Consider the following 57,671-nt stretch of genomic DNA (forward strand, 5'->3'; position numbering starts at 1 on the left):
GGCGGTGAGCGCCTCGACACGGCGGGCGATCATCAGGAGATCATCGGATTCCGGCGTCAGGACGGCGTCGATCAGATCGTAACGCGCACCGAGATCGCGGAGATAGACTTTCAGGCGGTCGTGGAAGAAGGAGAGCAACGAAAAAACCGACGGTCGAGCAACAAAGAGACCATTGTGGAAGGCTCTATCTTCCAGCAATCTCTCAAACAAAGCAGTCTCTTCGACCTCTGCCCGAAGCGGATTGATCCCTCGAAGCAATTTCTCTACCAAGTCCCTTGCGTCCAAAGGATAAAACGCGACATTCATGTCCGTTATTGCCGGTATGAGCGGCAGGCGCACGTTCTTTTCCAGCAAAATACGCACCACACCCAGCGCCGCGCGGCGCAACGCAAACGGGTCCTTCGAACCCGTCGGCTTTTCATCGATGGCCCAGAAACCGACGAGCGTATCGAGCTTGTCGGCCAGCGCGACCGTGATCGCCACCTTGTCGGCCGGCAGGCGATCCGAGGGGCCTTGCGGCTTGTAGTGATCTTCGATGGCCGCGGCGACACTTTCGTTTTCGCCCTGCAGCGCCGCATATTTGCGGCCCATCAAGCCCTGAAGCTCGGGGAATTCACCAACGGCTTCGGTGCGCAGGTCGGCTTTGGCCAGCACCACCGCGCGGTCCACCAGATTGGCATCGGCACCAACGACGGGGGCCAGCGCCTTGGCCAGTTCGCGGATGCGGGCCACACGCTCACCCTGCGTGCCGAGCTTGGCATGGAAAGTGACGTTGAGTGCGTCGAGCTTCGCCATGCGCTGATCGAGCGGCTTCTTGAGATCGAGGCCGAATTTCGCAGCCGAATCCTTCAAGGTGTCGAGATCGGGCAGATCGCCCTGGTCGCGGCTCCAGAAATGGCGGGCATCCGACAGGCGGGCGCGCACCACCTTGCCATTGCCATGGATGATTTCCTTGCCGCCATCGCTTGCCTCGATATTTGAGATCAGGATGAAGCGGTTGGAAAGACCCTCTTCCGCACCCTGATTGCGGGTGACGAAACACTTCTGGTTGGTCTTGATGGTGAGGCGGATGATTTCCGCCGGGATCTGCAGGTAGTCTTCCTCGAAGGTGCCCATTAGCACCTGCGGCCATTCGACGAGGCCGGAGACTTCTTCCAGCAGACCTTCGTCTTCCACCAGGTCGAGACCATTGGCGAAGGCCAGATCCTTGGCGTCGTGCAGAATGATATCCTTGCGGCGCTCCGCATCGAGAATGACCTTGGCCTTTTCGAGGCTCGAGACATAATCCTCGAAACGGCGCACGGTTATCGGGCCGGGTGCATGGAAACGGTGGCCATAGGTGACATTGCCGGCGACGATGCCGTCGATAACGAACGGAATGACCTGCGTTTCGTCATGTTCGGGGCCGAACAGGCAGACGATGGATTGCAGCGGGCGCACCCAGCGCAGGCTCTCGGAGCCCTTGCCTTCGATACCGGCATAGCTCGAGCCCTTTGGCATGGAGGCCGGGCCGGAGCGCATGGATTTTGGCCAGGGGAAGGAACGGATGATGCCGGGCATCACCTCGGCGATGATCTCTTCCGCCGGACGACCGGGTTTATTGATGATGGCGATGTAAAAATCGCCCTTCTTCGGATCGGAAACGACCTGCGCTTCCGAGATATCGCTCAAGCCAGCGCCGCGCAGAAAGCCCTCGATGGCCTTTTCATTGGCGTCGGTGCGCGGACCCTTCTTTTCCTCCCGCACATCGGCGGAGCGGGCGTTGAGGCCGCGAATATCCAGCGTCAGGCGGCGCGGCGTCCAATATTCGCGCGCGCCTTCGTAGGTCAGCCCTCTCTCCACCAAGGCATCGGTGACGAGTTTCTTCAGATCGCCCGCCGCCTTGCGCTGCATGCGGGCGGGGATTTCCTCGGAGCGGAGTTCAAGCAGAAGATCGGGCATGGGATCAGGACTTTATCTGTTGTCGGACGATTGCGGTCGGCTTAGCAAGCAACGCAGCAAAAGTCACCAATGCATTCGGTTAAATTACCGCGCGCGGGCATTACCAGCCGCCGCCGCCACCGCCGCCGCCGCCCGAGCCGGAAAAACCGCCGCCGCCGCCACCGCTAGAAAAGCTGGAGTTGGACGAACTGACGGGTTGGGGAATGGTGGAGGCGATGGTGCTCGCCATGGTCGAGGAGAAACCGCCGATCCTGTCGCCAAAGCTGCCGTAATTGCTGCCCGCATACCAGCCGGGTGCATAGCTTGCCACGGCAGCACCGGCGGCGGCTGTCGCAAGCCATGTTTCAAAGGTGCGGCTCCACGGTTTTTCAACGCCGAGCGCGACGGCATAGGGCAGCAAGGTCTCGAAATGTTGCGGCGACATCGCAGGCGCGCTCGCCATGTTCATGCGGTCTTTTTCCGCCAGCGTCAGATAGGTTCTGAGGCCCTCGATGCCATCCATCAGCTTGCGGCCAAGCGGGGTTGGCGCGCCCATCAGGAACAGGAAAAGCGCATTGGTAAGGATGATGCCGCCAATGGCTGCCAGCGCCAGCGATTTCGTATCATGCGTCACATCCAGCAGGATCTGCGTGGCGATGCCGCCGATAACCGAGAAAGCCACGAAACCGGCAAAGGCCAGCATGACGATGCCGCCGATCCGCTTTTTCAGCGATGCGCCGCGCGAGAACTGCCGGCCGATGCCGATAGACAGAATGCTGAAGAACAATGCGAAAAACCCGAAAACCAGCACGGCGGCAATGGCGATTTCATCGAGATCGCCAAACACCAGCGTCGCAACGACAATGAAGACGCTGAAGAAGATACCGAAAAAGATATAACCGGAATTGCTATGGTAATATTTGCCGCGATGCTCTTTTTCAATCGCCGCGCGGAACTGCTTGCCGACTTTTTCGACTTCCGTTCCATGGGCTTTATCGATTGTCAGCGTTTCACCCGGGCCGCCGATGGAGGCGAGCAACGTTTTCTGCCCCGTCGGCAGATTGGCGGCGCTTTCCTTTTCGGTCCGGCGGATGACGATGGAATTCTTCAGGTCTTCCAGAACGACATAGCCTTTGACCGCGAGGTCAAGTGCCGAGGCGGAGAGCGCCGTCCAGCCCGCGCTGGAAAAGCCCCTGTTGTCGACGTAATTGACCAGAGCTGGAGAAAGCCCCTCCGGCGCATCCCAGCGCGGCACGACCACGCCACGGGCCGGATCGCGGCCCACCGCGAACCACGCCCGCAGATAATAGAGCAAAATAGCCAAAAGCCCGCCGCCGGAAAGCAGGATTGCCAGATTGTCGCGCAGCCACCAGCCCGTTTCCTGCGAGGTGTCGGGTGCGGCGATAGCGCCCTTCGGCAGCTTGACGGCAACCGTCATGCCCTCACCCACCGCAAACGGGCGGGTGGAGGCGAAGAACACCTCGTTGCCTTCGCTGAGGACGCGGGCATCCTTACCTTTTGCACCGAGTGGTCCGGTGAAGACGTTGGTGTCTGTCGCCTTAACGCCCTCAGGCAGAACCACGGTCGCGGAAATCTCGCCCATAGGGAACTGCCAGCCATTGCCGGTGACGTTCCAGGTGAGTTCGTCGTAATCGCTGAAATAACGGATCTGCCGGGCGGTGGTATAGGTGATCTGGAAGACGTGCTCGCCGGTCGGCAGAAAACGGTCGGCGCTGCCGGTATAGATGCGGATGCCGCCATCGATATTTTCGGTGCGCCAGTTTTCCGGCGCGCCATCCCGCTCCACCGAAACGACGTTGAAATCCACCTTCGTGCGGCGGTTATTCGCATCCAGCGCGTAGAGCGGGAAATCGCGGAAGATGCCGCGCTTGATGTTCTGCCCCTCGGCGCGCGCGGTGATGGTTTCCGTCACCGCCAGCTTGCCATCCGCCGCCACCTCGACGACGGAATGGTAGGAACGGATAAATTCCTCCGCGAAGGCCGGGAAGGCCACGCCCAGTAAGACGAACAGCGCGAGAAATCTTGCGGCGATGGTCTTCACGGGCGGTTTCCTCCAGCCAGTTTCAGTGCTGCGGCTCGGCAGCGCTTTCCTTTTCCGTGTACTCGACGCCGAGCGAGGCGAGCTCTTTCCAGTAAGCCGGGTAGGTCTTGGCCACGCAGGCGGGGTTCTGGATGGCGATGCCGCCGACCTTCAGCGCCGCCAGCGCAAAGCTCATGGCGATGCGGTGATCGGCGAAGGTATCGATGGTGGCATTCACCGTCTGGCCCGCCAGTGCGGGATCGGAATGTACGATCAGGTCGTCACCTTCCTCATGCGCCAGACCGTTACGGATTTCGTTGAGCCCGAGCGAGACGGCACGGATGCGGTCGCATTCCTTGACGCGCAGATTGGCGATGCCGACGAAACGCACCGGCGTTTCGTTGAAGGCGGCGAGAACCGCGATGGTCGGAATGGCGTCCTGCATCTGCGAGCCGTCGATTTCGGCAGGCAGATGGGGAAACTTGGCCATGACGTCGTAGGCTTTGGCATCCGGCTGGGTGAACTTGTCGGCGGGCGTGCCGATATCGATCGCGCCGCCGGTCAGCAGTTCCGCACCCCAGAGATAGGTGGCGGCGGAAGCATCCGGCTCGATGTGGAAATCGGTGGCCGTATAGCCCGTGGGATGCACGCGCCAGATGGCGTTGCTAACCCGCTCCACCTTGGCGCCGAAGGCTTCCATGGCTGACGTGGTGAGATCGATATATCCCTTCGCGCCGATTTCCTCGCCCTTGAGGATGATATCGACAGGCTTGTCGCCGCAGGCGGCGGCCATCAGAAGTGCTGACACATATTGGCTGGAGAGGTTGGCGTCGATGGTGACGTTGCCCTTCGGGAAACCCATGCCCTTGCCGCGCACAGTGACGGGCGGGCAGCTGGTCGGCGCATCCGCCTCAACACCGAGGGCGCGTAGCGCCTCCACCAGCGGCAGGATCGGGCGTTTGCGCATATGCTCGTCACCATCGATGATGACGGCACCATCGACAAGTGCGGCAGCGGCGGTGAGGAAGCGCGTGGCGGTACCGGCATTGCCAAGGAAAAGCGGCTTTTCCGGCTGTTGCAACACGCCAGTCCCTTCCACCACGAAGGTGGTGGCATCAGGCTCGGTGACCTTCACGCCCATCTCGCGCAGGGCTTCGGCCATATAAAGCGTGTCATCGCTTTTCAGCGCGCCGGACAAGTGGCTTTTGCCCCTGGCGAGGCCGGCGAGCAGGAGCGCGCGGTTGGTGATGGATTTGGAGCCGGGCGGCTCGACCTTGCCGGAAAGGGGGTGGCCGGGCGGGGTGATGGTCAGTTCGATCATGATCGTCGTCTTGTCAAAGAATGCGGCGCGGAGCCGGATTATCGGAATTTGAGCGGGAGGTTTTAAACCGTCAGAAGAACGGTGTCCTTAGAATTTAACGGTCGGCACGGCACGGTCGGCCGGGTTGTCGATCTCGAAATAGGGTGCCTTGGAAAACCCGAACTGGCCGGCGACCAGATTGGACGGGAAGCTTTCCACCTTGACGTTGAGATCGCGCGCGGCACCATTGTAATAACGGCGCGACATCTGGAGTTCGCCTTCGATGGTTTCAAGCGAGCGCTGTAATTCCAGAAAATTCGTGTTGGCCTTGAGATCTGGATAAGCTTCGGCGAGCGCAAAGAGCTTGCCGAGCGCCTGCGACAGCAGGCCTTCCGCCTGGGCGCGGCCTTCGACATCACCAGCCGGCACGGCCTGCGCCCGGTTGCGCATGGCAATCACCTCCTCGAAGGTGCTCTTTTCATGCGCCGCATACCCCTTCACGGTCTCGATGAGGTTGGGGATGAGATCGGCGCGGCGCTTCAGCTGCACGTCGATGCCCGACCACGCCTCTTCCTTCATCTGCCGAGCCTTGACTAGGCCGTTATAGATGAAGACGATATAAAGCGCGATTGCCGCGATGATTGCCAGCGTGATGAACATGAATTGCGATTCCCAGCTTCGTTGCGCGCACGATAGCCGCTCATTACCGCAAAGTCATGGGGCTTCGCTCATTCTGTCCGTTTTTGCCGGGAGAGACACGCTGCGCGAAACAGGCATCCGTTATTTATAAAAGACGGTACAATACAATTTCAGCCCGGAGGCCTTGCGGACAAAAAGCGTGTGGGAGGCAAGCCTGTAGCCGCGCTCGGCCCAATAGTTCTTGTTTTCTTCCAGATGGTTCCAGCCGTCTATGACCCAGTCGCGCATTTCCGTGTTGCGCGTGTAGTGCATGCGAACGAGCGCGCTGCCCACATCAAGCGTTCGCTGGCCGCTGTCCTTGCAATCCATGCGGGTGACGATCATTCCGAAAGAGCGTAGCTTGTCTGCACGGGAAAAGGCGTCCTTGCCGCTCATCCACTCTGACGTTTCCGCATTCGCACTATTTCCGAGCATGCATCCGAGTATAAACACAAATAAAAAACAGAAATTTCTAATATTATTCATCGTTAAATCCATCACTATATTCAGGATACCAATCCACATAAAATAAAAGGCCGTCAAGAACGGCCTTTCAAATTCACCAAGATTTCCGAAAAGTGCCTGCCTTCAGAAATCAGGCGGCCTTATTCCAGTTCAACCCACCCGCATCCGTCAGCAGGAAAGCTTCGCCGCAGGCTTTCGCCAGCGTGCGCACGCGCAGGATATAGCTCTGGCGTTCCGTTACCGAGATCACGCCGCGCGCATCCAGCAGGTTGAAGACGTGGCTGGCCTTGATGCACTGGTCATAGGCCGGGAAGACGCATTTGTGCAGGCGCTGGTTGTCATCATCACCCGGCGCGCCGGCGGCGAGAAGCGCCTGGCATTCCTTTTCCGCGTCGATGAAGTGGCGATGCAGCATGCCGGTATCGGCAAATTCGAAGTTATGGCGGGAATATTCCTGTTCGGCCTGCAAAAAGACGTCGCCATAGGAAATCTTCTCTTCGCCCTCGCGACCGTTGAAGTTGAGGTCGTAGACATTGTCGACGCCCTGAACATACATGGCCAGACGCTCCAGACCATAGGTCAGTTCGCCCGCAACCGGCGAGCATTCGATGCCGCAGACCTGCTGGAAATAGGTGAATTGCGACACTTCCATGCCGTCGCACCAGCATTCCCAGCCAAGACCCCAGGCGCCCAGCGTCGGGCTTTCCCAATCGTCTTCGACGAACCGCACATCGTGCAGCAGGGGATCAAGGCCGATGGCCTTCAGCGAACCGAGATAGAGTTCCTGAAGGTTGGATGGGTTGGGCTTCAGAATGACCTGATACTGGTAATAATGCTGCAGACGGTTGGGGTTTTCGCCGTAACGACCGTCGGAAGGACGACGCGAAGGCTGCACATAGGCGGCCTTCCACGGCTTCGGCCCGAGTGCGCGCAGGGTCGTCGCCGGATGAAATGTACCCGCGCCCACTTCCATATCGTAAGGCTGCAACACCGCGCAGCCCTTGTCGGCCCAGTAATTGTGCAGCGTCAGGATCAGCGCCTGAAAGGAACGCTTCGGGTTCATATGGTCGGGAATATCGGTCATTGCAGTCATCGCGGCGTTTGGAGGACAAGTAAGCATAGACTTACTTCGGATGCGGACTGGTGCCACGGCGTGGCCTGAGGGTCAAGGTTTTATGCGTAAAGCCGCCGGCTTACGCCTCATCCTCGCGCTTGACGCGATATTCGCCGGTTTCGGGGTCCTTGATCAGCGTGCCGATGGCGCCGGTCTCGCGCTCTTTTTCGCGCAGTTTCGATTTTGCAGATAGCTTTTGCGCGTCGCGCACGAAGCGGCGGTAAAGGATGATGGATCCCACCACCAGAAGGATGATTGTAATAAGCTGCGCCATAAGGCCCTATTCCCGCGACATTAAAGACCGAAACGCGACCACAATGCCTTTTCTTCGGCAACTTCCGCAAGACCCGAGACCGCGCCAGCCGCCAGCGTCCCGGTATTCAGGCCAAGTGCCGCATTGACGCCCGGCACCCTTTTGCCGAACAAGGAGCGTCCGCCGCTGACGAGCTGGAGCTTGACCTTTTCGCCGTAACGGCGGCGCAGAACCTCCCGCATGTCGCCCAGTCCGTCGATCAGGCCGAGGTCCAGACTACGCATGCCGGTCCAGAAGAGGCCGGAAAACAATGTGGGCTCGTCCTTTAGTCTCGAGCCGCGGCGCATCTTGACCATATCAATGAAAACATTATGGATTTCCACCTGCAGCGACTTCAGGTAATCGATGTCACCTTCCTTTTCCGGCTGGAAGGGATCGAGGATCGCCTTGTTCTCGCCGGCGGTATAGACACGGCGCTCCACGCCGATCTTCCGCAGCATTTCCGGGAAACCGAAGCCGCCGGAGACGACGCCGATCGAACCGACGATGGAGGTGGGGTCGGCGATGATCTCATCGCCGGCAAGCGCGATCATGTAACCGCCGGAAGCCGCCACATCCTCCACGAAGATCAGGACCTTCTTCTCCTTTTCCTCGGCAAGCTGGCGGATGCGGTTATAGATCATCCGCGCCTGCACCGGTGAGCCGCCGGGAGAATTGAGCGAAATGGCGACGGCAGGCGCATCCTTGATGGCGAAGGCCTTTTCAAGCAGCGGTGCATAGGAGGCTAGATTGAGCGCGGGACGAAACTGGCTGCCGCCCGCCATGATCGCGCCATGCATACGCACGACAGGGATGACGAGTTCTTTTTTGCGAAAGCGTTTCGGTACCAGATACGTCAAAAAACCCACAATTCAATCCTCGCAGCATATGCCTGTTCGTCAGGCATGTATGTATCGCCCCGGAAAACACAATGGTGCGGCCGGCGGAACGGCGATATTTATAAGCCGGGTCTGATTGCCTTTACATTACGGTAATAGGCTGTGCGGCCATTGCTCAGGTCGTCCACAAAGGGGGTAAAGGCATTGCTGCCGGTCTCGTGCATGATGAGCGGCGCCCGGAAAGACAGCCGCGCCCGCGAGCCCTTGATGGCGGTGACGAGCATGCGCACCGCATCCTCGCCGGGACGTGGATGGATGAGGGTGATCTCGATGCCGCCGAAGCGGCCGCCGCAGGCAGCGATGATCTCCGCCACCGATTGCGGCCTTGCAATCAGGGAAAGCTGTCCGCCCGGAACCACGATCGCACTTGCAGTCCTGATCCAGTCCTCGAACAGGCCCTCCGTCATGGCGTGGGCTTCGGCCTTCAGAGAATCGGGCGTGCGGCGGTCACCCGCATCATTGTAGGGCGGGTTCATGATGACGTGGTGGAAATACCCGTCCGGCAGACCAGCCTCGACGCGCGCTCTGGCACGCAGGGTCACATCGGCCTCGCGCACGCTCACCCGAGCAGAAAAGGCAGCGTTTTCCGGTAACAACAGGCTGCGGCGGGCAAAATCCGCCATTTCCGGCGAACGTTCGTAAAGCGTTACCTCGGCCGTCTCCAGCCGGGCGGCAACCGCAAAACCCGCTGCACCTGCACCCGCACCAAGATCGGCGATCCGGCAGGGGCGGTCATCCGCCACCAGCGAGGCCAGAAGCATGGCGTCCATGCCCGCCCGATGCCCCCTGCCCTTGGGCTGGAGAATGTGAAACCGACCCCGGTGAAAGGCATCAATCGTTTCGGAAATATCGTCGCCCACGTCGCATCAAGCCTCTTCGCCCCGCAACTCGTCCCCCAGCCCGGCATCGATGAGGATGCGCCGGCCCTCATCGGCACGGTCCTCTTCCACGAGGAACCTTCGGGGCAAAAGACCGAGCGAACCCTCCAGAATGCTCATCGCCTGATCGGCGACAAGGCAGTGGATGCCGGCGTCCTTCATCAGGCTTTCGGCGAAGGAGAGCAGCACGGCATCGTTGGTACGGATCAGTTCACGCATGGATAAGCCCTAAATTCCCATCTTTTTGAATGGCTAGCGGCAATTCGCCCCTTGCCGCGCAAGGCGCCAGTTTTTATTGTCGAATCCAAATTCGAACAGGAGTCCTGTCCCTTGGGCGTCGTCATACCGCTTGAAGAAAGCAAAAACAAACTCGCATCCGTCAAGCCGCTTGTCGACCTGACCCGTGCCGACATGGAACGGGTGAACCAGCTTATCCTTTCCAGAGCCGGTTCCGATGTCCAGATGATACCTGAGGTGGCCAACCATCTGATCTCGTCCGGGGGAAAACGCCTGCGGCCGATGCTGACGCTCGCCTCGGCTTCGATGTTCGGTTACGAGGGCGACCATCACATCAAGCTCGCCACCAGCGTGGAATTCATGCATACGGCGACGCTGCTGCATGACGATGTGGTGGATGAGAGCGACCTGCGCCGTGGCAAGTCCACCGCCCGCACCATCTGGGGCAATCAGGCAAGCGTTCTCGTCGGCGACTTCCTGCTCGGCCAGGCCTTCCGCATGATGGTGGATGTCGGCTCGCTCGATGCGCTCGACGTGTTGTCTACCGCCGCGTCAGTGATCGCCGAAGGCGAGGTGTTGCAGCTTTCGGTCGCCAAAAACATGGAAACCACCGAGGACGATTATCTTCAGGTGATTCGCGCCAAGACGGCGGCCCTGTTTGCGGCGGCGGCAGAAGTTGGCCCGATCGTGGCGAAAACCGACAAGGCCACCCGCAGCGCGCTGAAATCCTACGGCATGAATCTCGGCCTCGCCTTCCAGCTCGTCGATGACGTGCTGGATTACGGCGGCAAGTCTGCCGATCTCGGCAAGAATACCGGCGATGATTTCCGCGAGGGCAAGATCACGCTGCCGGTCATCCTTTCTTATCGTCGCGGCACGCAGGATGAGCGCGCCTTCTGGCGTAACGCCATCGAAAAGGGCGAAAGCAGCGACGAAAACCTCGAAAAGGCGCTGGGCCTGATCACCAAATATAATGGTCTTGGCGATACGATCGGCCGCGCCACGCATTACGGCACCATTGCCCGTGATGCGCTTGCGCCGCTGCCGCAGACCCCATGGAAAAATGCGCTTCTGGAAGTGATCGACTTCTGCATCGAGCGTCTGAACTGAGGCTCAAGGCCCACACAAACGGCGGATGGACAGGACCATCCGCCCGCTGTTTCGGGCCAGATTCTTCGCAAGGCGGGATTGTGGCCGGGCCATAATTTCTTGCGGGGTTGCTTCAAAAAAGCCATTCTATCGTGACCAAACAATGGAAACTGATTTTTCCGTGCATTCGCACAAAGGCAAAGGTTCCCTCATGCGGCGTAAACCAGCACTCCGTCTTCTCTGCAGCGCGGCTCTAGCCGCCGCTCTCGCAATCGGCGCGGGCGCAAGCCCGGGCTTTGCGGAGACGAAGACGAAACCGGAAGAGAAGGCTGTCACTTTCGATCCCGGCAAGGTGAACACCTTCTCCGGCGCTTTCCTTGCCGGGCGCAATGCCGATGTCGATCAGGATTATCCGACCGCGATTTCGCTCTACAAGAAGGCGCTGGAATATGATCCGGCCAATACCGAAATCCGCCAGCGCCTGATGATCGCCGAACTGCTAAGCGGCAATTTCGAGGCTGGCGCCAAGATCGCCGATTCGATGAAGGACGATACGTCGGTGGAGCGCGTGACGACCATCGTGCGCGGTCTCGACGCCATCAAGGACAAGGAATTCGTCAAGGCCGAGAAAATCCTGAAATATACCGGCCCCAACGATCTCGACCGCATGGTCAACACGCTGCTGACCGCCTGGGCGCGTGCCGGTTCCGGCAAGCCGAAGGAAGCGTTGGCGCTGGTCAACAACATGAAGGGTCCGGGCTGGATTTCGATTTTCCAGAAGTACAATGCGGCGGCCATCGCCCTTGTCTCCGGCAACACCGACGTCGCCCGCAAGAGCCTCAACGAAGCGGTGACGGACCGCGAAGGCGGTGCGACTGCTTCCGACACCTATATGCGCGCGGTGATGGCGCTTGCCCGCCTGGAGGCTTCCGCCGGCAACAGGCAGAAGGCGCTCGACGCGATTGCGGTCGGCGACACTTTCGCGCCGAATTATGCGCCTCTCAAGGCGCTTCGCGAAGCAATCGAAAAGGGTGAGAAGCCAGAACAGCAGATCACCAATGCCGTCGAAGGCGCTGCTTCCGTGATGTTCTCCATCGCCGGCGCGCTGAACCGCGAAGGTGCCGAAGAGATCGTCACGCTTTATTTGCAGACATCCCGCGCCCTCGACAAGAAAAGCCCCGACACGCTTATTCTTCTCGGCGGTCTTGCCGAGGCCATGAAGCAGCCCGAACGCGCCATCGTGTTCTACCGCGAAGTGCCGAAGGATTCGCCGATGTACCGCATCTCCGAGCTGCAGCTCGGACTGACGCTGGCGCAGACCGGCAAGGTGGATGAGGCGCGCCAGCATCTCAGATCCCTGCTCGAATCCGATCCGAAGGACGTCCGCTCTTATCTCGCCTATGGCAGCGTGCTTTCCGATGCCAAGGACTACAAGGCCATGGCCGAGAATTACGACAAGGCCATCGAGGTGATCGGCGCCGTGCCGCAGAAATCCGACTGGTCGGTGTTCTTCCAGCGCGGCATCGCTTATGAGCGCCTGAAGCAATGGGACAAGGCCGAACCGAATTTCAAGCGCGCATTGGAATTGAACCCGGAACAGCCGCAGGTGCTGAACTATCTCGGTTATTCCTGGGTGGACAAGGGCATCAATCTCGACGACGGCATGAAGATGATCAGCCGCGCCGTCGAGCTTCGCCCGAATGACGGTTACATCGTCGATTCGCTTGGCTGGGCGCATTATCGCCTCGGCGCCTTCGATGAGGCCGTGACCGAACTGGAGCGGGCGATCGAACTCAAGGCCGGCGATCCGACCATCAATGACCACCTGGGTGACGCCTATTGGCGTGTCGGCCGCAAGATCGAGGCCGTCTATCAGTGGAACCGCGCCTTGATCGGCGATAGCGACGATGTGGACCAGGCCAAGGTGAAGGAAAAGATCGCCAACGGCCTGCCGCCGCTTGAAAAGGACGCCGAAAACACCGCCAAGAAGGAAGCCGCGCCGCAACCGCCGGCTCCTCCGGCACCGGCTCCTGCACCTGCCCCGGACAAGAAATCCTGACGCCGCATGCGCGTGCATGAAGTTTCCGGGGCCACCGAGACCATCGAGGCGGCCCCGGCCAAGATCAATCTGGCACTGCATGTAACCGGCCAGCGGGCGGATGGTTATCATCTGCTTGAAACGCTGGTGACATTCACTGAAGCCGGTGACGTGATCCGTATTCGCGATGCCGATGCCGATAGCTTCTCGATTTCGGGGCCTTTCGGCGATCTTCTGCGTACGGGAGATGGCGGCGACAATCTCGTCACCCGCGCCCGGGACAGGCTGCGTGATACGCTTGCGGCCACGGGTCAGCCAGGCCCTCCAGTTGCCATTCACCTCGAAAAGAACCTGCCGGTGGCTTCCGGCATCGGCGGCGGTTCGGCGGATGCAGCAGCGACGCTGCGGGCGTTGTTGCGGCACTGGCATGTTACGATAGAGCCGGAAGGGCTCGCCTCAATCGCGCTCACACTCGGCGCGGATGTGCCGATGTGCCTTGAAAGCCGGCCCCTCATCGCACGCGGCATTGGCGAGGAGATCGAACCGGTCATCGATCTGCCCTGCCTCTTTCTGGTGCTCGCCAACCCGCTGAAAGCCGTCTCGACGCCGGATATATTCCGACGCTTGCAGAACAAGACCAATCCCCGCCTGCCGGCACATGCGACAATTGGCTGGATGGATTTTCTGGCGCAAAGCCGCAACGATCTCCAACCACCCGCGCAGACGTTGCTGCCGGAGATCGGCGAGATCGTCGGCATGTTGTCGCAGGAAGGTGCCGTGCTTGTCCGCATGTCCGGTTCGGGTGCGACCTGCTTTGGGGTTTTTCATTCCTTCGATGCCGCCCGAAACGCGGAAACATCGCTTCGGAAGAAACGCCCCGGCTGGTATTTTCAGGCGACGCGAACCATTTGAGGATTAGGCCATGGCAGGCGAAAGACCCTTCATTCCCCTTGGCATTGCGGTTTTGACCGTGTCGGACAGCCGCACGCTGGAGGACGACAAATCCGGCGATACGCTGGTCGCCCGTCTCGAGGAAGCCGGACACCGCCTCGCCGCCCGCGCCATCGTGCCGGATGACAGGCAGGCCATTTTCAACACCGTGCGCGACTGGACGCTTGCTGACGACATCGATGTGGTGATCACCACCGGCGGCACCGGCTTTACCGGCCGCGACGTGACGCCGGAAGCGCTGGAGCCGCTGTTCGAAAAGCGCATGGACGGCTTTTCCGCCGTCTTCCATCGCATTTCCTATGACAAGATCGGCACCGCCACCATCCAGTCACGCGCGACCGGCGGCGTGGCGAACGCCACGTTCATCTTCGTGCTGCCGGGATCACCGGGGGCTTGCAAGGATGCGTGGGATGGCATTCTCAAGGCGCAGCTCGATTATCGCCACTTGCCGTGCAATTTCGTGGAAATCATGCCCCGGCTCGATGAGCATTTGAAGCGTGGGGCTGGTGGAGTTTAGAGCAGCGGATCGAGAGTGCGTGTGGCTTTACCCCCTCTGCCCTGCCGGGCATCTCCCCCTCAAGGGGGGAGATCGGCACGACGCGCTACCTCAACTTCATTCTCAGACTGTGAGATAGGCGAAACCTATCCGCGTATCGATCTCCCCCCTTGAGGGGGAGATGCCCGGCAGGGCAGAGGGGGGTGAAGCCCCATGCACCTTCGGTCCGTTGTAAATGGTCAACATGTCGAGCCTTTCCTTCTTCCCCCGAAGGGAGAAGAAACAAGCGGCAGCGTCGAGCGCCCATCACGCCAGATATTTTTTGAAAAACTCCACCGTCCGCCCCCAGGCGAGATCGGCAGCGGCCTTATCATATCGCGCCGAGGACGTATCGTTGTTGAAGGCGTGGTTGACACCGTCGTAAACGAAGATTTCGAAGGTCTTGCCGTTTTCCTCCAGCGCTTTCTTATAGGCATCGATGCCGGCATTGATGCGTTCATCAAGACCCGCATATTGCAAAAGCAAGGGTGCCTTGATGGCCGGTACATCGGCCGCCGGCGCTTGCTGGCCGTAATAGGCGACGCCGGCATTCAGGCCTGCCGATTTGGTGGCGAAACGGTTGACCAGCCCGCCGCCCCAGCAGAAACCGACCGCACCGACCTTGCCATTCGCGCCCTGCCTTGCGGCAAGCCACACCCGGCCCGCCTCAGCATTGGCAACCGTTGCGTCCATATCGAGACCGCTGAACATTTCCCGCGCCTTATCCTCATCCGAAGGCGTGCCGCCCTGCGGCGAGAGAAAATCGACCGCAAGCGCCCGGAAACCGGCGAGCGCCACGCGTCTTGCCACATCGCGGATATGATCGTTCAGGCCTCTATTCTCGTGGATGACGATGACGGAGCCGATGGGGCCGGACACCGATTTCGGCGTAACGAGATAACCCTTCATTTCGCCACCGGGGGCGGGATAGGTCACCTCTTCCGCAACGATGCCCGCATCATCAGGCGCGACGATGGCCGCATGGGCGCTGCTGGCGGAAAGAAGCGGTGCGATGGCGGCCGCAGCCGCACCGGACCCGGCAAGAAGCGTGAGCTTTTCCATGAATTTACGGCGGTCGAGGCTGAGATGGGTATATTCATCGTAAGCGTCGATCATGGCCTGCGTAATCTTGGGCTTGTCCATCGCCTGTCCTCCTTGAACGCGGATGCGACGGGAGGATAACGCAGATCGCCCTGCGGGGAACGCAGCGGGCGGCGACGGCGCCACACTTTTGCGTGAGCGCCGCAGGCCCTGTCATTCGCCTCAGGCGGCGAGGTCCACAACGATACGGCCGTCGATCTTGCCTTCTTCCATGCGGTGGAAGATATCGTTGATATTTTCCAGCTTGTCCCAGGAGAAGTGGGCGGCGACCTTGCCTTCACCGGCGAAGGTCAACGCCTCCTCCAGATCCTGGCGTGTGCCGACGATGGAGCCACGCACCGTGATGCGCTTTAGCACCGTGTCGAACACCGGAATGGAGATGAAGCCCGGCGGCAGGCCGACAAGCGCCATTGTACCCTTGGAGCGCAGGAAGCCATAGGCCTGCTCCATGGCCTTGGGGGAGACTGCCGTTACCAGCGCGCCATGGACGCCACCGGTTGCCTTCTGCACCTGCTCCACCGCGTCAGGCGCACGGCCGTTAACGATGACATCTGCTCCCAGCTTTTTCGCAAGCGCCAGCTTGTCATCGAAAATATCGGCGGCAACGACATGCATGCCCATGGCCTTGGCATATTGCACCGCCATGTGACCAAGCCCGCCAATGCCTGATATGACCACCCATTCACCGGGCCTGACTTCGGTTTCCTTCAAACCCTTATAGACGGTGACGCCAGCGCAAAGCATAGGTGCGGCCGGGCCGAAATCGAGATTGTCAGGCAGGCGGCCGACGAATTTCGGATCGGCAAGGCCATATTCTGCAAAGCTGCCATTGACGGAATAACCTGAGTTCTTCTGGCTCGGGCACAGGGTTTCCCAGCCGGTGCGGCAAGGAATGCAGCAGCCGCAGGCGGTATAGAGCCAGGGCGTGCCGGCACGGTCGCCTTCCTTGATGCCGGTGACACCAGCGCCGATTTTCGCGACATAACCGGCACCTTCATGGCCGGGAATGAAGGGCGGGTTGGGTTTGACCGGCCAGTCACCCGTTGCGGCGTGCAGGTCGGTGTGGCAAACGCCCGTCGCCTTGTAATTGATGAGAATTTCACCGGGGCCGGGATCCGGTATCGCCACTTCCTCGATAGTCAGTGGTTTCCCAAACGCGCGGACGACGGCTGCCTTCATTGTTTTTGTCATGACATACTCCTCAATCTCTGCTCGCCTGAAATCCTCGACGGCGGGCAGAGATTAACGGGGATGGGGCGTCATGGAATTGACCCATCGCAAATCGGCTTATTTTGGAGGCGTCGACTGTCTCACTTATGGAGCAACCTGACGATGCTGTTTCACTCCAAAGCCAACCAAATGGCGAGCCAGCCCCACAGGCAGACCAGAAGGGCAAAGCCGATGCCGAACAATGCCCCACGATGGCGGAGACGATTGCTGGTGACATGAACATAAGAATGGGCGTAACGCGACAGCACGAACAACCAGGCCAGCACGATGGTGACGATATTGTCCGCATCGGTGATGTAAAGCAGCAGGCAGGCGATGTGGAACAGGACGGGAAGTTCGAACTGGTTGGCGATATTGCGGTTTACCAGATAGCTTTCCCGCGCTTCCTCGCTCTTATCGCGAAGCCGGATGGCCGATTCACGATCCGTGAAGGTGTATTTTTTACGCCGGTAGAGCAGCAGTATGTAAAGTCCGAAAACGAGAAAGACATGGGCGATCATCGGCCAGAACATTGCGGTCGTCGGTGACATGCTTTCTCTCCCAATCATGAAAACGCTCCCCGATCCGGCTGGAATCGGGGAGCGCCAAATACTCTGTCTATCTTTTTACGGATTCGGTTTGAAAGATCAAACCGCGCCGGGATAGTTCGGGCTTTCGCGGGTGATCGTCACGTCATGGGCGTGGCTTTCACGCAGGCCGGCGCTGGAAATGCGCACGAAGGTGGCGCGCTCCTGGAATTCCTTGATGTTGCTGCCGCCGACATAACCCATGGCGGCCTTGAGGCCACCGGCCAGCTGATGCAGGACGCCGGAGACCGGACCCTTGTAGGGAACCTGACCTTCGATGCCCTCAGGCACAAGCTTCAGCGTATCGCGCACTTCCGCCTGGAAATAACGGTCTGCCGAACCGCGGGCCATGGCGCCAACGGAGCCCATGCCGCGATAGGCCTTGAAGGAACGGCCCTGATAGAGGAACACTTCGCCCGGGCTTTCATCCGTGCCGGCGAGCAACGAGCCGATCATGACGGCGGAAGCGCCGGCGGCGATTGCCTTGGCCAGATCGCCCGAAAACTTGATGCCGCCATCGGCGATGACAGGAATATCGGCAGCATTGGCCGCTTCAACCGAAGCCATGACGGCCGCCAGCTGCGGCACGCCGACACCGGCGACGATACGCGTCGTGCAGATGGAACCGGGACCGATACCGACCTTGACGGCGTCAGCACCGGCATCGATCAGCGCCTTGGTGCCATCGGCGGTGGCGACATTGCCGGCGATGATGCGAACCGAGTTCGACATCTTCTTGACCAGAGAGACGGCATCCAGCACGCGCTGCGAATGGCCATGTGCTGTATCAACGACCAGAAGGTCGACGCCGGCATCAATGAGGCGCTCGGCGCGCTCGATGGCATCGGCACCGACGCTGATGGCGGCGGCGGCGCGAAGGCGGCCCTGCGCATCCTTGGTGGCGTTGGGGTTAAGCTGCGACTTCTCGATATCCTTGACGGTGATGAGGCCAACGCAATTGCCCTTGGGGTCTACAACCAGCAGTTTTTCGATGCGGTGCTTATGAAGCAGCCGGCGCGCTTCCTGTTGATCGACGCTGCTTTCCTTGACCGTGACCAGGTTTTCCCGGGTCATCAGCTCGTAGATCTTCTGCTGCGGATCGGAGGCAAACCGCACATCGCGGTTGGTCAGGATGCCAACGAGGCGACCGTTCTTGTGGCCGCCGGAACCGCCGTTTTCAACCACGGGAATGCCGGAAATGCCGTGCGCCTTCATCAACGCCTGCGCTTCTGCAAGCGTCGCATCCGGGCCGATCGTGACCGGGTTGACGACCATGCCGCTTTCGAATTTCTTCACCTGCCGGACTTCTTCGGCCTGCTCGATGGGGGTGAGGTTGCGGTGGATGACGCCGATGCCGCCGGCCTGGGCCATGGCGATGGCAAGACGGCCTTCCGTGACCGTATCCATGGCCGAAGACAGGATCGGCAGGTTGAGATCGATATCGCGGGCAATGCGGGTGGCGATATTCGTCTGTCCCGGCATAACTTCGGAATGCCCGGGCTGCAGCAACACATCGTCAAATGTGAGAGCGTCCAAACCAGTGGGTGTTTGAATGATGCGTGCCATGACCAAATTCCTTCATAATGAAAAATGCGTGGCCGTCCCGGAACGAAAAGTTCACCCCGGCGCCCTGCAAGGATTGCTTGGAAGTTGGCGAGGGCTGGTAACACGTTCATGACAGGAAGGGAATAGAAAAAACCCGGAATGAACTTCCGGGTTCTCCCTGTTGCTGCATTGCAGCAGATATCAGATGTCGAACTGGTAGGACTTCGGCACGAAACGATAACCCGTATCCAGCTTTTCCGCGTAACCAACGGACGGGAAAGGCATGTGATAGCCAAGGAAAGGCAGCCGGTCGGTGGCGATCATGTCATAGACCTTCTTGCGGGTGGCAGCAGCAGCAGCCTTGTCCATGTCGAATTTCACTTCCCAATCGGGCCTCTGCAGCGACAGGACGAAATGGTTTGCCGTATCCGCCGTCAGGATCAGCTGTTTACCTTCCGATTCGACCCGGAAGATCATGTGGCCCGGTGAATGGCCGAAGGCCGCAATGCCGGTGATGCCGGACACGACATTGGCGCCGTCGCCGATGAAGGTCGCCTTTTCCGCCAGCGGCTTGACGTTGGCGATAACGCCCTTGTGCCCACCCTCGGCAGGCGTGCCGACCCGCTTCTCATCCGTCCAGAAATCATATTCCGCCTGGCCGACCACGTAACGCGCCTTTGAAAAGGCCGGCGCGCCCTTTTCCATCAGCCCGCCGATGTGGTCGCCGTGCATGTGAGTCAGCACCACCACGGTCACATCCTCCGGCGTGTAACCGGCCGCCGCCATGCCCTCGATCAGGCGGCCATTGCCGGCCCCACGGCCGGCCTCGCCGAAACCGGTATCGAACAACACAAGGTCTGTGCCGGTATTGATGAGAACCGGCGAAAAGGAATTGACGAATTGCTCCTTCGGCAGAAAGTTTTCTTCCAGCAATTTACCGACCGTCTCCGCCGACTGATCCGTGCCGAAGGTCTCACCAGGGTTTGGCGCGGCGCGCGCGCCGTCCTTCACCACCAGCACCTCGAAATTGCCGAGCTTGAAGCGGTTGGTTTCCGGCGACATGGCGTGCTTTATCTCCATGGAGGTTTGCGGCTGGTTGGTTTGGGCCGTTGCGGTGCGCGCCATCAGCAGCGGCGCACCGAGGACGGTTGCGCCGGCTGCACCGATGAGGCCGCGTCTGCTCATGCTCAAGGATTGGGTCATCATCTTGTCTCCGATTTCGCCAACTGGCCGTTATCACCAACTGAACTCACCCAACGGACAATAGAGCGAGAAAGTTTCAAGGAAACCGGCCTCACGCAGGTTTGATCGGAGCGTTAGAAATAGACAATTAACATGTTGGCAAGCGGTCCTATCAGGCGTAGGAGGAACGAGAGACACCTTTGTCGCAGCGGAAAGCCGCAGGCAGCCCCATGAACCGCATCATCCCCCTCATCCTGGCAGTCGCTCTCTTTATGGAGCAGATGGACTCCACCGTCATCGCAACCTCGCTTCCGGCGATTGCAGCAGATCTCAATGTCGGCCCGATCACCCTCAAGCTCGCGCTGACCGCCTATATGGTGTCGCTGGCGATCTTCATTCCCATCAGCGGCTGGATGGCCGACAAATACGGCGCAAAGAAAATCTTTCGTTTCGCCATCGGCGTCTTCGTGGTGGGGTCGATCTGTTGCGCGGTCTCGTCGTCGGTGTTCGAGTTCGTGCTCTCGCGCTTCCTGCAGGGCATGGGCGGGGCGATGATGACGCCCGTCGGCCGTCTCGTTCTGCTTCGAACGACGAAACGGACCGAACTCGTCTCCGCCATGGCGCTGTTGACGATACCGGCGCTTGTGGGGCCGCTCACCGGCCCGCCGATCGGCGGTTTCATCACCACCTATTTTTCCTGGCACTGGATTTTCCTGATCAACGTGCCCATCGGTATTATCGGCATCTGGCTGTCGACCATCTTCCTGCCGGAAATTGAAACCACCAATCCGCCGCCGATGGACGGCAAGGGTTTCATTCTGTCCGGTATCGCCGCCTCCGGCGTTGTCTTCGGCGTGTCAGTGGTCAGCCTGCCGGCACTGCCGCCCGCCATCGGCATCGCCTCGACGATCATCGGTTTTATCTGCGGTTTTCTTTACGTGCGCCATGCCGCGCGCCATCCCGCCCCCATTCTGGATTTCCGCATTTTTCAGAATGCGACGTTCCGGGCGGCATCCGTTGGCGGCACCATCTTCCGCATTTCGACGGGCGCCATTCCGTTCCTGATGCCGCTGATGCTGCAGATCGGCTTCGGGCTTAACCCGTTCCAATCAGGGATGATCACCTTTGCCGGCGCAATCGGTGCGATCACCACGAAATTCATGGCCAAGCGCGTGTTTGCGGCAACGGGATTCAGGTCAACGCTGATCGGAGCGGGCGTCGTCGGCGCGTTCACGACGCTTGCCAACAGCTTCTTCACACCGGAAACACCCTACCCGCTGATCATGATCTTTCTGGTCACGGCGGGATTTGCCCGGTCGTTCTTTTTCACCGGATCGAACGCACTCAGCTATTCCGATATCGAAGACAGCCAGGCCAGTCAGGCGACCTCGATGGCCTCGGTGATGCAACAGATCAGCCTGGCGCTGGGTGTGGCTTTCGCCGCCTCCATTCTGGAAGTCAGCAGTGCAATGTCCGGCACGCATCTGCAGCTTGCCGATTTCCACATCGCCTTCACCATCGTGGCGCTGGTGTCGCTGTTCGCCATCGTGCCGATCATCCGCATGGACGCACAGGCCGGTGCGGCCGTCTCCGGCCACCGCGGCAAGGTTTCGCAACCGGCGGAATGATCAGTCTTCGGCGGCCTCTCCGGCTTCGGCATCGATAGCGGGCTCGTTCCTGCGGCCCTTGAAGTGCTTGGCAAGCAGGAACATCTCGACCGATTCCGAGCGTGACGACGCCGGCTTGATGTGCAGGACCTGCTTGAAGTTCTTCTTCAGCATGTCCAGCAGCGCCTTTTCCGTGCCGCCCTGGAAGGTCTTGGCCAGGAAATGGCCGCCTTCCGCCAACACCTGAACGGCGAAATCGGCCGCGACTTCGCACAGATGCATGGTGCGGATGTGGTCGGTCTTCTGGTGGCCCGTGGTTGGCGCCGCCATATCCGACAAGACAAGATCGGGCGTGCCGCCGACAGCTTCCATCAGCTGGTCCGGTGCGGTCGGGTCGAGGAAGTCGAGTTGCAGGATCTTCACGCCGGGGATCGGATCGATTTCGAGAAAATCGATGGCCGCAACGCGAATGTCGTCCTCAGTCGAATCCGTCACCTTGGAGGCGATCTGCGACCAGCTTCCGGGTGCGGCGCCAAGGTCGATGATGCGCGTCGCGCCCTTCAGGATCTGGTGCTTGTCGTTGATTTCCAACAGCTTGAAGGCGGCACGGGCGCGATAGCCTTCCAGCTTGGCGCGCTGCACATAGGGGTCGTTGATATGACGTTCCAGCCAGCGGCGCGATGAGGCCTTGAGCTTGGTCTTCTTGACCTTCTGGCCGATCTTTCGGCCGGTACGATTGGTGCTTGTCGGCGCCTTGCTCATGTCAAACCTTCTGTTCTGTCCTGCCGTACGATCTGCATGCGCCTTATGCGGTTGCGCCGCCATGCGCCGTCATCCGCCATCATATCCGTCAAGAGACCTTCACGCAGGCCACGATCGGCCACCCGCATGCGGCGTGACGGCCAACGGCGGCGAATGGCCTCAAGAATGGCGCAGCCCGCCAGAACCAGATCGGCCCTATCAGGACCGATGCAGGCATTGGCGGCGCGGCCAGCGAAATCCCATGCCAGCAGCTTGTCCTGCATGGCGGTCACCTCTGCATCGGAAAGCCAGAGGCCATCCACCTTGCGGCGATCATAGCGCGGCAGATCGAGATGAACACCCGCAAGCGTCGTCACCGTGCCGGATGTTCCGATCAGATGGAAATCCTCGTGATGCACAAGCGGCGCGAGAGGCGGGCAATGGAAGGCATCCAGCAGCCCTTCGACTTCCCGCACCATGGCCGCAAACACGTCAGGCGTCACATCGCGGCCGCCATGGCGTTCCGAAAGCGTGACGACGCCGACCGGCAGCGAAGTCCAGTGGGTGATGTGGTTGGCGAGCCGGTTCGAGCGGTTTTCGCCGACCTTGATGACGGCGATTTCCGACGATCCGCCGCCGATATCGAACAGCACCACGGAGCGTGCTTCACGCCCGACAAGCGAGGCGCAACCCGAGACCGCAAGGCGGGCTTCCGTTTCACGGCTGATGATTTCGAGCCTGAGCCCGGTTTCGCGGGTGACACGCGCCAGAAATTCCTCACCATTGATTGCCGCGCGGCAAGCTTCGGTGGCAATGAGCCGCATGCGCCGTATGGGACGACCCGCGAGTTTCGCGGCACAGACCTTGAGGGCCTCCACCGCGCGATCCATAGCATCGTCTGAAAGGCGGCCGGTCGATACCAATCCCTCGCCCAGCCGGACGATACGCGAAAAGGCATCAACGACCCGGAACTGGCCGGGCCTTGTCGGCTGCGCGATCAGCAGGCGGCAATTATTGGTGCCGAGATCGAGCGCCGCATACATATCTGCCGGCGTGTCCTGGCCATGCTCATGCTGACGACCCGCCTGACGGGCGGAATCCAATTGCTGGCGGTGCGGTTCCTGAGAAGCCCCGTTGGCACGACCGTTCTGCTTGCCGACATGTCTCGCTGCCGGGGAGGGAACCAACGGTCGGCCCTGCGGATCGCGACCACGCGGATCGCGGTGAACCCGCTTGCGGTTGCGCGATTTGCGAACACCGCCGGGCGGTGCAGTGGTTGGATTTATGGCGTCCGTTACAATGGGAGCCTGCGCCTGTTCACCAGATGCAGGCGCACTCTGCTGGGAGGACGCGCCTTTGCCGCGAGAACGCCGCCGGCGCTTTCGTTTGCGCGGTTCGGCATCCGGCTCGAGAGCCGACACGTAAGGGGAACCGGCCGGAACATCCGCGGCAACATCATGCGACAACACAGCGGCGTCACGGGGTTTCCCGTCACGCTTGTGTTTCTTGCCACGACGGGATCGCTTCGCTTTCCCTTTGTCCGCCACCGATGCCCCTTGGTCCGACGGCTTTGGGCCGTTTCCGGGGTCGATCACTGTCTTGTCCATTTCGCCGCGCACAAGCAAAGACGCTATGCTGCTGGCTTTCATAGGTTTCGTTGGGTGGACAATACCAGCGCAAGAGATTTTAGCCAAATGGTTTTTCCCGAGCCGAAAACGGCAGGCGTCGAGGCGATATAGCTAGGCGCGCAACAGGACCACTCAGAGGCTCCCAATTGCTCTAATAGTTTTTCTGGGGTCCGTCCTCTGACAGTACAAACATAACTTAGTGATTGTTAGTATGAAGATGCGAGGAAGATACACAGCGATGGGTTTACTTTCGGAGAAGAATCAGGCTCAACTTTTTCGGGAAATTTTATTCATAATTCCACTTTGGAGCACATAATGCCGAGAGTAAGAGAATCCCATCTTGTAATTCCGACCCTTAGAATTCTCGCTACGAAACAGGACGGGTTTGCTACAACATCGACGCTCATCGATGAACTCGAAGACTACTTCGCACCGGAAGGCATAGATGACACTCTACTTCAAGGAAGAAATGATACGCATTTCAGCCAGAAAGTGCGAAATCTTGTTTCGCACCGGCAGAATTCAACTGGTCTGGAAACCCGCGGATGGGCATCCTATGACCAAGGACGCGAAGGGTGGACAATAACCGACGCAGGAAGACTTTTCTTGGCTCAGATGGGTGAGCTCGACGAATAATCACCCTGCCGCTCCAAAGAACGCCTGCAAGGAGGAACCCAAGCTAGGTGTGAGTGGTCGATCGCGTCTTTCTCCCATATGAACCAAGCATATCCTGTAGCAGTCGATGCTTTGGGATCAACACGCCCCTTCACCATTGGAACGCGCTCAGAGAACTGAGCAAATATAGTTGGTGGGCTGTCCTTAAATATGCCTTCATACCGCCCGACGCTTTCGAGAAAGACGGTGCGCGCCAAAATAGCAACGCCCTGACGAGCCACAGTCATAGCGCGCGCTACAAACTCTTCGGCCAACCGAAATGGTGGGTTTGTGATTACCCAATCGTGTGATAGCGCCTCATACGGAAACGTCAGGAAATCACGAATGGGCGCGTAGCCGTAAGGGTATGCATCTGCGGAATCAACTCGAGCAAAATATTCTGATAGAGGGCGCGACATATAACCTCTGCCCGCTGCCGGTTCCAAGCAAGTGCAAGAAGCAACCTTTTCACGACCTATGATATATTCAATTAACGCTCTCGTCGCCCAAGGTGGCGTGGGGAAATCATCAGGGCTATCTTGTGCCTCATGCCGCTGTGCCATAACGGCATGTGATGTATTTTGCATGAAATTTCTCCCTTGAGGATTGCAGAGGCATGCCGTGCAATTTCTTATCAGGCAACACTTTCGCGAGGCTGTAGCCGTGTATTTTTAGAGCTACAATAGCACCCTCGGATGATTTTCGGACCTAATCTGCCCACTTTTGTTATCGAAGCAGGACAAAATTTCGGCTCAGTCCGAGGCCCTTTAGTAACCCAAACGAATTCCACGGGAGTAAGTAACGCCGCAAAAAGAAGAGCTTGCATCGGAGGTCAAATCTCCCATCTCCCGGTAAGTCCTTGTAGCATTTGAACTTATCGGGAGAAGGGAATGGTACGGTTGAGTGGGGTCGAACCACCGACCTCAGGTGCCACAAACCTGCGCTCTAACCAACTGAGCTACAACCGCACATGAAACGCCGAAGCGGCGTCACGGGGGGTGACATAAAAGGTGTTTCCCCCATTTGCAAGTGCCTCAGTGAATTTTGCGAAAAAAGGCATCGAAAGGCAAGCGCTTTCATTGCGCCGAGACGGATAACGGGCGAAGGCAAGGCCTGTTCATGTTAACTCTGTTTGGCGATTCATCCGCCGGATGGTGGACCCCGCCGGCGTGTGAAGTTATTTAAAATTCTGTTAACGTGGTGCCATAGCGGGTTTACCTTTCAGCTTCATGAGGAGGCTGAAAAGCCCGCAAGGTCCGGTAGTGCCAGAATAGGTTTCGACATGCCCGCCGTCCAGTATCCCTTTATCGATATAGCAGTGCATGAACGGGTGCGTGAAGGTTTCGGGCGCGGCGAGGCGATGGCTTTGTTCTCGCTCGACCTTCAGAGCGCCCTTTGGGCCAACGGCCGGGGTGCGGCGTTGTTCGGCACGCCGATGGTCTACGATTTTCTGGAACAGGGCCCGAAGCGGCAGGATGTGACCTTCCGGCAGCTGGCGGCGACGGCGGCGCGGCTTTCCCAGGCGGGCGACAGCCTGCCGTTTACCATTCGCATCAATGCCGGTTTCCGCAGCATTGCCGTGACCGCCAGGGCGGAAATCATTGAAGCAGAACCGGGCCAGCCCGCAATACTGTTTTCCGCCCTTACCGACCAGGCCGCGCCGGACACCACGGAATGCGCCCGACGCATGATCGAAGGTTTTGACGACCCCGATATTCATATGGCGGTTCTGAATGGCGACAACGAGATCGTTGCTGCTTCGCCGCGCTTCCCGTCTCTCGGCATTACGCCGCACACGGCAAGGACGCTGGTGCGCATGGCCGCCGGCCAGTCCGGTCATCTCGTCAAGCGCCCCGTGCCGACCGGCAAGGGTTATCTGCCGGCGGCGACCGGCCAGATCACGACGTCGCCCGAACTCAACCTGATGTTCGTGGTCGAGACCGCGCTTGGCACACTCGATCCTGTCAATGGCTTTGCTGAAGACAAGCCGCAGGAAACCCCGGCTGCCGTTCAGCCCGATTTGCCAGTCGCGGAGGCCGCACCTGTTGTCGCCGCCGCGGCCTCCTTTGATTCCGTGCTTGATGCCGTTGCCGGTATCGAGGATGTGGAGGACGTGCCGGAACTGCCCGCCGATGGCGAAGACGAGATTGTGGCGGAACAGGAACTGGACGCCCTTCCCTTGCCGGCAGAAGAACAGGCCGAGGCCCCACTGGATATCCCTGTCGAAGATGCCGATGCCGCCGCGCAGGAGGCGATGACCGACGATATTGCCGATCTCTTCGAACTCGATGCGGATGAGGCAGAGGCGCCGGCAATCGACCGTGCCACCGGTCACGACCATGCTGAAGAGGTATCGGAAGAAGCTGAAAGCATGCCAGCCGAAGAGATCACCGAAACCGTGACGGCGCAGGCCGCTGTGCCGGCGGAAGAGGATATTCCGGCGGAAACGGACGCAGCAGAAGAAGCACCGGCTTTTGTCTTTAATGCCGGTGCGCGCGCATCCCGTTTCGTCTGGAAAATCGATGCCGAGGGGCGCTTCAGCTCGATTTCGCATGAATTCGCAGAAGCTGTCGGCGCAAAGGCGGCGGCTGTCGAAGGCATGGGCTTTGCCGATGTGGCCGCACTTTTCAACCTTGATCCGGATGGCAAGATTCGCGAACTTCTTAGCCGTCGCGACACATGGTCGGGCAAGACGATCTATTGGCCGGTGGAAGGCACCTCCCTGATGGTGCCGATCGACCTCGCCGCCCTGCCCACCTATACCCGCTCGCGTGAATTCGACGGTTTCCGGGGTTTCGGCATCGTGCGGCTTGCCGACGCCGCGCAAGATCCGCATGCCACCGGCCTTACCTTCCTGAACGCGGAAGACGTTTTTCAGACCGAAGCTTCGCCGCAGTTGGATGCCGAGGATGAAAGCCGCGAATTGCTGGCTTTTATCGATGAGGATGACGAGGCCGAAGACGAGGCCCCGGCGGTGGAAGCTGACGAAACGACGGGCGAGGCTTTGGCCGAAGACCAGCGTCACGATTACAGCCCGCCGGAATTCGAAGCACCCGTGCCGACGACCGCTCCAGCACCCGAGCCGTCCTATTCCGACAAGGTCGTTCATCTGGAGGACCGCCGTTCGCGCTCACGCGAGGGTTTGACCGCAGGCGAACAGGCTGCCTTCCGGGAAATCGGCCGGACGCTTGCACCCATCGATATCCTGGCCGACGAGAACCGCAAAGCGGACGAAGAGGCTCGTTCCGCCGAGTCGGTTCCGCAGGATAGTCGCGAAGATATCGCGCCGGAAATGCCGGTGGACAAAACGCAGAACGTTCAAGAACCTGCCAAGGCGACGGAAATAGTGGAGGAGGACGACCTCTTCGCCGATTATGTTCGTGGTGAGCGGCCGGCTGCTGCCCCCACACCGACAAATGAAATCGATACCGGCGAGAAGGAAGACACCGCAACGGACTTGCAGCCGACGGCCGATATTGCTGCTGCGATGATTAGCCCTCCCCCTCGCCCCGCCGGTGTCCTGACGGCCGAGACATTGGATCAAATGCCGGTGGCGCTTCTTGTCCATGCCGGCGACAGGCTGATCCACGCCAATCCGGATTTCCTGCGGCTGACGGGCTACACCTCGCTTGAGGAACTCCAGGATGTGGGCGGGCTGGAAGCGCTGCTGCAGCGGCAGGAACTGGACGAGATGCCTGACAATGAGGGCGGCATGGTCGTGGTCAGTGCCGAAAACGACATCATTCCGGTCAAGGCGCGGTTACAGTCCATCCGCTGGGAAGAAACCAAGGCACTGATGCTGTCGCTGATTCCGCTGGAAGAAAAACAGACGCCTGTTGCAGCAGCCAACGAAAATACGGCAGCAACAGCGGGTGCAGAAGCCGGCAGCGTTTCCGTGCTGCAGGGTGAAGTCGAGGAACTGCATTCCATTTTGGAAACCGCCACCGACGGCGTGGTGTTATTGGGAGACAGCGGCGAAATCCGCTCGCTCAACCGTTCCGCCAGCGCGCTGTTCAACTATGACAATGGCGAAATCGCCGGCAAGCCCTTCGTCACCCTGTTTGCGCATGAGAGCCAGCGCGCCGTGCTGGATTATCTCTCCGGCCTTGCCAATAACGGTGTGGCCAGCGTGTTGAATGATGGCCGCGAGGTGATCGGCCGCGAAGCATCCGGCGGTTTCCTGCCACTGTTCATGACCATCGGGCGGCTTAAATCCTCGCATGGCTATTGCGCCGTCATCCGCGACATCACCCAGTGGAAGCGCACGGAGGAAGAACTTCGCAACGCCAAGCGGGCAGCGGAAACCGCCAATGCCCACAAGACCGATTTCCTGGCGCGCGTCAGCCATGAAATCCGCACACCGCTCAACGCCATTATCGGCTTTGCCGACATGATGGCGACCGAGCGGTTCGGGCCGATCGGTCATCCGCGTTATGCGGAATACTCCAATGATATCGGCCGTTCCGGCCGGCACGTGCTCGACATCGTCAATGATCTGCTCGACATTTCCAAGATCGAGGCCGGGCAGATGGATGTGGATTTCATCGCCGTGCCGTTGAACGAGACAGTGGCCGAAGCGGTCTCGCTGGTGCAGCCGCAGGCCAACAATCAGCGTGTCATCATCCGCACCGCACTGTCGCAATCAGTGCCACAGATCGTTGCCGACCTGCGCTCGATCAAGCAGATCGTGCTGAACATCCTGTCCAACGCCATCCGCTTCACGCCGTCGGGCGGCCAGATCGTCGTTTCCACCGCCTATGAGGCGAATGGCAGCGTGGCGCTGCGCATTCGCGACACCGGCATCGGCATGACGCGGGCGGAGCTGGAACAGGCCATGAAGCCATTCCGGCAGGTGGCCTCATCCAGCAAGCGCGTGCGCGGCGACGGCACCGGGCTTGGCCTGCCACTGACCAAGGCGATGGTGGATGCCAACCGGGCAAATTTCTCCATCACCTCGACGCCGAATGAAGGCACGCTGGTGGAAATCACCTTTCCTTCGCAACGGGTTCTTGCCAACTGAGGTCATGCGGGCGTAGCAATGCGAAAGCCACCGGCGTCATGATCGCCGATCACGGCTTTCGCAAGACAGGCCCGCATACCCATGACGGTTTCCCTTCCAGCCACAAAACGCGTTTCGATACTGCCTGTCGCGGCGGTCATCGTCGCGGCCATTGCCGCCATGCCGATTCTGGCGATCTTCTGGCTGGCGCTCACCGGCAGTACCGATGGATGGCAACATCTTCTCGCCAACGTTCTGCCGCGTGCGGGGTTTCGCACGTTCATGTTGCTGGGGATGACGGCCGCAACGACGGCGTTTTCCGGCATTGGCTGCGCCTGGCTCGTCACGACATTCGAATTTCCGCTGCGGCGTCTGTTGTCTGCGGCACTTGTACTGCCGCTGGCCATTCCCTCCTATCTGGCCGCCTATGCTTTCGGCGAATTCCTCGATTTCACCGGCCCGGTTCAGAGCGCAATTCGCGCCGCCTTCGACTATCACAGCATCCGCGATTATTGGTTTCCCGACATACGCTCGCTTGGCGGCGCGGTGATCGTCCTGAGTTCGGTGCTTTACCCGTATGTCTATCTCTCGGCTCGCACCGCTTTTTCCATGCAGGGCCGGTTTGCGGCGGAAGCGGCCCGCACGCTTGGCGCAAAGCCGCTCAGCGTGTTCTTTTCCGTACAATTGCCGATGGCGCGGCCAGCGATTGCCATCGGGCTTTCGCTAGTCTTGATGGAGACGCTGAACGATATCGGTGCAGTCGAATATCTCGGTGTCCAGACGCTGACCTTCACCATTTACGAGACCTGGCTCAATCGCGGCAATCTTGCCAATGCGACGCAGATCGCCGCCGTCATCCTCATCATCGTTGGCGCGCTGATCTTCATCGAACGCAATGCGCGTGAGAAACAGCGTTTCGGTGCGCCGAAAGCGACGAGCATGGCGCAGCGCCATCGGCTGAAGATGTTGACCGGCTGGCGGCGCTGGTGTGCGAGCCTGTTCTGCTTCCTGCCCGTGGCAAGCGGATTTTTCATTCCCGTCATCGTGCTTGGCGGTTATGCCGCTAAGCGGCTGGATGCGCTGTTTGCACCGAAACTTCTGAAAGCGCTGGGCCACAGTCTCGAGGTCTCGCTCGCCGCCGCCTTCGTTACCCTGATCGTGGCTTTCATCTTTTCCTACGCCATTCGAACCGAGCGCTCGCGCACATCGAAGGTCGCCGCCCGCCTTGGCTCCATGGGATATGGCGTGCCGGGAACGGTGCTTGCCATCGGCGTGCTTATTCCGCTCGCCAGCCTCGACAATGGGGTCGACGGGTTCATTCGGTCGCATTTCGGGTTTTCAAGTGGATTGCTGCTTTCCGGCACAGCCTTCGCCATCATCTATGCTCATAGCGTGCGTTTCATGACCATGGCGGAAGGCACGCTCGATGCCGGTTTCCAGAAGCTCTCGCCGCATATCGACATGGCCTCGCGGACGCTTGGGCGCAATCGTTTGCAAACGCTGTTCAAGGTATTGTTGCCGAACATGCGGCCGGCGGCGCTGACTGCTTTTCTGCTCGTGCTGATCGAATCCATGAAGGAACTGCCGGCGACCATCCTGCTCAGGCCTTTCGGTTTCAACACGCTCGCCACGCTGGTCTATGAGGATGCATCCCGCTCCAGGGTGCAGGATGCCGCCGTGCCGGCGATCATCATCATCATTGCCGGGCTTATTCCCGTGCTTCTCGTCTCGAAATCGATGGATCATCCGGAAAACAGCTGAGCCGCGCCCGGTATCTCGGCAAAAAGAAAGGCGGCCTTTCGGCCGCCTGTATTAGTTGTGCTTTTTTTAACGAGAGAAAGGGGGACAACCTCGCCATATGGAAATTATCAATCCCGGCCGTCAGAAATTTGACAACCCTGCGTTAGGTTTACTTTCCGCCAACTCCTATTAACAAGCGGTTAAAACCAAAATCGAGCAATCACCGACGATAATTCCTATTTTGAGACCGTAGAGTCCCAAAACTAAATTACAGGTTTCTAATTTTGTTGCGATTTCAACAGTAACGTGAGGAAATCGTAGCGAGCCTGATAATCAGTTGCGGGCGGCGGCGTGTTCGTCCCGCATCCTCTGCAGTTCGGTGCGTTTGGACGTGATGGAGGTGACAATGACGCCGATCGTCACGAGGCCGATGAGGATCGTGCAGATGGCATTGATTTCCGGCGTCACGCCGAGGCGTACCTGCGAGTAAATCTTGATCGGCAGCGTGGTCGCACCGGGGCCGGTGGCAAAGCTGGCGATCACCAGATCGTCCAGTGAGAGCGTGAAGGCCAGCATCCAGCCAGCGATGACCGCGGGGAAAATCAACGGCAGGGTGATGCGGAAGAAGGTTTTCACCGGCGGGCAGCCGAGATCGAGCGCTGCTTCCTCGAGGCTGCGGTCGAAGGTCAGCAGGCGCGACTGCACGACGATTGCCACATAACACATGGTGAAGGTGGTGTGGGCGATGACCACCGTCCAGAAACCGCGATCCACCCCGACGGCGACGAACAGCAGCAGCAGCGACAGGCCGGTGATGACTTCAGGCATGACGAGCGGCGCATAGATCATGCCGGAAAACAGCACACGTCCCGGAAACCGCGCAAAGCGGGTGAGCGACAGCGCCGCCAGCGTTCCGAGGATGGTGCCGATGGTGGCGCTTAATATACCGACGCGCAGCGTCACCCAGGCCGCATCCATCAGCCCCTGGTTCGACCACATGGACCTGTACCATTGCAGCGAAAAGCCGCCCCAGACGGTGACGAGCTTGGAGGCATTGAAGGAATAAACGATCAGGATGATGATCGGGATATAGAGAAAGGCAAAACCGAGCGTCAGGACGGTGATGTCGAATTTTCCGCGCTTCATGGCCTCATCCCACCTTCTTCTGCTGGTTCTGGAAGATGGCGATGGGCACCACCAGCAACAGCAGCAGCAGCACGGCCACGGCGGATGCCAATGGCCAGTCGCGATTACCGAAGAATTCCGTCCACAGCGTCTTGCCGATCATCAGCGTCTGCGCGCCGCCGAGCAGATCGGGGATAACGAATTCGCCAGTGATTGGGATGAAGCAGATCATCGCCCCGGCTACCACACCCGGAAGCGACAGCGGGAAAGTGATCTTCCAGAAGGCCTTCCATGGCGGGCAGCCGAGATCGGCCGCCGCTTCCAGAAGCGTGTTGTCGAGTTTCTCCAGCGCCGAATAAAGCGGCAGCACCATGAAGGGTAGATAGGAATAAACGATGCCGATGAAGATCGCCGTCTCGGTGCGGAAAATGTTTACCTGTTGGTCCGGCCCCAGAAAACCTAGCCATTGGAACAGCACCGTCAGCAGTCCCTCGGGCTTCAGAATGCCGATCCAGGCATAAACGCGGATCAGGAACGAGGTCCAGAACGGCAGGATCACCAGCATCACCAGTGTCGGCCGCACGGCTGAAGGCGCGCGCGCCATGGCCAGCGCCATGGGATAACCGATCAGCAAAAGCAGGCAGGTGGAGATGAAGGCGATGCGCAGCGACGACAGATAGGCGTCGATGTAAAGCGGGTCTTCCGTCAGGAACAGGTAATTCTCGAAATCCAGCTGCGAGAAGAACGTGCCGAGCTTCGAAAATCCTTCGAAGACCGGCGTATAGGGCGGCATGGATATGGCCGTATCCGACAGCGATATCTTGAAGATGATGAAAAACGGCGCTGCGAAGAACAGCAGCAGCCAGAAATAGGGAACCGCAACGACCAGCCAGCGCCAGGGGCTTTGCCGGTTTTCGGGAGTGGTGATCGCCATGAAAGCCTCCCTCAGCGTGTCAGGACAAGACCTGAATCCGGTTTCCAGTTCAGCCACACCATATCGCCGAAGGTGATCGGGCGATCGACGAGACGCGAGACGTTGGCCTGCGCGGCGCGGATGACACGGCCATCGGCAAGCTTGACGATGAACACCGAGAAATCACCGAGATAGCCGATATCCCAGACCTCGCCATAGGCGGAATTAACGGCAATGTCGGCGGGCTGGTCGAGCGAGATGCGGACCTTTTCCGGGCGGATGGCGTAAGCCACCTGACTGCCGGTCGCAGCGGCGCATTCCTGCTCCACCGTTACCTTCAACCCGTCGCAATCGAGCGTCACCAGACCCGGCTTGCCGATGTCTGAGGCGTTGGCGACGACATTGGCGTCGAAAATATTGATGTCGCCGATGAAGTCAGCGACATAGCGCGTGTTCGGCGCCTCGTAAATCTCGGCCGGCGTCGCCACCTGCACGACGTTGCCCTTGTCCATGACCGCAATGCGATCCGATACCGTCATCGCCTCTTCCTGATCGTGCGTGACGATGAGGAAGGTGAGGCCGAGATTGGTCTGGATGTCCATCAGCTCGAATTGGGTTTCCTCGCGCAGCTTCTTGTCGAGCGCGCCGAGGGGTTCGTCCAGCAGAAGCACCTTCGGGCGCTTGGCGAGCGACCGGGCAAGCGCCACGCGCTGTCTCTGGCCGCCAGAAAGCTGGCTCGGCTTGCGTTTGGCGAATTCCGTCAGCTTGACGAGCCGCAGCATTTCCTCGACGCGGGAAAATATTTCCGCCTTCGGCAGGCCGTCCTGCTCCAGCCCGAAGGCGATGTTCTTTTCCACCGACATATGCGGGAAAAGCGCATAGGACTGGAACATCATATTCGTCGGGCGCTTATAGGGCGGCACGCCGGAAATATCCTTGCCCTGCAGCAGGATACGGCCCTCGGTCGGTTCCTCGAAACCGGCCAGCATCCGCATCAGCGTGGTCTTGCCGCAGCCGGAGGGACCGAGCAGCGAAAAGAACTCGCGCTCGTAAATATCAAGCGTCAGATTGTTGACGGCGACGAAATCGCCGAAACGCTTGGTGACGTTTTCAAAGCGGATGAAGGGCACCGCATCGGGATTGTCCCACGGGCTGAATTTACGTTTGACCGGCCCCAGAGTTTTCGCCATGCACCCTACCCTCAAATCCCGTTGGTCTTGTCGATTTGATCATCGGACCGAAAACCGCATCTATTTTCGGTCGGATGCTTGGGGCGGGCAGCACCGGCAGGTAACGTGACCTGCCGGCAAAAGCATCAGAGAAACAGGCCCGCCGGCCGTTCCTCAACCAGCGGGCTGCAGTGTCAGCTGCCAGTCTTTATCTGCGTCCAGACGCGGTTCAAAACACGCTGTTCCTTCGGTCCGTAAGGCGAGATGGTGAAGAGCTTCTTCATCGTTTCGGCATCGGGATAAACAGCGGGGTTCTTGGAAACCGACTCGTCCATCAGCGCCTGCGAGGCGAGGTTGCCATTGGCGTATTGAACATAGTTCGACGCCTTGGCGATGACTTCCGGCCGCATCAGAAAGTTGATGAAGGCATGCGCTTCCTCGACATTCTTGGCATCCGCCGGGATGGCAAGGTTGTCGAACCACATATAGGTGCCTTCCTTCGGGATGATGTAGTTCACCTCAACGCCGTTCTTGGCTTCTTCCGCGCGGCTTTTCGCCTGCAGGATGTCGCCAGACCAGCCGATGGTGATGCAGCTATCGCCATTCGCCAGCTCATCGATATAGGCGGAGGAATTAAACGTCTTCACAGAGGGACGGATCTTCTTGTAGACCTCGCCGCCGGCTTCCAGATCGGCCGTTTCCTTGCTGTCCGGATTCTTGCCGAGATAGTTCATGGCAATCGCGAAGGTCTCGTCCGACGCATCGAGAATATTGATGCCGCAGGATTTCAGCTTTTCGGCATTTTCCGGCTTGAAGAGAATATCCCAGCTATCGACGGGAACATCGCCGAGAGCGGCCTTCACCTTGGCGACGTTATAACCGATGCCTGTGGTGCCCCACATGTAGTTGACGGCATATTCGTTGCCGGGGTCGTATTTCGCCAGGCGCTCGGAGACTTCAGGCCACATATTCTTCAGATTCGGCAACTTGGACTTGTCGAGCTTCTGGAACACGCCGGCATTGATCTGGCGGGCGAGGAAGGGGCCGGTCGGCACCACGACGTCGTAACCGGAGCTGCCGGCCAGAAGCTTGGTTTCCACGAGCTCGTTGCTATCGAACACGTCATAAACGACCTTGATGCCGGTTTCCTTGGTGAAATCGGCAAGAACCGATTCGTCGATATAATCCGACCAGTTATAGACGTGAACAACCTTCTCCTGGGCCATTGCCGAGCCTGCTGCGACGAGCGCGGAGGTAAGAGCCAAAGTCAGGCGGAGCGAACGCTTTTTCATGATGTCTCCTGTTAACGCATCCTCACGACGGAAGCGTGATCCCCTTTTTTAGCGAGACTAGAAAGGAAAACAAAAGGGAGCAAGCGGGAAATGTGCAGCACAGCATTTTCAACCAAATGTGTTCCGGCCGGGAAAAAGCGAATGGAAACACCTACTGGAAGTCGAAAACGCTGAGACCGGTTACCATTTCATCCAGACCGAGCGGCCGTGTCAGCGGCGCTTCGGCGCGCGACAGACAGCCCTGTCTTTCACACAGCCGGCACGAAGGGCCGACGGCGACGGGCGGCGCGCCCGAAGCGGCGGGGCCATAGACCGTCTCTCCCGCCTGAGAGAGCTCGCAGCCGACAAGCACAGCAGTGCGCCTCACCCTTTCACCAAAACCCGCCTGCGGGCCTTCCAGCGTGCGCGAAACGGTGAGGAAGGCATCACCATCAGGCATTTCCACCGCTTCCACCAGCACTTGCCCCGGCTGGGCGAAAGCCGCATGGATATTGAGCCGCGGACAGAGGCCGCCGAACCGCGCCCTCGGAAAACCGCCGGCACCCGCAAGGCGGAACCGGTTGCCGGCATTGTCGATCTCCATCAGGAAAAACGGGATTGCCGCGGCTGTCGGCCGTTGCAGGCTGACGAGCCGGCTAGCGGCCTGTTCGAACGACACATTGAAGCGCGACCGCAAAACATCGAGGTCATATTTTGCGCGCTGGGCGGCGGCAAGGAATGCACCATAGGGCATCATCAAGGCATGGGCGGCATATCGTGCCAGTTCGAAACGGGCGATGCGCCGCGCCTCCTCGCCTTTCAGGCTCAGCGCTTCCAGCTCGACGCCGATCTCCTCGCGAAGCGCCAGAAGACAGGTCTCCATCGCCATTTCCCGCAGCTGGTCCGGTTGCGACAGGCGCTCAGATAAAAACAGCCGCATCGAATGGCGGTCGTAACGCCGCCGCAGATTGGGCATGGCGTGCACCGGCAGGGTTCTGACCACGATGCCGTGGTTTTTCTGCAGCCATGCGCGCAGACCGGAGGCGAGGTCGTCGCCTGACGACAATTGTTTATGGAGGTCTTCCGCCGCTGCATCGATGGTATGGAAATAGGCCGGTCGGTTTTCAAAGACATGCCGCACCTCGTCGATCGGCAGGCGGGTGGAGGAGAGCGCCGTCTCATGCCCCTCCCGCGCCAGAAGATCCGACAGGTCGGAAAGGCGCTGCGCCTGCTCCCGGTAGGCCCTGTAGAGCTTGAGGACGCCGCTCGCCGCATTGGGCGCGGCATCGGCAACCTCGATCAGTTCCTGCGGCGACGGCACCTCGCCCGAAAGCAGCGGATCGGCAAAAACCTCGCGCAATTGCCCGGCGGAACCGGCGCTCTCTCCCTGCAGGTCATCAAGATCGACCTTGTAGACCGAGGCAAGCTTCAGCAGCAGCTGCACGGTGAGCGGCCGCTGGTTGCGCTCGATGAGATTGAGATAGGAGGGCGAGATCGCCAGCGCCTCGGCCATGGCGGTTTGCGTCAGCCCCAGACCGTTGCGAATGCGGCGCACGCGCGGCCCGGCAAAAATCTTGTTCTCCGACATAGCTCGCCTCTCCATCCCCGTGACTCATACAAGACTGTTACAAATTCATTGCCGTTATGATTTTTACAAAATTTACAATTTTACAGCACCAACCTGTCATGCACTCTACAGGATAACCTCTTTCAAGTCACTGTTTTTATGTTTCTTCTGGCGCTTAAATCTTCAAAAATGTAAATGTAGTCACATCGAACGGCGCTTCACGATGTTGATGACAGGCCGCTTCCGAAACTACACTTGTCATGGGAGAGAGAAGTATGACGGATTTTTACAAACTTGTTCCGGGTGCACCACAGGGGCGTTTTGACGGCATCGAGCGTACCTACACCGCCGCCGACGTGGAGCGGCTGCGCGGCTCCGTCGAAATCCGTCATTCGCTGGCAGAGATGGGCGCAAACCGGCTGTGGAAGCTGATCAACGAGGAGAGTTTCGTCAATGCGCTCGGCGCGCTTTCCGGCAACCAGGCCATGCAGATGGTTCGCGCCGGACTGAAGGCGATCTATCTTTCCGGCTGGCAGGTTGCAGCCGATGCCAATACGGCGTCGGCCATGTATCCGGACCAGTCGCTTTATCCAGCCAATGCCGCGCCGGAGCTTGCCAAGCGCATCAACCGCACTTTGCAGCGCGCCGACCAGATCGAGACGGCGGAAGGCAAGGGCCTTTCGGTCGATACCTGGTTCGCGCCCATCGTCGCTGATGCCGAGGCCGGTTTCGGCGGCCCGCTCAACGCTTTCGAGATCATGAAGGCCTTTATCGAAGCGGGTGCGGCCGGTGTTCACTATGAGGACCAGCTGGCATCGGAAAAGAAATGCGGCCATCTCGGCGGCAAGGTTCTGATCCCGACGGCGGCGCATATCCGCAACCTGACGGCAGCGCGGCTTGCGGCTGACGTCATGGGTGTACCGACGCTGGTTATCGCCCGCACGGATGCGGAAGCCGCCAAGCTTCTGACCTCCGATATCGACGAGCGCGACCAGCCTTTCGTGGATTACGATGCCGGTCGCACCGTCGAAGGCTTCTATCAGGTGAAGAACGGTCTTGAACCCTGCATCGCCCGCGCGGTGGCCTATGCGCCCTATTGCGATCTGATCTGGTGCGAAACATCAAAGCCGGATCTCGAACAGGCGCGCAGGTTTGCAGAAGGCGTGCACAAGGCGCATCCCGGCAAGAAGCTGGCTTACAATTGCTCGCCGTCGTTCAACTGGAAAAAGAACCTCGATGACGCGACGATTGCCAAGTTCCAGCGGGAATTGGGCGCGATGGGCTACAAGTTCCAGTTCATCACCCTTGCCGGTTTCCACCAGCTGAATTTCGGCATGTTCGAACTGGCCCGGGGTTACAAGGACCGGCAGATGGCGGCCTATTCCGAGCTTCAGGAAGCGGAATTCGCGGCCGAGGTGAACGGTTACACCGCCACCAAACATCAGCGCGAAGTCGGCACCGGCTATTTCGACGCCGTGTCCGTGGCGATCTCTGGCGGCATGTCCTCGACCACCGCCATGAAGGAATCCACCGAGCACGACCAGTTCCGCCCGGCGGCGGAATAAAGCTCCCTAAACGCCCTTCCCGTCGCCGGGAAGGGCTTGCAAATCGCATCAAGAACCCCAACCAATAATGAGAGGAGAAATGCCATGAATGCCCATAACCCCATCAAGACCCACGTCAAGGAACGCGCCGAGGAGCAGTCATCCGCCATGACGCAGGATCAGCAGGTCGCCATCCGCATGCTGGCCAATGATCTGCATCGCCTCAATCAGGCCGTCATGAAAGCCGTCGAGGCCGGCGTTTCCGTCGAGCTGGTCCGCTCTGCCCGCCACCATGGCGGCGGCGGCAACTGGGGCGATCTGCTGATCCCGGTCATCGTCGCGCAGGGAAGTGCCGCAGCCTGAAATGCTTCAAGCCGGGCGGCTCTTGCGCCCGGCATATAAATCGGAATGTCGCTTGATGAGACGGGTCATCCGGTCCGCCACCGTCCTGATATCGCGGCGGTGGCGATCGTCATTGTTCATCACGATCCACTGATTGTGGCGAAGCGGTTCGATCTCGCCACCCTCACGCATCAGCCGCGCATCGGCATCGCCGACGAAACAGGGAAGCACGGCAACCCCTGCCCCGGCCAGTGTCAGATCAAGCAGCGCCGTCGGCCGGTTCACCGTTACCACAATATCATTCTGCCGGTTTTCATGCGGCCAGCGCAAATAGGTGGAAATCGCGTTTTCCTCCGCCACCGCCAGCCAACGGTCAGCAACGGAAGTGGCGGCGTTGCGCAGCCTGTAGGGCGCATAAGCTACCTCCCCCGTCTTGATGGCGGCGAGGTTCTTTTCCTGCGGTTCGAAAGCGCGGATGCCAATATCGTTTTCGCGATGGGCCAGAGACGCCCTCTGTTCGGCAATAAAAAGATCGATGCGGAAATCATCGCGATCCGTGCAGATGGCGGAAAAATTTCCGGTCAGCAGCCAGGCATTCCAGGTGCCGACGGCAATACGCACGACAGAAGATGCCGATGACGCCTTCTGCCACCCTTCGATATCCTTCGCCGCACTCTCCATCGCCTGCAGCCGGTCGAACAGCACATGGCCATCCGCTGTCAGGGCGTATCCAGCCTGGCTGCGCTGGAACAGGGCCTTGCCGACGCGTTCTTCGAGCTCGACCATGCGGCGTCCCACGGTTGCGGGGCTCAAACCCGTCACGGCGGCAGCACCCGTCAGGCCGCCGCCGCGTGACACATCGAGGAAAAGCTGGTAGGAATCCCAAGTGACGTTTTTCATTGGTGAAAAACGTAGCGCATTTTCTTGCGCAGATAAATCAAAAAACGGCGCGCATCATGGCCCTCCGCATTACGAGGAGAGTGATATGCATGCGATTTTTGCAGCCCGGACCATCATCGAAAACCAGCAGCCGCGCACGCGGCGCGAGGCCATTCAGCAGGAAGAGAAATTTTATGCCGACATGGCGCAGGCATCACGGCTGTGGCGGCTTTTCAGCGCGCTGATCAGCATGATGAGGGCGAAGAGCGGTCAGTCAGTAAAAGAGAGCGATCAGGGTGGCGATAGCGCCGGCTGCGATAACGCTCAGGCGAAGGGCCAACTGCCGGCTCTCGCTTTCAGCGCGGGCGATGGCAATGGCGCGAGGGCGGCGATGTGCAGATCTGTTCATGCGCGGGCTCCTGACGAAAAACTCAACCGACCCATGCCCTGTTAAGAGCCTCTCCAGCAGGACATCATGTGCAGCGGGATCATTGGATGACCCGGCTTTGCTGGCATTCTATCAGGATGACTCCGCGCCCATTAACAAGATGTTAACAGGGCGTGGTTTCAGGCAAATTCGCCCGCCGCCTGCCCCGACGCCCAGGCCCACTGGAAATTATAACCACCCAGCCAGCCGGTCACATCAACACATTCACCGATGAAATAGAGGTTGGCCATCGATTTCGCCGCCATGCTGCGGGAATCGAGGCCAGTGGTGTCCACGCCGCCAAGCGTAACTTCCGCCGTGCGATAACCTTCCGAACCGGCAGGTTTGATCTGCCAGTCCTGCACCTGTGCGGCCAGCTTTGTCAGAGCCTTTTCGGACATATCGGCGAGATTGCCGGTCAGGCCGGATTGTTCGACCACATGCTGGGCAAGCCGTTTTGGCAGGATTTCCGCAAGGGCGGTCTGGGCCGACTGGCGGCCGTTCTTCTGTTTGGCCTCTTTCAGCAGTGCGACGATATCCCGCCCCGGCTCCAGTTTCAGGCGGATCGTATCGCCCTCGCGCCAATAGGAGGAGATTTGCAGGATCGACGGGCCGCTCAAACCACGATGGGTGAATAGCAATGCTTCGTTGAAAGCCGTCTTGCCGTGGGAAATTTCGGCTGGGACGGCGACACCGGCAAGCGGGCTCAGCTTTTCGAGTGCTGCGGGATCGAGCGTCAGCGGCACGAGGCCGGGACGTGTCTCGATGAGCCGCAGACCGAATTGCTCGGCGATCTGATAGGCAAAACCCGTCGCCCCCATTTTCGGGATCGACTTGCCGCCCGTCGCAACGACTAAGCTTTCCGCCTCGATGACGCCGCCAGAAGTCGTTACGCGAAAACGCCCGCCATCATGGGCGACCGCCGAAACCGACGTTTCGAGCCGCAGCTTCGCATTCACCGCCTGCATTTCGCCAAGCAGCATGCGGATAATATCCTTGGCGCTGTCATCGCAGAACAGTTGGCCGAGTGTTTTTTCGTGCCAGGCAATACGGTGTTTTTCCACCAGCGCGATGAAATCGCGCGGCGTGTAACGGGCGAGCGCGGATTTGGCGAAATGCGGGTTGGCGGAGAGGTAGTTCTTCGGCCCGGCATGGATATTGGTAAAATTGCAGCGGCCGCCGCCGGAGATGCGGATCTTTTCGCCCGGCGCTTTCGCGTGGTCGAGAATGATGACGGAGCGGCCGCGCTGGCCGGCGCGGATGGCGCACATCATGCCGGCCGCACCCGCCCCCAAAATCAGCACGTCACATTTCTCTGTCATCATTCCATCCGATCCGTTTCCTCTCCTCTTTTCGAAGTGCCGCCCGTTGTCAATGGCGCTTTCCCCCTCGCCAATTGCCAAACTACCGTTATGATGGCGCCAGTCGAAACACAGACCCGGTGATACATGCCCCCCAAGAAAACCATGCTCCGCCCGAAAAAACAGGCAACCATGGCAAAGACACCTCCCCTCGACCTTTCTTCCACCCGTGGCGTCTCCACCTGGCGCGAAGCCGCGCAATGGCTGAGAGCACGCGGGATCGAGGATATAGAATGCATCACCCCCGACCTTGCCGGCGTGGCGCGCGGCAAGATGATGCCGACGGCGAAGTTCACGGGCGATACATCGCTTGCGCTGCCGTCTGCGCTCTACCGCCATACGATATCAGGTGAATATCCCGATGAGACCGCGAATTTCCGCTATGAGCCGCGCGACAGCGACCTGAAGCTGGTGCCTGATCTTTCCACGCTGTCCGTCGTGCCGTGGGAGAGCGACCCGACCGCGCAGGTGATCTGCGACGTGGTGGATGCCGAGGGCAATTCCGTTCCCTACACGCCGCGCAACGTGCTCAAGAATGTGGTTTCGCTTTATACCGAAAAGGGCTGGAAGCCGGTCGTGGCGCCGGAAATCGAATTTTACCTCGTCGCGGTGAATGACGATCCGGATTATCCGCTGCATCCGCCGAAGGGCCGTTCAGGCCGCTCCATCGTCGGCGGGCAGAGTTATTCCATCGCCGGCATCAACGAGTTCGACGAGTTGATCGACGACATCTATCATTTCTCGGAAAAACAGGGTCTCGAGATCGACACGCTGATCCACGAGGAAGGCCCGGCGCAGCTGGAAATCAACCTGCGTCATGGCGATCCCATCGAGCTTGCCGACCAGGTTTTCCTGTTCAAGCGCACCATCCGCGAGGCGGCGCTGAAGCACGGTATCTATGCCACCTTCATGGCCAAGCCGATGCAGGGACAGCCGGGTTCGGCCATGCATATCCATCAGTCGGTGGTGGAGATCGATAGCGGCCGCAATATTTTCTCGAACAAGGATGGCGGCCCCTCCAAGGAGTTCTTCTCCTTCGTGGGCGGCATGCAGCGTTACGTTCCCAACGCACTGGTCATGCTCGCGCCTTACGTGAATTCCTATCGCCGCCTGACGCCCGACATGGCCTGCCCGGTCAACAATGCCTGGGGCTACGATAATCGCACGACCGCCTTCCGGGTGCCGATTTCCAGCCCGCAGGCGCGGCGCGTCGAAAACCGCCTGCCGAGCTCCGACGCCAATCCGTATCTCGCTCTTGCTGCGTCGCTTGGCTGCGGCTGGCTTGGCATCGTCAACAATATCGAACCGACCGAACCGACCGCCGAGACGGCCAACGAAGGCTCCATCGACCTGCCGCGCGGGCTTTTGGAGGCCGTGGCGCTGCTGGAAGGCGAAGAGCAGTTCGACCGGGTGTTCGGCCATGAATTCGTCGGCCTTTATGCCGGCCTGAAACGCGGGGAGTTCGAAACCTTCATGCAGGTTATCAGCCCGTGGGAGCGGGAATTCCTGCTTCTCAACGTGTGAGGTATCCCGAGCATGACATGGCAAAGCCCGATTGCGCCCGGAATTTCCTGGTATCAGGCAAGCGTCGGCGAGCGGCCGGACTATTCCGCGCTCGACGACTCGAAACAGGTGGATGTCGCGATCATCGGCGGCGGTTATACCGGCCTTCAAGCCGCGTGTAACCTCGCCGAAAACGGCGTCTCGGTCGCCCTCATAGAGGCGCATCGTTTCGGCGATGGCGCGTCGGGCCGCAATGGCGGCCAGTTCGGCACCGGCCAGCGTTCTTTTCCCGACGAGATGGAGGAACAGATCGGCTTCGAGCAATCGAAACTGCTGTTCGACATTGCCGAGAACGCCAAAAATTACGTGCGCGACTTCGCGAGCAATCGCGGCATCGACATGGAATATCTGCCGGGGCAGCTCTATGTGGCGCACAAGGCCGCTTATGAGGACGATTACCGCAAAAGCGTCGATGCGATGAACAATCGCTACGGCTACCCGCATATTTCCTACATGGAACGCGGCGAAGCGCGCAAAAGCGTCGGCTCTACCCATTATTTTGGCGGCACGCGTGATACCGGCACCGGCCATATCCATCCGCTGAAGCTGCTGGTCGGGTTGGCAAAGGCGGCGAAAGCTGCGGGTGCCGGCATTTACGAAATGACGCCGGCGAAATCCATCCGCCAATCCGGTGGCAAGACCATCATCGAAACGCCCTTCGGCACGCTTACCGCGACAAAGGTGCTGATTGCGACCAATGCCTATATCGGCAATCTGGAACCGGTGACGGCCGCCCATATCATGCCCATCCGCTCCTTCATCGGTGCGACAGCGCCGCTCGACGCTTTTCCCGACATTATTCCCGGCAAGGAAGCCGTAGCGGATTCGCGTTTCGTGGTGCGATACTTCCGCAAGACGGCCGACAACCGGCTGCTGTTCGGCGGACGCGAGGCCTATACCGCCGATACGCCGCGTGACATTTCCAGTCATATTCGCAGACAAATCGCTGAAATCTATCCGGCGCTGAAGGATATCGACATCACCCATTCCTGGGGCGGCTCCGTCGGCATCACCCTGCCGCGGCAAGTGTTCGTGCGCGAAGTCATGCCGGGCGTCACCTCCATCGGCGGTTATTCCGGCCATGGGGTGATGCTGTCGAATTATTGCGGCAAGCTCTATGCCGATCTCGTTCTCGGCAGACAGGACATGCTGGCGCCCTTCGCGCGGCTGAAGGTGCCATCCTTCCCCGGCGGGGCATCGCTTCGTGCGCCGCTGCTTTTTCTGGCATTGTCATGGTACGCATTGCGAGACAGGTTTTAGGATAATGTTTACAGCCGGTTACCGAAACAGAACGGGTGAAAAAAGCCAAAATTCATAATTTCACATAACTGAGTCTGGCATTTTTAAATCGATTAGATTATTGATGCCCCAACCTTTGAAGATCGAGAGAATCGATATGAGCAGTCAGATCATTCCTGTTGAACCTTTTGATTGTGTCGTTTTCGGCGGCACGGGCGATCTTGCCGAGCGCAAGCTTCTGCCGGCCCTTTATCACCGGCAGGTCGAAGGCCAGTTCACGGAGCCGACCCGCATCATCGGTGCGTCGCGTTCGGTCATGAGCCATGAGGAATATCGCAAATTCGCGCAGGACGCGCTGAAGGAGCACCTGAAGGCCGGCGAATATGACGACGCGCAGGTCACGCTGTTCCTCAACCGGCTTTTTTATGTGCCTGTTGATGCCAAGGGCAGCAATGGCTGGGACGTGCTGAAGAAGCTGCTCGATGAGGGCAAAGAGCGCATACGCGCATTCTATCTGGCCGTCGCGCCGGGCATTTTTGGCGACATTGCCGACAGGATCCGCGAACACAAGCTGATCACCCGCTCGACCCGCATCGTCGTCGAAAAGCCGATCGGCCGTGACCTTGCTTCGGCGCAGGAACTGAACGACACCATCGGCCACGTCTTCAAGGAAGAGCAGATCTTCCGCATCGACCACTATCTCGGCAAGGAGACAGTGCAGAACCTGATGGCGCTGCGCTTCGCCAACGCGCTTTACGAGCCGCTGTGGAATTCCGCCCACATCGACCATGTGCAGATCACGGTTGCGGAAGCCGTCGGTCTTGAAGGCCGTGCGGGTTATTACGACAAGGCCGGCGCGCTGCGTGACATGGTGCAGAACCATATCCTTCAGCTGCTTTGCCTCGTGGCCATGGAGCCGCCCGCTTCGATGAAATCGGAAGCCGTGCGTGATGAAAAGCTCAAGGTTCTGCGTTCGCTGAAGCCCATCGACACCAGCAATGTCGAAAAGCTGACCGTTCGTGGCCAGTACCGCGCCGGCGCTTCCGCCGGTGGTCCGGTGAAGGGCTATCTGGAAGAGCTGGAAGGCGGCGTTTCCAACACCGAAACCTTTGTCGCCATCAAGGCCGAAATCGCCAACTGGCGCTGGGCCGGCGTGCCCTTCTACATCCGCACCGGCAAACGCCTTGCGACCCGCGTTTCGGAAATCGTCGTCACCTTCAAGCAGATCCCGCATTCGATCTTCGACGATGCGGCCGGCAAGATCGAGGCCAACAAGCTGGTCATTCGCCTGCAGCCGGATGAAGGCGTCAAGCAGTCGCTCCTCATCAAGGACCCCGGCCCGGGCGGCATGCGCCTGCGTCAGGTGTCGCTGGATATGAGCTTTGCCGAAGCCTTTAACGTGCGCAGCCCCGATGCCTATGAGCGGCTGTTGATGGACACTATCCGCTCCAACCAGACGCTGTTCATGCGCCGCGACGAAGTGGAAGCGGCATGGGACTGGGTCGACCCCATTCTCAAGAGCTGGGAAGATCTGGCGCAGGGCGTGCAGGGTTATACTGCCGGCACCTGGGGTCCGAGCGGCTCGATCGCGCTCATCGAGCGTGACGGCCGCACCTGGCACGATGGAGATTGAGGATGACGGAGATGAGTGAGACATTGCATGTCTTCGACAGCGCCACTGAGCTCGCCTCCGCGCTGGCAACTGAAGTTGCCAGCCGCCTTTCGGCCGCAACGCAGGAGCGCGGCACGGCGAGCATCGCCGTTTCCGGCGGCTCGACGCCCAAGCTGTTCTTTCAGGCGCTTTCCAAACACGATCTCGACTGGCCCAATATCAGCGTGACGCTGGTGGACGAACGTTTCGTGCCGCCGGAAAGCGACCGTTCGAACCATCGCCTCGTTGCCGATAACCTGTTGCAGGACAAGGCAAAGGCGGCCTATTTCGTGCCGCTGTTCCAGCCGGCGGCCTCGCCGGAGGATGCGGCAACGCTCGCGACCGTCAAGACCGAGGCGATCTGCGATCCTTTCGACGTTGTCATTCTGGGTATGGGAACGGATGGCCACACGGCATCGTTCTTCCCCGGCGGAGACAATCTCTATGAGGCGCTCGACCTCGACGAACCGCGTGGTGTTTTGACCATGGCGGCGGAAAATGCGGGTGAGGAGCGGCTGACGTTCAACTTCTCAAGCCTGCATGACGCCGATTTTCTGGTGTTGCATATCGAAGGTGCGGCCAAGAAAGCGACGCTTGAAAAAGCGCAGTCGGGTGAGGATGAGGACGAAATGCCGATCCGCGCCGTGCTGAACCGGGCAGAAACGCCCGTCGACATATACTGGGCGCCATAAGCCAACGCGGCTGCCGTAACCGCGGCCCGCGAAAACGCCCGAAGACATGAAGACAGAAACACGACAACCGGCCGTTCACCTCCCGGAACGCCGGTTGCCGACCAACGAACAGGATGAACGCCCATGTCCGCCGATTCCCGCATTCAGGCCATCACCGCCCGCATCGTCGAACGTTCCAAGCCCTACCGCGAGACCTATCTCGAGCGGTTGCGGCTGCAGGTCTCAAAAGGCGTTCACCGTTCCGTTCTGTCTTGCGGCAACCTCGCACATGGGTTTGCGGTCTGTTCCCCCGCCGACAAGGACATCCTTGCCGGCGACCGGGTTCCCAATCTCGGCATCATCACCGCCTATAACGATATGCTCTCCGCGCATCAGCCTTATGAGATCTTTCCCGCGATCATCCGTGATGCGGCCAAAGAAGCTGGCGGCATAGCCCAGGTGGCAGGTGCCGTTCCGGCCATGTGTGATGGCGTGACACAAGGCCAGCCCGGCATGGAGCTGTCGCTGTTTTCCCGCGATGCCATCGCTATGGCTGCCGGCATCGGCCTGTCGCACAACATGTTCGACGCCGCCGTCTATCTCGGTGTCTGCGACAAGATCGTGCCCGGCCTCGTGATCGCGGCACTCGCCTTCGGTCACCTGCCCGCCGTCTTCGTTCCCGCCGGTCCGATGACATCAGGCCTGCCGAATGACGAGAAATCCCGCATCCGCCAGCTTTATGCCGAAGGCAAGGTTGGCCGCGAGGAGCTTCTGGAAGCGGAATCGAAATCCTATCACGGCCCCGGCACCTGCACCTTCTACGGCACCGCCAATTCAAACCAGATGCTGATGGAGATCATGGGCTTCCATATGCCCGGCTCGTCTTTCATCAACCCCGGCACACCGCTGCGTGATGCGCTGACGCGCGAAGCGACCAAGCGGGCGCTCGCCATCACCGCGCAGGGCAATGAATTCACGCCCGCTGGCGAAATGATCGATGAACGGTCGGTCGTCAACGGCGTCGTCGGCCTGCATGCGACGGGTGGTTCCACCAATCACACCATGCACCTGATCGCCATGGCGCGCGCCGCAGGCATCATTCTCACCTGGCAGGATATTTCCGATCTCTCGGATATCGTGCCGTTGCTCGCCCGCGTCTACCCCAACGGCCTTGCCGATGTGAACCACTTCCACGCCGCCGGCGGCATGGGCTTCCTCATCAAGCAGCTTCTGAAACAGGGCTTTGTGCATGACGACGTGCGCACCGTCTTCGGACAGGGTCTCGCAGCCTATACCGTGGATGCCATGCTGGACGAAAAGGGTGCGGTCGCGCGTCAGCCCTCCCCCGAGCAGAGCCACGACCCGAAGGTGCTTTCCAGCATCGAAACGCCGTTCCAGCCGACCGGCGGCCTGAAGATGCTGACGGGCAATCTCGGCAAATCGGTCATCAAGATTTCTGCCGTCAAGCCGGAACGCCACATTATCGAAGCGCCCGCTATCGTCTTCGATGACCAGCAGGCACTTCAGGATGCCTTCAAGGACGGCAAGCTCAACCGCGACTTCATCGCCGTCGTCCGCTTCCAGGGGCCGAAGGCCAATGGCATGCCGGAACTGCACCGCCTGACGCCGCCGCTCGGCGTGTTGCAGGATCGCGGTTTCAAGGTGGCGCTGGTGACGGATGGGCGCATGTCCGGCGCATCAGGCAAGGTGCCGGCCGCCATCCACGTTACGCCGGAAGCTTCCGATTGCGGCCCGATCTCGCTCATCCGCGATGGCGACATCATCCGTCTCGATGCCATTTCCGGAACGCTGGAAGTGCTGGTTTCCGCCGCTGAACTGGCCAAACGCGAACCGGCGCGTGCCGATCTTTCCGGCAATGAATGGGGCATGGGCCGCGAGCTTTTCGCCCCCTTCCGCCGCAATGCCGGCCCGGCCGATCAGGGCGCCAGCGTGCTCTTCCATTGATTTTTTGAGAGGCGAAGGCCGATACGGCTTTCGCCTCTCAACCCTGCTTTGCGGTATCATTTCACCGCACTTTCTCGCCCCCGATAATCCGGCGCAGAAACAGCTTTATTTCCCATTTCTTAAAAGTCACACTTGTCATGCGGCTGTGATGATCGCCCTATAGGGCCTTCTCGAGCAACCGTGGGACGACGGTGCAGTTTCGGATGATGGGGCCAGGACATGACGATTTTCTCAAGCAAACGCCGCGATGTGCTGAAGCTTATGGCCGGCACCGCCGTGCTGCCGCTGATTGCGTTGGCGACGCCAGTGTTGGCGCAGGACGTGGCCCTGCGCGCCATCGTCATCTCCGATCTGCATTCGGCCTATGAACGCATCGGCCAGCTTCTCGCGGCCATCGAAACGCGCATCGCTGCCGATAAGACACCGCACATCATTCTCTTGAATGGCGACCTGTTCGAACTCGGCAACGCCGTGGCCACCCGTTCGGCCGGCGAAATCGAGTGGACCTTCCTGGCCGCACTCGCCAAGCTCGCTCCCACCGTCATCAATATCGGCAATCATGAACCCGATATCGACAACGATCTTGCCAATTTCGTCAGCCGCGCCCAGGCACTGGGTATCACCGTGCTTTCCAACATCGTCGACAAGCGTAGCGGAAAGCCTTATGCACCTGCCAGTGCCGAGGTGAGCGTCGGTGGACGGCAGGTCGTCGTGGCAGGTCTCGCCACCAATGCGATCAACACCTATCCGAAGGCGACACGCGAAATGCTCGACATTCCGCAGCCGGTGGAATGGGCGAAGGCCAATCTGCCTGGCATCGTTAAGTCGGGCGCTATCAACATCGTCTTGAGCCATGCCGGCGTCGTTGCCGACCGCGATATTCTGCCGCTGCTGCCGGATGGCACGCTGCTGGTCGGCGGTCACGATCACCTGAACTTCGTGCATGAACAGGGTGCCACGCGTTATGTCCATACCGGCTCATGGTGCACCTCGATGACGGTTGCGACCATCACCACCCCCGGCAAGGCTCCAGCCATCGAAACGATCGCGATCGATAGCGACGCTCCCGCCTCCCCGGCCCTCAAAAACCTGATCGAACAGACGCTCGAAAAGCAACTGACGGCAGAAGAACAGGTGGTTGTCGGTAAATCCGCCAAGGCAATGACCGTGGATGAGGCCGGCCGCCATGTGGCGCAGCTTATCGCTGCGAAAACTGGCGCGGATGTCGGTTTCATCGGCCATACGTCGCTCGGCGCCGGTCTGCCGCAGGGCGATATTCGCCGCTACGATTTCAACGCCTCGCTGCGTTTCGACGGCAAGCTGATGGTGACGGAAGTGGATGGCGAAGCGCTGACGCAAATCCTTGAGCGTTGCAACCAGGATGGCGACATTCCGCTTGCTGCGCGCACCGGCGACTATCTCTACGCCATGCCGGAAAAGCCGGAAACGAAACAACGCTACAAGCTGGTCTGCAACGACTGGTCAGCCACCAACCAGAAATCCTATTTCGGCCGCAGCGATCTCGCCTTCACCGAAGTGCCTGAAGTGAAGCTGAAGCAGACGGTTCTGGGCGGGCTTTCTTAAATCCCCTCGACAGCTCTGGATATCTCAGAAAGACCGGATATCGAGCTTCCGGTCTTTGTGCCCTGGGTGCGTGCTGAACACGAAAACGCGGTCCAGTTCCTTCTGCGTCAACATGCGCAGGAAGCGGACGTGGATGGTGTTGTTGGCGTTGACGCGCAACATCACGCAGCCGATCTTGGTGATGCGGGCGTCGGGAATATCGAGATAGAACTGGTTCGGCAGACTGTATTTGGTCAGCAGCGCCAGCACCGCTTCGGTCTGGGAGATGCGGATGACATCGCAGCGCCGCGCCGCCATGTGCATGACGGCTTTTTCGGTATATTCGATGCGCGCCGCATTCATGGTGTCTTCCATGCGAAACCGGCCTTCGCGGTCGTACATGAAGGATTCTTCCTTGCTCAGGTAATTGTTCCTGATGACACCCGCACTGCTCTGCACGTCCCGGACTCCCATGCTCTCTTGAGAGATCAAGACTAGGCCATAGTCTTTAACAATTCATATCAGACTTGTCTCAAACAGACCGGAAGCGGGACATTCCCTATGTTTTTCCACAGTGGCAAAAACTCACAAAAAAGCCCCGGAACGGTAAGGTTCCGGGGCATGTCTGTAGATATCGCCAGCGATTATGGGCGGTAGGTCTTGCCTTCGGCGTCGAAGAGATGGAGCTTTTCCTGCGGTGCTGCAAACCGCAGGGTTTCGCCCTTTGAGACAGTAAGGATGCCCGGTATCTTGACGATGATCGGCTCCTGCCCCTTCGGAGCCTCAAGATAGAGCAGCGTCACTTCGCCCAGAGCCTCGACGATCGAGACCTTGCCTTCGAAAAGATAGTCATCGCCGGTGACGATGCTCAGATCTTCCGGCCGGACACCGAAGCTCGCGGCCTTGCCTTGCTCGGTTGCGGGCGTCGGAACAGTGACGGCGAGTGTCTTGCCTCCAGCCAGTTCGATCGAGGTGCGTTCACCGGTTCCGGCAATCTTTGCCGCAATGATGTTCATGGCGGGCGAGCCAATGAAGCGGGCCACGAAGAGATTGGCCGGCCTTTCGTAAAGCTCCAGCGGCGGGCCGACCTGTTCCACCCGGCCGGCATTCAACACGACGATGCGGTCCGCCAGCGTCATCGCCTCCACCTGATCGTGGGTGACGTAGATCATCGTCGTTTCGGCCATCTGCTCGTTGAGCTTGGCGATTTCGATGCGTGTGGCGACACGCAGCGCCGCATCGAGGTTCGACAGCGGTTCATCGAACAGGAAGACCTTGGGATTGCGGCAGATGGCGCGGCCGATGGCGACGCGCTGGCGTTGGCCACCGGACAGAGCCTTGGGCAGACGCTCCAGATATTGCGTCAGTTGCAGGATTTCGGCAGCGGCACGGACGCGGCGGTCGATCTCCTGACGGCTTTCCCTGGCGATCTTCATACCGAAGGCCATGTTGTCGTAGACCGTCATATGCGGATAGAGCGCGTAGGACTGAAACACCATGGCAATGCCCCGGCGCGAGGGCGGGATTTCATTGACCAGCTGACCGTCAATGAACATCTCGCCGCCGGTGATTTCCTCCAGACCAGCGATCATGCGCAGCAACGTCGATTTTCCGCAGCCGGATGGCCCGACGAAGACGATGAATTCGCCCTGTTCGATCTCCAGATCGATGCCGTGCAGGACCTTCACCTGCCCGTATGATTTGCGGATATCCTTGAGAACGAGACTTGTCATGGGTGTTCCTCCCTATTCTGTCAGGCGTAACGGGCGAAGAAAGCGCCCCATGCCGGAAGTTCTATGCTTCTGCCCTCAAGGCCGCTTGCAAAGCCGTGGCCTTCGAGAACCTCCCAGTTCCCTTCCGGCAGTGTCGCCTTTACTGCGGTCGCCGACAGATTGAAGAGGCAAAGAACGGTTTCGTTACCGAGCGTGCGGGTGTAGCTCGAAATCTCGCCCTCAACCGGCTGGAATTCGATACCGCCCTTGGCGAATGCCGGATGCTTTTTGCGGAAGGAGAGGAAGCGGCGATAGTGCTCCAGCACCGAGGCCTCGTTGCCCTGCTGGGCGCTGACGGCATTCTGCCTGTGCTCGGCCGGAATGGGCAGCCAGGTCTTGTCCGACGTCGAGAAGCCGGCCTGTGCATGGCCCGCATCCCACACCATCGGCGTGCGACAACCGTCGCGGCCCTTGAATTCCGGCCAGAACTGGATGCCGTAGGGGTCCTGCAAATCCTCGAAAGCGATATCGGCTTCTGTGAGGCCGAGTTCCTCGCCCTCATAGATGCAGACGGAGCCGCGCTGCGTCATCAAAAGTGCTGAGAGAACCTTTGCGAAGGCGTGCTTGTCCTCGACATGCTCGCCCCAGCGGCTGACGTGGCGCACGACATCGTGGTTGGAGAAAGCCCAGCAGGCCCAGCCTTCCGGTGCGGCTTTCGCAAAATCCGCCTGCACATCGGCAACGCGCTGCGGGGTGAGCGCATCGGGTGCGAGGAATTCGAAGGCGTAACACATCTGCATCTTGTCGTCGCCGGAGGTATATTCGCCGACGATTTCGAGGCCGCGCTGGCTGTCGCCCACTTCGCCGACGGCGGCGATGTCGGGGAATTCGTCCAGCACGGCGCGGAAGCGCTTCAGGAAGGCGATATTCTCAGGGCGGTTCTTGTCGTAGAGATGTTCCTGGAAGTTATAGGGGTTGACCGCAGGCGCGGTGGAGGCATTGCGGCGCTCGGGTGCCAGCGCCGGGTTGTCGCGCAATTCCAGGTCGTGGAAATAGAAGTTGATGGTGTCGAGGCGGAAACCATCGACGCCGCGCTTCAGCCAGAAGCGGGTGGCGTTCAGCAGTTCTTCCTGGACTTCTGCGTTATGCAGGTTGAGGTCCGGCTGTGAGGTCAGGAAGTTGTGCATGTAATATTGCATGCGGGTCGGATCCCACTGCCAGCCCGAACCGCCGAAGATCGACAGCCAGTTGTTGGGCGGCGTGCCATCCGGTTTGGCGTCAGACCAGACATACCAGTCCGATTTCGCATTGTTGCGGCTGGCGCGGCTTTCCACGAACCATGGGTGCTGGTCCGAGGTGTGCGACAGGACGAGATCGATCATGACGCGAACACCGAGACGGTGCGCTTCGGCAATCAGGCCGTCGAAATCGGCAAGCGTGCCGAACATCGGGTCGACATCGACATAGTTCGAGACGTCGTAACCGAAATCCTTCATTGGCGAGGTGAAGAAGGGGGAAATCCAGATGGCGTCGGCACCGAGACCGGCAATATGCGCCAGCCGGTCGGTGATGCCCTTGAGGTCGCCGATGCCGTCGCCATTGGAGTCCTGATAGGAGCGCGGGTAGATTTGATAGATAACCGCACCACGCCACCAGTCCTTGTTGGGCGTCAAAGCGGAAGTCACCGGAGCGGTCATGGAAGTGTCCTGTTTGGTATGGGCGTTCATGGAATTATCAGCCTCCCTTGACGGAGCCTGCCAGCAGGCCGCGCACGAGATAACGTTGAAGGGCGAAGAACACGCCGAGCGGCACGATGATGGTGACGAAAGCCGAGGCGGTAAGGATTTCCCAATTGCCGCCGCGTGAACCGAGCAACGCGTTGAGCGCACCGGTCAGCACCAGCTCGTCCTTCTGCGTACCGAGGAAAACCATGGCGACGAGCAGGTCGTTCCAGGTCCACAGGAACTGGAAGATGGCGAAGGAGGCGAGTGCCGGGAAGGACAGCGGCAGGATGATCTTGACAAAGATTTCGAAATCGCTCGCACCATCCACACGGGCGCTTTCGATGATCTCTTTTGGCAGGCCGGAAATATAGTTGCGCAGCAGATAGATGGCGAGCGGCAGGCCAAAGGCGGTATGCGCCAGCCAGATGCCGGCATAGGTTTTGGACGGCACGCCGAAGATAGTGCCGATTTCGTTATAGAGCCGCAGCAGCGGGATAAGCGACATCTGTAACGGCACGACGATGAGGCCCACCACCATGGCAATCAGCAGATTGCGGCCGGAAAAGTTCATCCACGACAGGGCATAGGCGGCAAAGGCGGCGATGAGGATGGGGATGACGGTTGCGGGCACCGCCACCGTCAGCGAGTTGACGAAGGATTGGCCGATGCCTTCCGAGGTCAGCACCGTGCGATAATTGTCGAGCGTGAAGACTGGCGGCGTGGCGACGGAAATATAGACGCGCTTGCCGCGAGAGCCTTCGAAGCTGGAGGCTTTGCTATATTCGTAAGTGCCGTCTTCATTGACGAGCAGGGTTTCGCCATCGCCAATGTCAGCAGCTTCGCCGGCCTTGAAGGCCGTCGGTTCCTGCACGCGAACACCGAAGGCTGCGACCTTGCCGCCTTGCCCGTTTTCGAAAACATTGCCTGATATGACGTAGCGGCTGCCGTCCTGCTTCTGCGCGGACGCATCGGCAAGGCGAACGGCCGCCGTCTGTTCGGAGCTTGAGAAGGCCGTCCACCAGCCAGACACGGTGATCTGGTCCTTGTCGCGCAGCGAGCTGACGAGAATGCCGAGCGTCGGTAGCAGCCAGAGCAGCACGACGACCAGAACACTGGCATGGACGATGAGGCGCGGCAGGCCGACACGGCGCAGACGTTTGATCATATTCATCTCAGCGGCCCTCCATCTCACGATTGGCCTGGCGAATGTTCCAGACCATGATAGGGGTGACGGCCGCCATGATGATGAGCGCGATGACAGCACTTCGGCCACTGTCGCCGCCGCCGCGGAACATCCAGTCGAACATGAGGTTGGCGAGAACCATGGTGTTCCATTGACCGTTGGTCATGGTCAGCACGATGTCGAAAACCTTGAGCACGAGAATGGTGATGGTCGTCCAGACGACGGCAATCGTGCCCCAGATTTGCGGAACCATGATCTTCCAGAAAATCTGCCAGCCATTGGCGCCATCGATGACGGCCGCCTCGATGGTTTCTTCCGGGATGCCGCGCAGCGCCGCCGACAGGATGACCATGGCAAAACCGGTTTGAATCCAGATGAGGATGACCATCAGGAAGAAATTGTTCCAGAAAGGCATGGAAATCCACACCTCCGGGCTGCCGCCGAAAAACTCGACGATGGCGTTCAAGAGACCGATCTGCACCTGGCCTTCGGCGCGGTATTCATAGATGAACTTCCAGATGACGGACGCGCCGACGAAGGAGATCGCCATCGGCATGAAGACGATGGATTTGGCGATATTGCCCCACCAGATGCGGTCGGTCATGACGGCGATGACGAGGCCGAAGAAGGTACAGGCGGCCGGCACGACGGCGAGCCAGAGGATGTTGTTGAAGATCGACTGGCGGAAACCGGCATCGAAGAACGCCCAGCGGTAATTGGCAAGGCCGACGAACTCGCTGCCTGTCCGGTCGTAAAACGACAGGATCAGCGTCGCGACAACGGGATAAACCAGATAGACGAGAAGCAGGATCAAGGCGGGGCCAACAAACAGCCATGGCCGAACCGCCGCGCGGCGGTTGAGATTGCGCGATGCCTGCAGCACGTCTCCCGAGCGGACGGGAAAGATGACCTGCAACAATTTGTCGGATAGCCAATAATAGGCGGCGCAGGCAAAAACCCCTGCCACCATGACGCCGATGGCAGAAACGAGTTGTTGAGCCATGGTCCCCTCCCTTGATCCTTTCCGCGCCGCGCTGATTTATGCGGTCGTCGGGCCGTTCCTTTGGTAAAGGCCCGGCAGCAGCAAGCCGCCGGGCCTGATCCGGTATGTTTACTTCAGGCCGTCCCAGGCCTTCTGGATATCGGCCGCGACCTGATCGGCGGACTTGCCGCCGACGAAATCGATCATGCCGGTCCAGAATGCGCCGGCACCGATCTTGCCGGGCATCAGGTCGGAACCATCGAAACCGAAGGTCGTCGCCGTGGTGAGGATTTCACCCTGGCGCTTCATCTGCTCGTTGGCATAGGTGTCGACATTCACACCCTTATACGGCGTGAGGAAGCTGGACTGCGCCATCCACACTTCATGGGCGATCGGGGTTTTCAGGAATTCGACGAATGCCTTGGCGGCAGGCGCTTCCTTGGTGACGGTGACGAGCGTGCCAGCGCCGAGAACCGGCTTGCCGAGTTCAGGCTTGGACGCGTAAGTCGGCATGTAGAAGAAATCCGCATCCGTTCCGACCTTGGTGCCCTCAGGGAAGAAGGACGGAATGAAGGACGCCTGATGATGCAGGTAGCACTTCGGCGGAATGTCGAAGAGGCCCTTGGGGCTATCGCGGAAGTCGGTGGAGGCGACAGCCGCCACGCCACCGCTCACGTATTTTTCGTTCTTGGCGAATTTGCCGAATTCGTTGATCGCTTCGACTACAGCCGGATCGGTGAACTTCACCTCGTTCGTTGTCCACTTCTGGTAAACATCGAGCGGCTGCGTGCGCAACATCAGGTCTTCCACCCAGTCGGTTGCCGGCCAGCCGGTCGCACCGCCGGAGCCGAGACCGATGCACCAGGGCGTGCCGCCATCGGCGACGATCTGGTCGGTCAGCTTGAACAGGTCTTCCATGGTCTCGGGGACTTTATAGCCCGCTTCCTCGAAATTCTCAGGCACGTACCAGACGAGCGATTTCACGTCCGCCTTGAAGGGAAATGCAAAATAAGCCTTGTTGCCGTCCTTGCCCTTGTAACTGCCAAGATCGACCCAGGACTTGCCAGCGCCGTAATTTTCCTCAACCCATTTGGCGGTGTCATCGCCGAGCGGCACAAGGAATCCCTTGGCGGCGAGATCGGCCAGAAGGCCAGGCTGCGGCAGAATGGCGATATTGGGCGGCGAACCCGCCTGCGTGTCGATGACGATCTGCTGTTCGTAATTTTCCGACGAGGAATAGCGGACGGTCACTCCGGTCGCATCGGAGAAATAGGCAAGCACCGACTGGAACAGCGCCTCGTCCTCACCGCGCCATGGGCCGAAAATCGTCAGTGTCTGGCCCTTCAGGTCGGCATGGGCCGCCTTGAAGTCTTCGTAGCTTTTCCAGTTG

At 59.6% G+C, this 57,671-nt stretch carries 48 protein-coding genes and 1 tRNA gene (2 of these 49 running past the window's edge); 16 read left to right on the forward strand and 33 right to left on the reverse strand.

What is annotated here, in order from left to right:
• From glyS to FCH38_RS05310, 10 genes are all read right to left on the reverse strand, one after another.
• Window positions 1-1,941, reverse strand: partial view of a glycine--tRNA ligase subunit beta gene (gene glyS, locus FCH38_RS05265; protein WP_174373054.1) — the 5' portion only. 375 nt of this gene lie to the left of the window's left edge; 1,941 of the gene's 2,316 nt are visible here — the first part of the coding sequence; the start codon lies at window positions 1,939-1,941; its stop codon lies beyond the left edge, outside the window.
• A 100-nt stretch (window positions 1,942-2,041) separates the two neighbouring features.
• Complete coding sequence (locus FCH38_RS05270) at window positions 2,042-3,982, reverse strand: DUF2207 family protein (RefSeq protein ID WP_174373055.1); 1,941 nt, start codon at window positions 3,980-3,982, stop codon at window positions 2,042-2,044.
• Between the two features lie 22 nt (window positions 3,983-4,004).
• Window positions 4,005-5,282: a 3-phosphoshikimate 1-carboxyvinyltransferase gene (locus tag FCH38_RS05275; RefSeq protein WP_174373056.1), complete on the reverse strand. Its 1,278-nt coding sequence runs from the start codon at window positions 5,280-5,282 to the stop codon at window positions 4,005-4,007.
• An 87-nt stretch (window positions 5,283-5,369) separates the two neighbouring features.
• Window positions 5,370-5,921 (reverse strand): LemA family protein, encoded by a 552-nt coding sequence (locus FCH38_RS05280; RefSeq protein ID WP_174373057.1) that lies wholly within the window; start codon window positions 5,919-5,921, stop codon window positions 5,370-5,372.
• 120 nt (window positions 5,922-6,041) lie between these two features.
• Window positions 6,042-6,335, reverse strand: a complete 294-nt coding sequence (locus FCH38_RS05285; RefSeq protein WP_236776548.1) for a hypothetical protein — start codon at window positions 6,333-6,335, stop codon at window positions 6,042-6,044.
• Between the two features lie 199 nt (window positions 6,336-6,534).
• Entirely contained in the window at window positions 6,535-7,497 is a 963-nt protein-coding gene (locus tag FCH38_RS05290) for a glycine--tRNA ligase subunit alpha (protein ID WP_174373058.1), read from the reverse strand.
• Window positions 7,498-7,597: 100 nt separating this feature from the next.
• Window positions 7,598-7,792, reverse strand: coding sequence for an NfeD family protein (locus tag FCH38_RS05295; protein WP_149898621.1), 195 nt, complete (start codon window positions 7,790-7,792; stop codon window positions 7,598-7,600).
• A gap of 20 nt (window positions 7,793-7,812) precedes the next feature.
• A complete protein-coding gene (locus tag FCH38_RS05300; RefSeq protein WP_423753166.1) occupies window positions 7,813-8,682 on the reverse strand; it encodes a S49 family peptidase in 870 nt (289 codons plus the stop codon).
• 86 nt (window positions 8,683-8,768) lie between these two features.
• Window positions 8,769-9,569 (reverse strand): methyltransferase, encoded by an 801-nt coding sequence (locus tag FCH38_RS05305; RefSeq protein WP_174373060.1) that lies wholly within the window; start codon window positions 9,567-9,569, stop codon window positions 8,769-8,771.
• 6 nt (window positions 9,570-9,575) lie between these two features.
• A complete protein-coding gene (locus tag FCH38_RS05310; protein WP_142841218.1) occupies window positions 9,576-9,806 on the reverse strand; it encodes a DUF2007 domain-containing protein in 231 nt (76 codons plus the stop codon).
• 111 nt (window positions 9,807-9,917) lie between these two features.
• Between FCH38_RS05310 and FCH38_RS05315 the strand changes: the two genes are divergently transcribed.
• The 4 genes from FCH38_RS05315 to moaB all read left to right on the forward strand — a co-directional run bounded on the left by FCH38_RS05315 (window position 9,918) and on the right by moaB (window position 14,419).
• Window positions 9,918-10,934: a polyprenyl synthetase family protein gene (locus FCH38_RS05315; RefSeq protein ID WP_149898619.1), complete on the forward strand. Its 1,017-nt coding sequence runs from the start codon at window positions 9,918-9,920 to the stop codon at window positions 10,932-10,934.
• Between the two features lie 142 nt (window positions 10,935-11,076).
• Entirely contained in the window at window positions 11,077-12,972 is a 1,896-nt protein-coding gene (locus FCH38_RS05320) for a tetratricopeptide repeat protein (protein ID WP_174373061.1), read from the forward strand.
• Between the two features lie 6 nt (window positions 12,973-12,978).
• The gene (locus FCH38_RS05325; protein WP_174373062.1) at window positions 12,979-13,863 is read left to right on the forward strand and encodes a 4-(cytidine 5'-diphospho)-2-C-methyl-D-erythritol kinase; all 885 of its coding nucleotides are present in this window, start codon (window positions 12,979-12,981) and stop codon (window positions 13,861-13,863) included.
• A 10-nt stretch (window positions 13,864-13,873) separates the two neighbouring features.
• Window positions 13,874-14,419, forward strand: a complete 546-nt coding sequence (moaB, locus tag FCH38_RS05330) for a molybdenum cofactor biosynthesis protein B (protein ID WP_174373063.1) — start codon at window positions 13,874-13,876, stop codon at window positions 14,417-14,419.
• 102 nt (window positions 14,420-14,521) lie between these two features.
• Here the strand turns inward: moaB and FCH38_RS23550 are convergent, their stop codons facing one another.
• The 6 genes from FCH38_RS23550 to FCH38_RS05355 form a co-directional block, all read right to left on the reverse strand.
• Complete coding sequence (locus FCH38_RS23550) at window positions 14,522-14,644, reverse strand: hypothetical protein (RefSeq protein ID WP_272872195.1); 123 nt, start codon at window positions 14,642-14,644, stop codon at window positions 14,522-14,524.
• A gap of 60 nt (window positions 14,645-14,704) precedes the next feature.
• On the reverse strand, window positions 14,705-15,580 hold the full coding sequence (locus tag FCH38_RS05335) for a dienelactone hydrolase family protein (RefSeq protein WP_174373064.1): 876 nt from the start codon (window positions 15,578-15,580) through the stop codon (window positions 14,705-14,707).
• A gap of 120 nt (window positions 15,581-15,700) precedes the next feature.
• Window positions 15,701-16,729 (reverse strand): alcohol dehydrogenase AdhP, encoded by a 1,029-nt coding sequence (gene adhP / locus FCH38_RS05340; protein ID WP_174373065.1) that lies wholly within the window; start codon window positions 16,727-16,729, stop codon window positions 15,701-15,703.
• Between the two features lie 149 nt (window positions 16,730-16,878).
• Window positions 16,879-17,280 carry an MAPEG family protein gene (locus tag FCH38_RS05345; protein ID WP_174373139.1) on the reverse strand — a complete coding sequence of 134 codons (402 nt, stop codon included), beginning with the start codon at window positions 17,278-17,280 and terminating at the stop codon, window positions 16,879-16,881.
• Window positions 17,281-17,394: 114 nt separating this feature from the next.
• The gene (guaB, locus tag FCH38_RS05350) at window positions 17,395-18,900 is read right to left on the reverse strand and encodes an IMP dehydrogenase (protein WP_149898612.1); all 1,506 of its coding nucleotides are present in this window, start codon (window positions 18,898-18,900) and stop codon (window positions 17,395-17,397) included.
• Window positions 18,901-19,080: 180 nt separating this feature from the next.
• On the reverse strand, window positions 19,081-20,082 hold the full coding sequence (locus tag FCH38_RS05355) for an MBL fold metallo-hydrolase (protein ID WP_174373140.1): 1,002 nt from the start codon (window positions 20,080-20,082) through the stop codon (window positions 19,081-19,083).
• 209 nt (window positions 20,083-20,291) lie between these two features.
• Here FCH38_RS05355 and FCH38_RS05360 point away from each other — a divergent pair, with 209 nt between their 5' ends.
• Window positions 20,292-21,689, forward strand: a complete 1,398-nt coding sequence (locus FCH38_RS05360; protein ID WP_149898611.1) for an MDR family MFS transporter — start codon at window positions 20,292-20,294, stop codon at window positions 21,687-21,689.
• On the opposite strand, the gene FCH38_RS05365 is transcribed toward FCH38_RS05360, so the two are convergent.
• The 4 genes from FCH38_RS05365 to FCH38_RS05380 form a co-directional block, all read right to left on the reverse strand.
• The gene (locus tag FCH38_RS05365) at window positions 21,690-22,430 is read right to left on the reverse strand and encodes an RlmE family RNA methyltransferase (protein WP_153513204.1); all 741 of its coding nucleotides are present in this window, start codon (window positions 22,428-22,430) and stop codon (window positions 21,690-21,692) included. It lies immediately after the preceding gene.
• Window positions 22,427-24,058, reverse strand: a complete 1,632-nt coding sequence (locus FCH38_RS05370) for a Ppx/GppA phosphatase family protein (RefSeq protein ID WP_174373066.1) — start codon at window positions 24,056-24,058, stop codon at window positions 22,427-22,429. Before FCH38_RS05370 ends, FCH38_RS05365 begins: the two co-directional genes overlap by 4 nt.
• Window positions 24,059-24,648: 590 nt before the next feature.
• Window positions 24,649-25,278, reverse strand: coding sequence for an SAM-dependent methyltransferase (locus tag FCH38_RS05375; protein ID WP_174373067.1), 630 nt, complete (start codon window positions 25,276-25,278; stop codon window positions 24,649-24,651).
• 304 nt (window positions 25,279-25,582) lie between these two features.
• Window positions 25,583-25,659: transfer RNA gene (locus FCH38_RS05380), tRNA-His, on the reverse strand.
• Between the two features lie 314 nt (window positions 25,660-25,973).
• On the opposite strand from FCH38_RS05380, the gene FCH38_RS05385 reads away from it, so the two are divergent.
• On the forward strand, window positions 25,974-29,711 hold the full coding sequence (locus FCH38_RS05385) for an ATP-binding protein (RefSeq protein ID WP_174373068.1): 3,738 nt from the start codon (window positions 25,974-25,976) through the stop codon (window positions 29,709-29,711).
• A gap of 81 nt (window positions 29,712-29,792) precedes the next feature.
• The gene (locus FCH38_RS05390; protein WP_210267100.1) at window positions 29,793-31,451 is read left to right on the forward strand and encodes an ABC transporter permease; all 1,659 of its coding nucleotides are present in this window, start codon (window positions 29,793-29,795) and stop codon (window positions 31,449-31,451) included.
• A gap of 312 nt (window positions 31,452-31,763) precedes the next feature.
• Here FCH38_RS05390 and FCH38_RS05395 read toward each other — a convergent pair whose 3' ends face one another.
• From FCH38_RS05395 to FCH38_RS05415, 5 genes are all read right to left on the reverse strand, one after another.
• The gene (locus FCH38_RS05395; protein ID WP_046800630.1) at window positions 31,764-32,576 is read right to left on the reverse strand and encodes an ABC transporter permease; all 813 of its coding nucleotides are present in this window, start codon (window positions 32,574-32,576) and stop codon (window positions 31,764-31,766) included.
• Between the two features lie 4 nt (window positions 32,577-32,580).
• Window positions 32,581-33,489 carry an ABC transporter permease subunit gene (locus tag FCH38_RS05400; RefSeq protein ID WP_174373069.1) on the reverse strand — a complete coding sequence of 303 codons (909 nt, stop codon included), beginning with the start codon at window positions 33,487-33,489 and terminating at the stop codon, window positions 32,581-32,583.
• Between the two features lie 11 nt (window positions 33,490-33,500).
• Window positions 33,501-34,658: an ABC transporter ATP-binding protein gene (locus FCH38_RS05405; RefSeq protein WP_174373070.1), complete on the reverse strand. Its 1,158-nt coding sequence runs from the start codon at window positions 34,656-34,658 to the stop codon at window positions 33,501-33,503.
• 173 nt (window positions 34,659-34,831) lie between these two features.
• On the reverse strand, window positions 34,832-35,929 hold the full coding sequence (locus FCH38_RS05410) for a polyamine ABC transporter substrate-binding protein (RefSeq protein WP_174373071.1): 1,098 nt from the start codon (window positions 35,927-35,929) through the stop codon (window positions 34,832-34,834).
• A gap of 151 nt (window positions 35,930-36,080) precedes the next feature.
• The gene (locus FCH38_RS05415) at window positions 36,081-37,496 is read right to left on the reverse strand and encodes a helix-turn-helix domain-containing protein (protein ID WP_174373072.1); all 1,416 of its coding nucleotides are present in this window, start codon (window positions 37,494-37,496) and stop codon (window positions 36,081-36,083) included.
• Between the two features lie 254 nt (window positions 37,497-37,750).
• Between FCH38_RS05415 and aceA the strand changes: the two genes are divergently transcribed.
• Together aceA and FCH38_RS05425 are read left to right on the forward strand one after the other, a co-directional pair.
• On the forward strand, window positions 37,751-39,040 hold the full coding sequence (aceA, locus tag FCH38_RS05420; protein WP_174373073.1) for an isocitrate lyase: 1,290 nt from the start codon (window positions 37,751-37,753) through the stop codon (window positions 39,038-39,040).
• An 84-nt stretch (window positions 39,041-39,124) separates the two neighbouring features.
• Window positions 39,125-39,382, forward strand: a complete 258-nt coding sequence (locus FCH38_RS05425) for a hypothetical protein (protein WP_003515151.1) — start codon at window positions 39,125-39,127, stop codon at window positions 39,380-39,382.
• A gap of 6 nt (window positions 39,383-39,388) precedes the next feature.
• Here the strand turns inward: FCH38_RS05425 and FCH38_RS05430 are convergent, their stop codons facing one another.
• Window positions 39,389-40,261, reverse strand: coding sequence for a LysR family transcriptional regulator (locus FCH38_RS05430; RefSeq protein WP_174373074.1), 873 nt, complete (start codon window positions 40,259-40,261; stop codon window positions 39,389-39,391).
• Here FCH38_RS05430 and FCH38_RS05435 point away from each other — a divergent pair.
• The gene (locus FCH38_RS05435; protein WP_236776549.1) at window positions 40,248-40,694 is read left to right on the forward strand and encodes a hypothetical protein; all 447 of its coding nucleotides are present in this window, start codon (window positions 40,248-40,250) and stop codon (window positions 40,692-40,694) included. The two genes, FCH38_RS05430 and FCH38_RS05435, sit on opposite strands and share 14 nt — an antisense overlap.
• Window positions 40,695-40,807: 113 nt before the next feature.
• Here FCH38_RS05435 and FCH38_RS05440 read toward each other — a convergent pair whose 3' ends face one another.
• A complete protein-coding gene (locus FCH38_RS05440) occupies window positions 40,808-41,992 on the reverse strand; it encodes an NAD(P)/FAD-dependent oxidoreductase (protein ID WP_149898600.1) in 1,185 nt (394 codons plus the stop codon).
• 123 nt (window positions 41,993-42,115) lie between these two features.
• On the opposite strand from FCH38_RS05440, the gene FCH38_RS05445 reads away from it, so the two are divergent.
• The 6 genes from FCH38_RS05445 to FCH38_RS05470 all read left to right on the forward strand — a co-directional run bounded on the left by FCH38_RS05445 (window position 42,116) and on the right by FCH38_RS05470 (window position 50,701).
• Window positions 42,116-43,552 carry a glutamine synthetase family protein gene (locus FCH38_RS05445; RefSeq protein WP_149898599.1) on the forward strand — a complete coding sequence of 479 codons (1,437 nt, stop codon included), beginning with the start codon at window positions 42,116-42,118 and terminating at the stop codon, window positions 43,550-43,552.
• Window positions 43,553-43,564: 12 nt separating this feature from the next.
• A complete protein-coding gene (locus tag FCH38_RS05450; protein ID WP_174373075.1) occupies window positions 43,565-44,851 on the forward strand; it encodes an NAD(P)/FAD-dependent oxidoreductase in 1,287 nt (428 codons plus the stop codon).
• A 136-nt stretch (window positions 44,852-44,987) separates the two neighbouring features.
• Window positions 44,988-46,463: a glucose-6-phosphate dehydrogenase gene (gene zwf / locus FCH38_RS05455; protein WP_149898597.1), complete on the forward strand. Its 1,476-nt coding sequence runs from the start codon at window positions 44,988-44,990 to the stop codon at window positions 46,461-46,463.
• Between the two features lie 11 nt (window positions 46,464-46,474).
• Entirely contained in the window at window positions 46,475-47,173 is a 699-nt protein-coding gene (gene pgl / locus FCH38_RS05460) for a 6-phosphogluconolactonase (protein ID WP_174373076.1), read from the forward strand.
• 123 nt (window positions 47,174-47,296) lie between these two features.
• Window positions 47,297-49,117: a phosphogluconate dehydratase gene (gene edd / locus FCH38_RS05465; RefSeq protein WP_149898595.1), complete on the forward strand. Its 1,821-nt coding sequence runs from the start codon at window positions 47,297-47,299 to the stop codon at window positions 49,115-49,117.
• Between the two features lie 219 nt (window positions 49,118-49,336).
• Window positions 49,337-50,701: a metallophosphoesterase gene (locus tag FCH38_RS05470; RefSeq protein WP_174373077.1), complete on the forward strand. Its 1,365-nt coding sequence runs from the start codon at window positions 49,337-49,339 to the stop codon at window positions 50,699-50,701.
• Between the two features lie 24 nt (window positions 50,702-50,725).
• Here FCH38_RS05470 and FCH38_RS05475 read toward each other — a convergent pair whose 3' ends face one another.
• The 6 genes from FCH38_RS05475 to FCH38_RS05500 all read right to left on the reverse strand — a co-directional run.
• Window positions 50,726-51,082: a hypothetical protein gene (locus tag FCH38_RS05475; RefSeq protein ID WP_174373143.1), complete on the reverse strand. Its 357-nt coding sequence runs from the start codon at window positions 51,080-51,082 to the stop codon at window positions 50,726-50,728.
• Between the two features lie 242 nt (window positions 51,083-51,324).
• Window positions 51,325-52,413 carry an ABC transporter ATP-binding protein gene (locus FCH38_RS05480; protein WP_174373078.1) on the reverse strand — a complete coding sequence of 363 codons (1,089 nt, stop codon included), beginning with the start codon at window positions 52,411-52,413 and terminating at the stop codon, window positions 51,325-51,327.
• Window positions 52,414-52,433: 20 nt separating this feature from the next.
• The gene (locus FCH38_RS05485; protein ID WP_174373079.1) at window positions 52,434-54,089 is read right to left on the reverse strand and encodes an alpha-glucosidase family protein; all 1,656 of its coding nucleotides are present in this window, start codon (window positions 54,087-54,089) and stop codon (window positions 52,434-52,436) included.
• Between the two features lie 37 nt (window positions 54,090-54,126).
• On the reverse strand, window positions 54,127-55,287 hold the full coding sequence (locus tag FCH38_RS05490; protein ID WP_174373080.1) for a carbohydrate ABC transporter permease: 1,161 nt from the start codon (window positions 55,285-55,287) through the stop codon (window positions 54,127-54,129).
• 1 nt (window position 55,288) lies between these two features.
• Entirely contained in the window at window positions 55,289-56,302 is a 1,014-nt protein-coding gene (locus tag FCH38_RS05495; RefSeq protein WP_174373081.1) for a carbohydrate ABC transporter permease, read from the reverse strand.
• Between the two features lie 108 nt (window positions 56,303-56,410).
• On the reverse strand, window positions 56,411-57,671 hold the 3' portion of the coding sequence (locus tag FCH38_RS05500; RefSeq protein ID WP_174373082.1) for an ABC transporter substrate-binding protein. The gene runs 101 nt beyond the window's last position; only the last 1,261 of its 1,362 coding nucleotides appear in the window; its start codon lies off the right edge, out of view; the stop codon is at window positions 56,411-56,413.

The organism is Agrobacterium tumefaciens (assembly GCF_013337285.1).
Classification (GTDB): domain Bacteria; phylum Pseudomonadota; class Alphaproteobacteria; order Rhizobiales; family Rhizobiaceae; genus Agrobacterium; species Agrobacterium burrii.

Coding starts and splice junctions, on each gene's coding strand:
- FCH38_RS05275 (WP_174373056.1), bottom strand. CDS start 5,282: ATGATCGAACTGACCATCACCCCGCCCGGCCACCCCCTTTCCGGCAAG.
- FCH38_RS05280 (WP_174373057.1), bottom strand. CDS start 5,921: ATGTTCATCACGCTGGCAATCATCGCGGCAATCGCGCTTTATATCGTC.
- FCH38_RS05285 (WP_236776548.1), bottom strand. CDS start 6,335: ATGAGCGGCAAGGACGCCTTTTCCCGTGCAGACAAGCTACGCTCTTTC.
- FCH38_RS05290 (WP_174373058.1), bottom strand. CDS start 7,497: ATGACTGCAATGACCGATATTCCCGACCATATGAACCCGAAGCGTTCC.
- FCH38_RS05295 (WP_149898621.1), bottom strand. CDS start 7,792: ATGGCGCAGCTTATTACAATCATCCTTCTGGTGGTGGGATCCATCATC.
- FCH38_RS05310 (WP_142841218.1), bottom strand. CDS start 9,806: ATGCGTGAACTGATCCGTACCAACGATGCCGTGCTGCTCTCCTTCGCC.
- FCH38_RS05320 (WP_174373061.1), top strand. CDS start 11,077: ATGGAAACTGATTTTTCCGTGCATTCGCACAAAGGCAAAGGTTCCCTC.
- FCH38_RS05325 (WP_174373062.1), top strand. CDS start 12,979: ATGCGCGTGCATGAAGTTTCCGGGGCCACCGAGACCATCGAGGCGGCC.
- moaB (WP_174373063.1), top strand. CDS start 13,874: ATGGCAGGCGAAAGACCCTTCATTCCCCTTGGCATTGCGGTTTTGACC.
- FCH38_RS23550 (WP_272872195.1), bottom strand. CDS start 14,644: ATGTTGACCATTTACAACGGACCGAAGGTGCATGGGGCTTCACCCCCC.
- FCH38_RS05335 (WP_174373064.1), bottom strand. CDS start 15,580: ATGGACAAGCCCAAGATTACGCAGGCCATGATCGACGCTTACGATGAA.
- adhP (WP_174373065.1), bottom strand. CDS start 16,729: ATGACAAAAACAATGAAGGCAGCCGTCGTCCGCGCGTTTGGGAAACCA.
- FCH38_RS05345 (WP_174373139.1), bottom strand. CDS start 17,280: ATGTTCTGGCCGATGATCGCCCATGTCTTTCTCGTTTTCGGACTTTAC.
- guaB (WP_149898612.1), bottom strand. CDS start 18,900: ATGGCACGCATCATTCAAACACCCACTGGTTTGGACGCTCTCACATTT.
- FCH38_RS05355 (WP_174373140.1), bottom strand. CDS start 20,082: ATGACCCAATCCTTGAGCATGAGCAGACGCGGCCTCATCGGTGCAGCC.
- FCH38_RS05360 (WP_149898611.1), top strand. CDS start 20,292: ATGAACCGCATCATCCCCCTCATCCTGGCAGTCGCTCTCTTTATGGAG.
- FCH38_RS05365 (WP_153513204.1), bottom strand. CDS start 22,430: ATGAGCAAGGCGCCGACAAGCACCAATCGTACCGGCCGAAAGATCGGC.
- FCH38_RS05370 (WP_174373066.1), bottom strand. CDS start 24,058: ATGAAAGCCAGCAGCATAGCGTCTTTGCTTGTGCGCGGCGAAATGGAC.
- FCH38_RS05375 (WP_174373067.1), bottom strand. CDS start 25,278: ATGCAAAATACATCACATGCCGTTATGGCACAGCGGCATGAGGCACAA.
- FCH38_RS05385 (WP_174373068.1), top strand. CDS start 25,974: ATGCCCGCCGTCCAGTATCCCTTTATCGATATAGCAGTGCATGAACGG.
- FCH38_RS05390 (WP_210267100.1), top strand. CDS start 29,793: ATGACGGTTTCCCTTCCAGCCACAAAACGCGTTTCGATACTGCCTGTC.
- FCH38_RS05395 (WP_046800630.1), bottom strand. CDS start 32,576: ATGAAGCGCGGAAAATTCGACATCACCGTCCTGACGCTCGGTTTTGCC.
- FCH38_RS05400 (WP_174373069.1), bottom strand. CDS start 33,489: ATGGCGATCACCACTCCCGAAAACCGGCAAAGCCCCTGGCGCTGGCTG.
- FCH38_RS05405 (WP_174373070.1), bottom strand. CDS start 34,658: ATGGCGAAAACTCTGGGGCCGGTCAAACGTAAATTCAGCCCGTGGGAC.
- FCH38_RS05410 (WP_174373071.1), bottom strand. CDS start 35,929: ATGAAAAAGCGTTCGCTCCGCCTGACTTTGGCTCTTACCTCCGCGCTC.
- FCH38_RS05415 (WP_174373072.1), bottom strand. CDS start 37,496: ATGTCGGAGAACAAGATTTTTGCCGGGCCGCGCGTGCGCCGCATTCGC.
- aceA (WP_174373073.1), top strand. CDS start 37,751: ATGACGGATTTTTACAAACTTGTTCCGGGTGCACCACAGGGGCGTTTT.
- FCH38_RS05425 (WP_003515151.1), top strand. CDS start 39,125: ATGAATGCCCATAACCCCATCAAGACCCACGTCAAGGAACGCGCCGAG.
- FCH38_RS05430 (WP_174373074.1), bottom strand. CDS start 40,261: ATGAAAAACGTCACTTGGGATTCCTACCAGCTTTTCCTCGATGTGTCA.
- FCH38_RS05440 (WP_149898600.1), bottom strand. CDS start 41,992: ATGATGACAGAGAAATGTGACGTGCTGATTTTGGGGGCGGGTGCGGCC.
- FCH38_RS05445 (WP_149898599.1), top strand. CDS start 42,116: ATGCCCCCCAAGAAAACCATGCTCCGCCCGAAAAAACAGGCAACCATG.
- FCH38_RS05450 (WP_174373075.1), top strand. CDS start 43,565: ATGACATGGCAAAGCCCGATTGCGCCCGGAATTTCCTGGTATCAGGCA.
- zwf (WP_149898597.1), top strand. CDS start 44,988: ATGAGCAGTCAGATCATTCCTGTTGAACCTTTTGATTGTGTCGTTTTC.
- pgl (WP_174373076.1), top strand. CDS start 46,475: ATGAGTGAGACATTGCATGTCTTCGACAGCGCCACTGAGCTCGCCTCC.
- edd (WP_149898595.1), top strand. CDS start 47,297: ATGTCCGCCGATTCCCGCATTCAGGCCATCACCGCCCGCATCGTCGAA.
- FCH38_RS05470 (WP_174373077.1), top strand. CDS start 49,337: ATGACGATTTTCTCAAGCAAACGCCGCGATGTGCTGAAGCTTATGGCC.
- FCH38_RS05475 (WP_174373143.1), bottom strand. CDS start 51,082: ATGTACGACCGCGAAGGCCGGTTTCGCATGGAAGACACCATGAATGCG.
- FCH38_RS05480 (WP_174373078.1), bottom strand. CDS start 52,413: ATGACAAGTCTCGTTCTCAAGGATATCCGCAAATCATACGGGCAGGTG.
- FCH38_RS05485 (WP_174373079.1), bottom strand. CDS start 54,089: ATGACCGCTCCGGTGACTTCCGCTTTGACGCCCAACAAGGACTGGTGG.
- FCH38_RS05490 (WP_174373080.1), bottom strand. CDS start 55,287: ATGAATATGATCAAACGTCTGCGCCGTGTCGGCCTGCCGCGCCTCATC.
- FCH38_RS05495 (WP_174373081.1), bottom strand. CDS start 56,302: ATGGCTCAACAACTCGTTTCTGCCATCGGCGTCATGGTGGCAGGGGTT.